The organism is Microbacterium murale (genome assembly GCF_030815955.1).
Classification (GTDB): domain Bacteria; phylum Actinomycetota; class Actinomycetes; order Actinomycetales; family Microbacteriaceae; genus Microbacterium; species Microbacterium murale_A.
This window is the reverse complement of record NZ_JAUSXK010000001.1, coordinates 2,202,733-2,260,403: the sequence shown is the minus strand read 5'-3', so window position 1 is coordinate 2,260,403 and position 57,671 is coordinate 2,202,733. Positions and strand designations below refer to the sequence as shown.

Below are 57,671 nucleotides of genomic sequence, written 5' to 3'. Positions count from 1 at the left end.
TGAGCGGCAGATCGCCATTCAACCCGGGCGTGATCTCGACGACCGTGCTGCCGTCGACGCCGGTTCCTGTCACCTCGGCCGGCGCGTCCGCTGTCACCGGGAACACCGCGATCGGCGTGCGAACCGTGTTCGCCTCGCTCGCCCAGGTGAGCGAGCCGGTCGCCCACTGCTCGACCGGAGCGCTCGCGTTGTCGAAGGTGACGGTGTACGTCGCCGTCTCGCCGGGCGCACCGAAGCTGAGCGTCGACGGTTCGACACTCACGTTCACACCGGGCACGTCGACGCTCGCGGTGAACGTGCCCGCCTCGGTCGACGTCACCGTGCGGGTGATCGTCTGCGCGCTGGCGAGCGTGCCGATCGAGATCGACGCGAGGTTGAGGTCGCTGCCGTCGATCGGCTCGACGCCGCCGAACTCCGCCAACCCCTTGCCCTCGATGAACGCCGCCCAATCCGCGACGCCGTTCAGATACAGCAACCCCGGTTCGAAGAAGCGGGTCGGATCGACCTGCCCCGCACCCTGTGCGAACGGGTCGGTACTCGGTGTTCCATCGGCGTTGACCGTGTCGTAGGCGGTGGTCATCATCGCCGACTTCACCTCGGCCGGAGTCGCGTTCGGACGCTCGCCGAGATACAGCGCGCCCAGACCGGCGATGTGCGGCGACGCCATGGACGTTCCGGACAGGATGCCGAAGGTCGGCGCATCCTTGCTGCCGTTGTTCGTCGCAGCGAGGATCGCCACGCCAGGGGCCGCGACATCCGGCTTCATGACGTCGCTGCCATCAGCGTGCACGGGGCCACGGCTGGAGAACCCGGCGATCTGCGGCACGGGAGTCACCTGGTCCGTCGTGTTCTCGCCGACCAGCGAGATCGGTCGATCGACGCCGCCCTGGACGTATGCGAGAACAGCTTCGCGATGCGCGGCAGCGAGGTGCACCGTCGGGACGACGTGGAAGTCGTTGTCGAGCGAGTCCGCTTCACCGGGGACGTTCACCAGCACCATGCCGATGCCGCCGGCGTCCTTGACGACCTGCGACTTCTCGGCACGCGCGTTGCTGCCGCGATCGCAGACGACGATGTGTCCGGTGACCTTCGCGGGGTCGAGCGTGCCGGGCAGGCACAGTCGAGGATCCACCGCACCCGCGAGCGCTGCATCAGCGGCGTAGATCGACGGGCCGGTCACCGTCTCCCCGAACGGGACCGAGACGGATGCTCCGGCCTGAGCGAAGCTGTCGAAGACGACCGTGCCCTCCCAAGTCGGGATCGTGGATGCCGCGACAGACGTGTACCAGGGCGACGCGTGGTCGGTGGTGACGGGGTCCGGACCGTCGTTGCCGGCGCTGACCGCGACGAACACTCCTGCGGCAGCCGCGTTCAGGAACGCGACGTCGTCCGGCGCGAGCACGGTGGTCGCCGCTCCGCCGCCGATCGAGTAGTTGATCACGTCGACGCCGTCGGCGACGGCCTGATCGATCGCGGAGATGAGGTCGCTGAGCGCGCAGATGTCATCGTCGGTGACCGCCGGGTCCGGACCGACGTAGCAGGCCTTGTACGCCGCGACCTTGGCCGCCGGCGCCACACCCGAGATCGTGCCGAGACCGACACCGCTGACCGCAGCGTCGACCCCGAAGGCCCCGGCCGCCGTGCTGGCGGTGTGCGAGCCGTGGCCGTCGCCGTCGCGCGGTGAGAGGTAGTCGTACTGGAAGTCGAATCCGGCCGCCGTGGCGCCCGTCGAGAAGTACTGTCCGCCGATCAGCTTGGTGGAGTAGTCGTGCTTGTCCCAGTCCTGGCCCTGGACGATGGCGCCGCGGTACTGACCGCCGTCCGACTTGTCGAAGTACACGTACGAGCCATCGCTGTATGCCTCGGCGCCGCTCTGCTTCTGCTTCTTGAGCTTGCTGCCCGCGAATGACGGATGCTCCGGCGCGATCCCGGTGTCGATCACACCGACCACGACGCCCTCGCCGGCGTGCTCGACGCCGCCGGTCTCCTCCCAGACTCCGCCCGCGCCTGCGGCGTCATCGCCGAGGCCGAGGAAGTCGGTGGAGGTCTGCGCATCAGGATGCCGGACCTCGTCCGGGAACACCCCGAGCACGTCCTTCGAAGCGCGCAGCGCATCGACCTGCTCTCCGGTGAGGTCGGCGCTGAAGCCGTTGACCGTCACCTGATACGTGGCATCGGGTGTGATCCCTCCCGCCTGTGCGAGCTTGCGCTGCTCGTTCGCGAGATGTGCGATGTACTTCTGCGAGTCGGATGAATGGGCGTCGAGCTGGTCACCGGGGGCCGGCTTGGTGCCGCGCAGACCCTTCGTGTCTCCTTCGTAGGTGGCGAGCGGATCTGCCTTCATCATGACGATGTAGTGCCCTGGCGTGCCGTCGACGGGGACGGGATGTGTCACCCCCTCGACGCTGGCGAAACTGGCGGTTGCCGAGGATCCGATGACGACTGCGGCCACTGTGACGGCCATCGCCATTCGGAAGGGTGATCGACCCATGTGTTCTCTCCGATGGTCTGCGAACTGCGGCTGCAATGCCGCACAATCGATCACCGTAACGCGCCGGCGAGGACCGCACCAGACGTCGAAATGGCGAAAGATCTGCGACGAATGCAGACCTTTGGAATGCGAGATCGAGACGTTTGGTCGACGCTCACGCGCGCTCAGGCGTGTGCAGCCGCCCGAGATATCGGTCCGTGCGAGGGGGAGCTCCGCGGGCATCCATGATCGAGACGACCACAGTGGTCGCGGCGGCCAGAGGAATCGTCCAGGCCGCCGGCTGTGCGAGGAATGGTGCCGCCGCCCCCACGCCGTCGATCGCAGCGTGGACGAGCAACGACAACGCGCACGCCACTCCGCCGGTGATCATCCCGGCCACCGCCCCTCGAGCGGTCAGACCCCGCCACCACACCCCGAGCAGCACGACGGGTGAGAGTATCGACGCCGCGAACACGAACACCATTCCGACGCTCGACCCGAGTCCGGCCGGTGCCGTGAGCAGCGCCACCACGAGCGGCACCGCAGTGCACAGCACCGCGGAAACGCGGAACGAGCGCACCGACCCCGAGAAGACATCCTGACTGACCACGCCTGCCAACGACACGACGAGCCCGGCCGAGGTCGCAAGAAAAGCGGCGAACGCGCCGGCGACGATCAGCGCGGTCAGCAGTTCGCCGAACAGCCCGGGGAACAGCCGAGAGGGAAGCACGAGCGCGACGGTGTCGGCGACCTCGGGTACGGCGAGATCCGGTGCGACGATGCGCGCCACCAGTCCCATCCCGCTCGAGACGGCGTAGAACGCACTCACCATCACGATCACCAGCACCGTGGTGTTGCGCGCCGACACCCCTGTCGGACTCGTGTAGAACCGCACCAGTACGTGCGGCAGACCCATCGTCCCGAGAAGCAGCGCCATCATGAGCGACGCCGTCTCGTAGGCACCGAATCCCGCCGGCCCAGCGGAGGGAGGGAAGACCGCAGCCGGATCGATGTCGTGCGGTCCGCCGGTCAGCGCGAACGCGATGCAGATCAACGGCACCAGTAGTGCGAACAGCTTGAGCCAGTACTGGAACGCCTGCACGTACGTGATGGCGCGCATACCGCCGGCGGCGACGGATGCTGCCACCAGCACCGCGATCGCCGCCTCACCGATCCATTGCGGAAGCCCCGCGACGACCGTGAGTGTGAGACCGGCGCCATGCAGCTGAGGCACGATGTACAGCCATCCGATCACGAGCACCGCGAGGCTCGTCACCCGCCGCGCCCGCACCGACTCGAGTCTCGCTTCGATGAAATCGGGGATCGTGTACGCCCCGCTTCGCCGCAGGGGAGCCGCGACGAACACGAGCACCAGCAGGTAACCGGCCGCGTAGCCGATCGGAAACCAGAAGCCCCGTGCACCTTCGAGCAGCACCAGGCCGGAGAGGCCGAGGAACGTGCCGGCCGAGAGGTACTCGCCGCTGATCGCCGACGCGTTCCAGACCGGACGCACCGTGCGCGACGCGACGAAGAAGTCGCTCGTGGTGCGTGAGATCCGCAGCCCGTACACGCCGATGAGCAGCGTGGCGGTCACGACGAAGCCGATGCCGACGAGGTCGAGCACGACGTTCATTCGCGATCCCTGAGCATGCGGTACGCGCGTTCATTGCGCCCGGCTCCTCGCAGATACAGCAGCGCGAAGACGACGATGATCGGATAGAACGCGAAGGCGTGCAGGATCCATGACAGCGGCAGCCCGATGATCACCACCTGATCGATCTCGGGGATCAGCGCGATCACCAGGGTCAGTACCGCTGCGATGACCACGAACCCGGCCACGGTGCCCAATGCGAGCCGCAACTGGCTTCGTCGCAGTGCGCGCGCGTAGACGGCATCCGCATCGGCGACGGGCGAACCGGGCAATGCGATGCCGCGCGTTGCCGCGCCCTTCGGCGGGGACAGCCGAGTGCTCGGCGGCAGATCGGCAGTCACCCGCACTCGGCGCGGTGGATGCTGCTCGCTCATCGCGCATTCCCACGTCGCACGAGCGCCTCGCGGACCGCCGGCAGCAGCCTCCGGCTCACCGGCAGCTCCACGGCGCCGACGGAGACCGACGGCTCGCTGCCGGAGAGCCGAGCCTCGTCGATCGATGCCACAGCCGCGAGATACGAGCGGTGCACCCGGACGAATCCGGCATCGGCCCAGCGCTGCTCGAGTTCGGAGATCGGAATGCGCACCAGATGACCCACGTCGTCGTTCGTGTGCAGTCGGGAGTAGTCGCCTTGCGCGTGCACCCATCTCACGTCGCCGCGCTGCACGAACCGCACGCTGGAGCCGACCGTGACGCTCAGCACCTCGTCAGCCGACGCCGATCCCTGCCCGTCGAGCTCGACGACCCGGTCGACGGCACGGCGCAGCCGATCGGTGCGCACAGGCTTGAGCAGGTAGTCGACGGCGCGCAGGTCGAACGCATCGACCGCACGCTGGTCATCGGCAGTGACGAACACCACAGCCGGCGGCTCTGCGAGAGCGACCATCGATCGTGCGAGCTCGACACCGTTGAGGCCGGGCATGTGGATGTCGAGGAAGGCGATCGAGACGGCACGTTCCGAGAGCATCCGCAATGCCTCTGCGCCCGAGCCGGCCACGAGGATCTCGCCGATGCGCGCATCACGCCGCAGCAGGTGTGCGAGCTCGTCGCGGGCCGGCTGCTCGTCATCTGCGATGAGGACGTCGATCATCGCACTCCTCCTGTCCGACACGCCCGCACGCACGCACGCACGCCCTTCGCCTCAATCGCGTTCGGGATCATGCAGCGGCTGCGACTTGGGGATCCGCATCCGCACCAGCGTACCGGCGCCGCTGTTCGTCTCGACGGCCAGCCCTCCTTCGCTGCCGTACATCTGCCGCAGCCGGGTGTCGACGTTGCGCAGGCCGACGTGCGCGCCGTCATCGTTCGATGTCAGCAGTGTGCGCAGCGACTCCGGATCCATGCCGACGCCGTCGTCCTCCACCGTGATCTCGGTGTGGGTGCCGTCATCCCGTGCTTCGATCCGAATCGTGCCGCCTCCCTCTCCCGGCTCGAGCCCGTGCCGCACGCCGTTCTCGACGAGCGGCTGGACCGACAGGAACGGAATCACGGTCGCGAGCGTCTCCGGCGCGATGCGCAGTGTCACTTCGAGACGATCGCCGAATCGAGCGCGCTCCAGTGTCAGGTACGAGTGGATGCTCTGCAGTTCCTCCGCGAGCGTGGTGAATTCCCCCTGCCTGCGGAAGGAGTACCGGGTGAAGTCCGCGAACTCGAGCACGAGGTCACGCGCGCGCTCCGGATCGGCGTGGATGAAGGATGCGATCGCCGTGAGCGCGTTGTAGATGAAATGCGGCGAGATCTGTGCGCGCAGCGAACGCAGCTCGGCTTCCGCGAGCGCTGTGCGAGAAGCATCCAGTTCGCCCAGCTCGACCTGCGCCGCGCACCAGTCGGCGACCTCGCCGGCGGCCCGCACGAGGGCGGCACGCACAGGGGCGGCGAACGCCACCACGACACCGGCCACCTGACCGTCGATCACGATCGGCGCGCCGACGGCCTCGAGCTCCTCCCCTTCCGGATGCGGGAACACCTGCCTGCGTCCTGACTCGCGCACCCGCTCGGCGATACGCGTCGCCGAGGCCTCCAGTGCGTCGTCGGCCCCGTCTATCGCCACCGCGCCGTCGGCACCCACGATCGCCACGGCGGTGCCGCCGAGCAGCGCGCGGAAGTGCCGTGCCGCACGGACGACATCCGGCGAGCTCAGACCGGCACGCAGGTGGCGGGCCGCCAGGCTCGCCTGGTGCATCGCGCCGTACGACGCCTGCTCCGCCGCGCTGCCGAGATCGGCGTTGCCGCGCGCCAGGCGCCGCGCGAGCAGGAGCAGCACCGTGAGCACGATCCCGCCGACCACGCCGAGTGCGGCGGCGAGCACCACGGATCCGGTCATGGCATCAGCCTAAGACGGCGCACGAGCAGGTCACCGGCGGAGAGCATGACGAACGCGCTCAGCAGCAGCGGGCACCGGGGTTGCGGTCCTGCTCGTCCATCCGATCGCGCCAGAACTCGCGCTCCGTCATGGGCTTCTCATCGGTGTGCTGGCGGCGCTGATGCGCGAGATAGGTCTCATAGGCACTGTCGCCCATCAGGTTCCTCATGTACCAGCGGATGCCGCGACCGGCGCGCGCGAGGAACGCTCCGAGCGTCCGCAGCGGCCCGGTCACGGCATCCATCTGTTGTGTCATGACATCGGCTCTCAGCGGTGCGCCCGCGTGCGAAGCTCTTCGTTCACGATCGGCTCCCACTTCTTCTCGAGCTCTCGTTCGTCGGCCGTCGGCAGGAACCCGGCCGGGGCATAGCGCCGAGACACCACCGCAGCATCCTCGGTGTTCTCACCACCACCGTTGATCACGGCCTTGACGGCCACGATGACGGCCATGACCATCACGACGATCGCAAGGACGACGAAGACGATCGACAGCGTGCCCTGCACGGCCGTGTTGCGGATGACCGCCTCGACCGTCGCCGCGTCGCCGAGGCTCGTGTCGCCGGATTCCTGTGCCGCCCGGTACTTGAAGTGATTCGCCCAATAGCCGATCTGCGGCACCGGGGAGAAGATCTTGTACATCGAGGCGCTGATCGTGATCACTGCCGTGAACGCCAGAGGCAGGGCCACGATCCACAGCCATTTCACGTAGCTCTTGCCCTTCTTTGCGACGATCGCCAGCACCACGGCGAGCGCGATCGCGGCCAGCAGCTGGTTGGCGATGCCGAACAGCGGGAAGAACGTGTTGATGCCGCCGAGCGGATCGGTCACGCCGAGGATGAGGATGTATCCCCAACCGGCGACCATGATGGCCGTCGTGATCCACACACCCGGGCGCCAGGAGACGTCGCGGAACCTGGGAACCCAGGCACCGATCGTGTCCTGCAGCATGAAGCGGGCCACGCGGGTGCCGGCATCGACCGCGGTGAGGATGAACAGCGCCTCGAACATGATCGCGAAGTGGTACCAGAACGCCATGAGGGCCTGGCCACCGAGTGCCTGCTGCATGATGTGCGCGAGACCCAGCGCGAGCGTCGGGGCGCCACCGGTGCGCGAGACGATCGATTCCTCACCGACATCCGCGGCGGTCTGAGTGAGCATCTCCGGAGTGAGATTGACGCCGGTCAAGCCCAGCGAGTTCACGAAGGCGACAGCGCCCTCGACCGAGCCGCCGGTGAGCGCGGCCGGAGAGTTCATGGCGAAGTAGATGCCCTGATCGATCGAGATCGCGGCGACCAGCGCCATGATCGCGACGAACGACTCCATGAGCATTCCGCCGTAGCCGATGAAGCGGGTCTGCCGCTCCTTCTCGATGAGCTTGGGCGTCGTGCCCGATGCGATCAGCGCATGGAACCCGGACAGCGCTCCGCATGCGATCGTCACGAACAGGAACGGGAACAGCGCTCCGGAGAACACCGGACCGAGGCCGTTCTCGCCGAACACCGTGAGAGCCGGGACCGTGATCTCTGGACGCACCAGCACGATGGCGCCGGCGAGCATGACGATCACGCCGATCTTCATGAAGGTCGACAGGTAGTCGCGCGGAGCGAGCAGCAGCCAGACCGGAAGGATCGCGGCGATGAAGCCGTAGATGATGATGCCCCACGCGATCGTCGTCGTGTCGAGGTGGAACAGAGCCTGACCCCACCCGGTGCCGGAGACCCAGCCGCCACCGATGATGGCTGCCATCAGCAGCACGAAGCCGATGATCGAGACCTCGGTGACCTTGCCCGGACGAAGGAAGCGGAGATAGACGCCCATGAACAGGGCGATCGGGATCGTCATCCCGACCGAGAACACGCCCCAGGGGCTCTCGCCGAGGGCGTTCACCACGACGAGCGCGAGGATCGCGACGATGATGAGCATGATGAGCAGGGCGGCGATGATCGCGGCCGTTCCACCGATCTTGCCGAGCTCCTGACGCGCCATCTGGCCGATCGTGCGACCACCGCGGCGCATCGAGAAGAAGAGGACGAGATAGTCCTGCACTGCACCGGCGAGCACGACGCCGACGATGATCCAGATCGTGCCGGGCAGGTATCCCATCTGGGCTGCCAACACCGGGCCGACCAGGGGTCCTGCACCGGCGATCGCGGCGAAGTGGTGACCGTAGAGCACGCGGCGGTCGGTGGGAACGTAGTCCTTGCCGTCCTGCTTGACCTCGGCCGGCGTCGCACGCTTGTCGTTCGGACGCGTGAGGTGGCGTTCGATGACCTTGGAATAGAACCGATAGCCGATCAGGTAGGTGCAGACCGCTGCGAACACGAACCAGATCGCGTTGACGGTCTCGCCCCTGACGATGGCGAGCATGGTCCAGGCGACACCGCCGAGCAGGGCGATGGCCGCCCACAGGACGATCTTCGGCCAGGACCAGCGGCCGGCCTCGGCGTGCTGCTCATCCGTGAGAGCCACGGGCGGGAGGTCTGGATCCTGGACGAGCTCCGGCTCATCGGAGGCGAGGGCGCTGCCTGCGGTGTTCGCAGGGCGGCGCGACGAAGGTGATGACATGGCTGCTCCTTGTGTGCGCGTCATTGCGTTTTCTCACGCTAGAGGCGCAGCATCCGCCGTTCGGATCGTTCTGCGCACCGATGCGACGAACGGCGGGGACCAGGCGACGAGCGGCATGTCTCGCGAATACGGGGACGGCCGGTGCCGCCCCTGCGCAAGTAGGCTGAGGACGTGGCGCGAACCCCTCTCCTGTCGACCAGAGTCCTGCTGGTATGCGCAGCCATCGGCGTCGCGACCGGCATCGTCGGCGGGATCGCAGGAGTGCTGACGCCGTTCGTGCTGTTCACCGCTCCGTACGCATACGGTCTGCTGCTGGGCGCCCATGTCCTGCCGGGCATCATCGCCCAGGAGGTGCTGCGCATGCCGCTCGTCGCGCTGATCACCCACGTGATCGCCGCGCTGGTGTCCAGTGCCTTCAACCCGGCATGGGCGCTCCGCTTCATCGGGACTGCGCTGCTGTTCGGCGCGATCCAAGAAGGCGTGGCGGCCCTCACCCGCTACCGGGCCTGGGGAGCATGGCGGTTCTTCATCTCGGCGACGGCGATCGGCGTGCTCGTCGCAGTCGTGGTGTTCTTCGTCGCGCATCTGGGATCTCTGCCGCCGTGGGCGCAGATCGCCTACCTCGCCCTGTCGCTGCTCGGACCGATCGCCTGGACCGCGCTCGGGCTCGCGGTCGGCGCGGCTCTGGGGCGAGCGGGCGTCGCGCGTCGCTGATTCGGGCGCGTCGAGCACCATGCGTCAATGGCAATTCAGGTAAGGCTCAGCTAAGTTAGAACGGTACGATCCGCCGACCCGGGGTTCCGCCGTGCGCTCATCCGCGCCCCTTCTCCGCGTGCGTGAGCTCACCCTCACCCACGCCGATGCTGCGCGCCCGTCGCCCAGCGACGTGACCTTCGACATCGCACAGGGCGAGGTCGTTCTGCTGCTCGGACCTTCGGGTTCAGGCAAGTCGACCCTCACGCTCGCGCTGAACGGACTGATCCCGCATGCGCTGCCGGCAGCCATGACCGGCACGGTCGAAGCCGGCGGCATCGACACCGCACACGCCGACACCGCCATGCTCAGTACGCACGTCGCAATGGTGTTCCAGGACCCCGACGCACAGATCGTCACAGGCACTGTGTACGACGAGGTGGCCTTCGGCCCCGAGAACCTGCTGCTCCCAGTGGATGAGGTGCGCACGCGCACGGAGGACGCACTGCGTCGTGTCAGCCTCTGGGAGCGGCGCGATGAGAACCCCGACCGTCTCTCCGGCGGCGGACGCCAACGTCTCGCGATCGCCTGCGCCCTCGCGATGGGCTCGCCGCTCATGGTTCTGGACGAGCCCACTGCCAACCTCGACCCGCAGGGCATCGACGACGTCTATGCCGCACTCGCCGATGTCGTCGCCACGGGTGACCGTGCGATCCTGCTCGTCGAGCACAACCTCGACGCCGCCATGACCTTCGTCACGCGCACGATCGTGCTCGATCAGGCCGGCACTGTCGCGTTCGACGGTCCGGTCGATGAGATCCTTCGCGGGCACACGGAAGAACTCGTCTCGATGGGCGTCTGGCTCCCCGCCGCGACACTGGCGGCGCGAATGCTGCGGGAGCGCGGCATCCTCTCGAAAGGCGTGCCGCTTCCGCTGACTCCCGAAGAACTGGCGGCGGTGCTTCCGGCCGGCGGCGCACACCTGCAGGGAGAAATCACACCTGCAGGGGGAAACGCCGAGGAATCGCCAGCCATCCGTGCATCGGCCATGCATCCGTACGAACCGGCGGCCGACGCGCACCCCCTCATCCGTGCCCGCGGGCTGACCGTCACGCGCGGTCGGCGAGAGATCCTGCACCGCGTCGACCTCGACATCGAAGCCGGCAGCCTGACGGCCATCGTCGGCGCGAACGGTGCGGGAAAGACCACGCTCATCCAGGCGATCGCCGGTGTCGTTCCCCCGCCGAAACGACAGGTCGACGTCGACGGGCTGGATCCGGCCACGGCGTCACCACGCGATCTTTCCGCCCGCATCGGCTTCGTGTTCCAGAATCCTGAACACCAGTTCATCGCACCGACGGTCTTCGATGAGTTGGCCCACGGGCTGCGTCTGCGCCGCGTGGGCGATGCCGAGATCCGCGAGCGCGTGCAGGCGATGCTCGCCCGGTTCGGGCTGGAGCACAAGTCGGAGGTGCATCCTTTCCTCCTGTCGGGCGGCGAGAAGCGACGACTCTCGGTCGGCACGGCGCTCATCACAGGTCCGCGCGTGCTCGCCCTCGACGAGCCGACGTTCGGGCAGGATCGCGCCCGTGCCGCCGAACTCCTCGATCTGCTCGAGGCGCTGCGCGACGACGGCACGACCATCGTCATCGTCACGCATGATCTGCAGCTGGTCGCCGAGCACGCGACGCACACCGTGGTGCTCGCAGACGGACGAGTGCACGCGACGGGACGCACCGAAACACTGTTCCGCGACGAACGCGCCTTCACCACCGCAGGGCTGCGGCTGCCTGCGCTGCAGCGAGTCCTCGCCTCCCGCACAGGGGCGGTGCCGTCGTGAGCACGACCGTCCTCGATCCCTACGCGGCGATGGCCGGCTCCTCGCGCCGCGAGTTCCTGTACGCGTTGAACCCGCTGGCCAAGGTCGCAGCTGTCGCTCCCGCCATGATCATGCTGGTCTTCGTGCGCGATCTCGCCACGCCGTCCGCCTTCCTCGTGCTCGGGTATGCGCTGATCCTGATCGGCGCGCGGCTGACATGGCGACTCCTGCTCCTTCTGCTCGTCGTGTTGCCGCTCGCGATGATCGTCATCGGGCTCGGCTTCTCACTGTGGGTGGATGCCGCGCTCGTCGATGACACCGCACCCCTCCTGCAGGTCGGCGGCTGGACGCTGTTCCGCGGTGCACTCGAGATCGGTTTCGCCACCGCGCTGCGGCTGGGCGCGATCACGGCCCTCGCCCTGGTAGGCGGCCTCACGACGAGCGGCCCTGACCTGGTGCGGGCCAGCATCCAGCAATTGCGCGTGCCGTACCGAGTCGGCTACACCGCGCTGGCCGCATTCCGATTCGTGCCGCGGTTCGGCTACGAGCTCAGCGTGATCCGCGCCGCGCATCGCGTGCGAGGGCATCACGGCGGTCGCGGTCCGTTCGCACGGATCGCGCGAGGCTGGGGCTACATCGTGCCGTTGCTGGCGGGCGCGATCCGGCATGCCGAGCGCGTCGCCCTGGCGATGGATGCCCGTGCCTTCGGCGCGCATCCGACTCGCACCGAGCGTCACCTCGTGCCCTTCCGCACGCGCGACATCGTGTTCGTCGTTCTGCTGATCGCAGCATCCGCCGCGATCTTCATCGTCCTCTTCCCCTGGCAACCCGCCTGAAAGGCGTCCCATGGCATTCAGCAAGTTGGTCAAGCCCGAAACCACCGATCTTCTGCACCTCGAGGTGTTGCGCTCAGAACGACGCGCACCGCACTGGATGCGCATCACACTCGGCGGCGGTGAGATCTCGAAGTTCCGGCCGATGGGCTACGACCAATGGTTCCGGCTGTTCATCCCCGTCGGCGGCGAGGCCGGCCTGGAACGGGTGCCGGCGAAGGCGCACAAGATGTTCGGGTATCTGAAGTTCCTGCGCATCCCCGACGGCGAGCGCCCCGTGATGCGCAACTACTCGGTGCGCGCGTACCGTGCGGCGACCGCGGATCAGGGCGCGGAGATCGACGTGGACTTCGTGCTGCACGGCTCTGCCGCCGATGGCACAGCAGGACCGGCATCCCGCTGGGCGGAGACCTGTCAGCCGGGCGAGCACGTGCTGATCATCGACGAGGGACTCACATTCAACCCGGAGCGCGGCACGGATCGCGTCGTGCTCGTGGGGGACGAGACGGCGCTTCCGGCGATCGCATCGATCTGCGCTTCGCTTCCCCCCGCCGCGACGGGGGTGGCGATCATCGAAGTGCCCACCGCGGAGGATGAACTGGAATTCGAGCACCCCTCCGGCGTTTCGATCGAATGGATCGTCCGTCCGCACTCGACGGTGCCCGGCATCCTCGCTCTCGCCTCGCTGCACGACTCCGTGCTGCCCGATGAGCCGTTCCACGCCTATGCGGCCGGCGAGCAGGCACTCGCATCCGGCGTGCGCAAGCAGTTGGTCGGCGAGCGCGGTGTCGACAAGAACCATGTCAGCTTCTGCGGCTACTGGAAGATCGGGGCCTCATCACCCGCATCAAAGGCCGCCCGCGAAGCCGCCGCGGAGCCGGCGTCATGAACGCGGCAGACGCCGTTCGACGACGCAGGAGCATCTCGACGTCGCTGCTGCTGACCTGCGCCGCGCTCGGTGTCGCCGGCGGCCTGCTGCTCGCACCGGCCAACTGGTTGTCGACCGTACTGCTGGGACTCGGGTCGCCCATCCTCTCCGTCGCGATCACCGGGCTGTGGGTGCTTCCATCGGTCATCGCCCTCCGCCTGCTGCGCACTCCGCTCGTCGGCATCCTCGTAGGGGTCATCGCGGGCCTCGTGATCGTGCCGTTCTCGGGGTACGGCTTCACGAGCGTCGTCACCAACGCGTCATGGGCGCTCTTCGCGGAGCTGCCGTTCCTCCTCGTGCTCTGGCGCTTCTGGAAGACCTGGATGCACTACGCCGGCGCCGCAGTGCTCGGCGTGGTGTACCCGCTGTTCTCCTGGACGTTCTTCAACATGGGAACGCAGCCGCTGTGGGCACAGGTCCTCTTCTTCGCCGCGACGCTGGCGAGCTGCATCGGCGCGACCGCACTCGGCATCCTCATCGCCGACAGGCTGCGCAGGGCCGGCGTCGGCGGGCGGTACCGCTCGCGCTGATCAGGCAGCACGCGCCCGGGAGGCGACCAGCTCCCTCGGCGCGCCACTGGTGTGGCCGAGACCCCAGTACTCCCATCCCGCATCCCGCCATGTCTCCACCGGCAGGCAGTTGCGCCCGTCGACGACCAGACGTCGCTCGACGAGTGCACCGAGCCGAGTCGGGTCGGCATTCCTGAACTCATCCCACTCGGTCAGAACGAGAACGATGTCGGCGCTGCGGACCGCAGACTCAAGGTCGTCCGCGTAGCTCAGCGTCGGGTAGAGCCGACCCGCGGTCGGACCAGCGGCCGGATCGAACACCGTCACCATCGCCCCGCGCAGATGCAGCGCCGCCGCGACGTTCAGCGCCGGGGAGTCGCGTACGTCATCCGTGTCGGGCTTGAACGCCGCGCCGAGCACCGCCACCCTGGCATTGAGCACTGAACCGCCCAATGCACGCAGTGTGAGGTCGATGACGCGTTGCCGTTGATCCATGTTGATCTCGTCCACCTGCTGCATCAGCTTGACCGCCGAGTAGGCGCCGAGCTCACCGGCGCGGTGCATCAGCGCCCTGATGTCCTTCGGGAGGCAGCCGCCACCGAAACCGAGACCGGCGTTGAGGAAACGGCGCCCGATCCGCGGGTCGTAGCCGATCGCATCAGCGAGCACGGCGACGTCGGCATCCGCCTTCTCGCAGAGCCCGGCGATCGCGTTGATGAACGAGATCTTCGTCGCCAGGAACGCGTTGGCGCTCACCTTGACCAGCTCGGCTGTCGGCAGATCGCAGGAGATCAACGGAACTCCGGATGCCAGAGCCGCATCGTAGACGCGACGCAGCCTTTCCTCTGCCCACGGCGACGCACCGCCGATGACGACGCGGTCCGGATGCAGAGTGTCCTCGACCGCCATGCCCTCGCGGAGGAACTCCGGGTTCCACACGAGCTCGGCGTGCACTGCTGCCGGTGCGGCCTCCGAGACGATCTCCCTCAGTCGCGCGGCCGTGCCGACGGGCACAGTCGACTTGCCGACGATCAGGCCGTCATGACCGAGGCTCGCCGCCACAGCACGCGTCGCCGTATCGACGAAGCGGAGGTCGGCGGCGTGACTGGACGGGTGCTGCGGCGTGCCGACGCAGATGAAATGCACATCGGATGCCTGGACCGCGGCCTTCAGATCCGTCGTGAACGACAGCTTTCCCGTCGCCACATGCCGGGAGATCAGAGAGGGGAGCCCCGGTTCGAAGAAGGGCACCTCGCCCCGTTCGAGAGCGGCGATCTTCGAGGGGTCCATGTCCACGCCGATCACATCGAATCCGAGCTCTGCCATGGCCGCGGCGTGGGTCGCACCCAGGTACCCCGTTCCGATCACGCTGATGCGGAGCGGCGCTGCGTCTTCCTCGGCCGGCGGCGGTGCGATGTGGATGTGGTGCGCGTTCTTGGTCTTCATGATGGTGCTCCCTTCGTCTCAAGCGGTTGTCGTACGGATTCGGGGTCGAGATTGTTCAATACGGGATGATCTGGAAACGTGAGACGGGATCGGCGAGACCCTCCTGGAACGCGGCCAACGAGTCGGCACGAGAGTTGATGCGCCAGTCGTTCGTGACGCGCTCCCCGCCGCTGATCGTGGTCACCGCCAGGTTGAACCAGGCGAAGCCGATCAGGTCATCGTTCTTCGGCTGTGCGAAGGCATCGAACATGGACGCCACCCACTGCGGCTTGTTTCCGCCGACCTCAGTCGCACCGGCCTCCGCGATGATGAGGGGTTTGTCGGTGATCGCCCGAAGCTGTTCGAGGATCGCATCGAACGTGTAGTCGAAGGTGAAGTTGTTCTCCTCCTTGAACGGGGAGCGCAGATACCCGGAGACGCCGACCAGGTCCACATACTCATCTCCCGGGTACAGCGACTGCAGATAGGAGATGTCCTGATGCCGCGATGGCAGGTTGTTGACGATGTTCGGGGCCCAGGTCCAGATCACAAGGTCCCCGGCACCCTCCGCCTCGAAGATGTCGTGGACGTGCTGCCACATGGTGACGAAATCACCGGGTCCGTTGCCGTTGAGAGAGGTGCCGTCGGTGCGCTGTTCCGACCATGGATACCAGGTGCCGTTCATCTCGTGGTCGAGTCGTATCGCGAGCGGAAGCCCCGTCGCCACGATGTCACGCGCGTACTGACGGATGTACTCGTCGAAGTCTCCCTCGATGATCCGCGGGAGCGCGTACTCCGGGAGCTCCGATTGATCGTTCGGTGCGTCGATTGGCCGCGACTCCCAAGTGAGCATCGGCACGAGTCCTCGCTCCCAGGCCGATGTGACGACGTCTCCCCGGAAGGTCTGATCCCAGCCACCGAAGTATCCGACGAGCGACTGCCTACTGCCCGCTTGCAGCGCAGCCTCGTCAAAGGTGGCGAAATTGAACGGCGCCTGAGCGGTGTACATGCCGAAGTAGCGCTGCTCAGGGGAGAGAATGCTGGCGATATCAGGGGCGGTGACCGGTTCCGGCGGCGGCACGGTGGTCACGGGCGGCGGTGCGGGCGCAGGCGGACGAGGCTGCGCCTCGCTGTCCGCGTCGCGATAGACGATGATCGTCTCCGACTCAGGAGCCACCGGCTCCTCCGGGACGACGGTGGGCGTCGGAGTTGGCATGGGAACAGGGGTCGGCGTGGGTGTGGGCGACGGGGTCGCCCGGTTCGCCGCCTCGAGTTGAGATTCTGCGGCGTCCAGCTTCTCCTGGAGGCTCGCGTTCTCGTCTTGACTCGCCGCAAGCTGCGCGTCGAGCCCTGGTGGTGGGGTCGCACCGCCCGGGCTCGCCCAGACGAACGCACTGACGATGAGGAGCGCGATCACGAGGAAAGCGCCGCCGATGATGCCGCGCCGACCTGCTGCGGGGGTGGCTGCCCACCAGTTCTGACTACGCGGTGCCGAGGACAATGAACATCGCCTCCATTCCGAAGATCGTGAAGCCCAGAACGTATGGCCAGGCTGCTTTGGGGTTCAGCCGGCGGCGCTCGACGGCCGGGGCTGCTGCGCGTGCGGTGGCACGACGCAGAGGAGCGGGGGCGACCTGATCGACCAGCACTGCTGCGGGAGCACCCGATTGATCAGGACTCGCGCGCCGAGGTCCGGGAGGCGCGTCCGGGGCAGAGAGATCGCTGAGCTCCTGGAACATCCGCTCGCTCTCCAGATCGGTGTCCTTCTGCGGATCGGCTTCGTCCTGCCCTCCTACATAAGCGCCCGCTCTGGTCCCCCAGCCGGCGACGTGCCCCATCCGGAAGAATCCGATGAGTCGAACCGGCATGAGGAAGAATGTCGAGGCGAGGATGAAGACCGGCAGACGCAGGAAGTCGCCAGGACGCTCAGCGAGATGCCGCAGCTGCCGGATCGCCATGCTGAGCACCGATGAGACCACGATGAGTCCGACCACCCAGATCAATCCTGAGCCGACCCCGAATTCGGCCAGAATCGCCTCGTAGAAGTTATGACCCTGTCCGACCGCGACGCGGTAGATCCATCCCGCCATGACCCCGGCGAGCAGGAACGGCAGCACGATGTCCATCAGCATGAACACGGCGAGCATGGGAGCGTGCGCCAGCATCCACGGAAGCATCCGCAGGGTGTTGTACTGACTTCCCCGCGCCCACCGCAGTTGCTGTTTGAAGAGCTTCTTCATCTCGGTCGGAGCATCCGTGTAGACCAGGCTGGTGTGCTGGTAGACGGTGCGGTACCCCTCCTTGAGAGTGAGGTTCGTGAGCGTCCGATCGTCCGAGACCTCCAGGAAGACACCCATGAACCTCTCCGTCATGAAGCGATCCATGACGCGAACGAGGATCTCCCGGCGGAAGGCGATGGTCCGACCCGGAAGGCACCCGACCTGTCCGAGCACGCTCTGCGCCGGCATCGAGTACAGGGATCGGGTGTTCTCGAGCCAGTCCGCCCAACGCGTCATCCAGCGGCGCTCCGGCTCGAGGATGCGCTGACGCGTCGTGACGCCGCCCACTCTTTCGTCGCCGAAGGGCTTGACGAGTTCTTCCAGTGCGCCTGGCGTCCAGACGGTGTCGGAGTCGACGAGCACCGAGATCTCGTAACTCGACATCTCCACTCCGACCTTCACGGCGTTTCGTTTGCCGGCGATGGTCGTATGCACCCAGCGCACCTTGGGAGCGAACTCCGTGCAGACCTCTTCGAGGCCGAGGTTGCGCGCCCCGTTGATGACGACGATGATCTCGTCCGGTCCCTGATCGACGATCCTGCCGAGGACGTCCCGGAACAAGTCGAGCGGTTCGTCCACGACGGGGATGATCACGCTGGTGCCGACTTCATGCGGCGCGGTGAAAGGGCGATAGCGCTGGCTGATGAGCAGCTTTGTCAGCCAGAGACCCCAGATCAATGCGGAGTAGACGACGAAGAGATACAGCTCGGGATACCCGCCGAGCATGTTCCTCAGTTGCAGCAGAAAGATGAACAATTGCACTCCCTCAACAGACAGACGGTTGGTGGATCCCGCGTCGCTGAGGGTGCTTTCGATTGTCCGAGTCTGGGAGTGAGCACAAAGCTGTCGCAAGGCCTTCTCGACAGGTTTCACATGACCGTAATATGGGGACTTTGTCCCCCAGACGGAGGACAAACAGTTGCAAAATCCCCGATGAGGTTCGCTTTCTATCGCACGTGCACACCGGGAACGAAAGAAGGAAAGTGCTGGTCCTGAACCTTCAGAACCAGCACTTTCCTTCTTTCATCCGCGAGCCGCGGGAAGGCGACTCAGCGCTTGCCGACGATCTGACGGCCGACGAGGTCGCGCATGATCTCGTTCGTGCCGCCGTAGATGCGGTGCACGCGGGCGTCGGTGAAGGCGCGGGCGATCGGGTACTCCATGATGTAGCCGTAACCGCCGTGCAGCTGCACGCCGATGTCGAGCAGCTCCCACTCGCGCTCGGTCGCCCAGAACTTGACCTTCGCAGCGTCCTCGGCAGTGAGCTTCCTGTCCTTGTACGCCCGCAGCGCCTGGTCGATGTACGCCCACATCACCTCGGTCGTGGTGACCATGTCGGCGAGGCGGAACCGCGTGTTCTGGAAGTCGGCGATCCGCTCGCCGAAGGCCTCGCGGTCCTTCGTGTAGGCGATCGTCCATTCGGTGGCGGCCTGCGCAGCGGCAGCGGCGGCGACACCGATCGAGAGGCGCTCGAGCGGCAGGTTCATCATCAGCTGGATGAAGCCCTGGCCCTCCTTGCCGCTGATCAGGTTCTCATCGGGGACGAACACGTCGGTGAAGCTGAGTTCGGCGGTGTCCCACCCGTGGAAGCCCATTTTGCTGAGCTTCTTGCCCTGGTCGAAGCCGTCCATCCCCTTCTCGAGGATGAGCAGGCTGAACGCGTCGGGGCGGTTCCCCTCCCCGGTCTTCACGAAGGTGACGACGATGTCGGCCGTCGTTCCGGAGGAGATGAACGTCTTCGCGCCGTTGACGACGTAGCCGCCGTCGACCTTCTTGGCGTTGGTCTTGATGCCGCGGAGGTCGGAGCCCGCGCCGGGGTCGGTCATCGCGAGCGCGCCGAGCACTTCACCCGTGGCCATGCGGGGAAGCCACTTCTCCTTCTGCTCCTGCGTACCCATGTGCACGAGGTAGGGAACGGCGAGGTCGTCCTGGATGCCGAACGCACCGGCCAGAGAGCCCGCTCCGGATGCGATGACCTCTTCCATCACGATCGTGCGGAAACGGTAATCCTGCAGCATGCCCGCGCCACCGAACTCCTCCGGCACGGAGAGTCCGATGATGCCGGCCTCGCCTGCGGCGAGCATGGTCTCGCGGTCGATCTCGCCCGCGGCATCCCACTTCTCGATGCTCTCGTTGCTGACGTGGCGCTTGACGAAGTCCTTCACCAGGTCGCGGAATGCCTCGTGGTCTTCTTCGTAGATGTCGCGTTCCATGCCGTCCTCCCGAACGTGTCAGTGCGTCGTTGCTCCCGCGATTCTATGGCGCGGAGCGGATGCTACGACTGCGCGTTGTGAGAATGCATCCCACCACGCGTGGGACTGCGTACCGCGTTTGTGGGATGCCACAGAACGGGGTGGATGCGTGGTCAGTGCGCGTAGTCGGGTGCGGCCGGCAGCCCGAAGAACTCCTCGAGCGTGTGATAGCCGCCCTCATGGTAGGCGGCGGCGAGCTGCGGGCCCACATAGCGCAGGTGCCACGGCTCCGGCATGTACCCGGTCCTGTCGCTCGCGCCATTCTCGTAGCGGACGACGAATCCGTACTCCCACGCATGCTCCTGCACCCAGGCCGCCTGCGCTGTGGCGCCGAAAGCGTCGATGTCACCACAGGATTCGTCGCACGCGACGACATCCACGGCCAATCCGGTCTGGTGCTCACTGAATCCCGCACGCGCCGAGCCCTGATCCGCGCCCTGAACGCCCTCAGCGGCGACGAAGCCGGAGTATGTGGAGATCTGCAGGTCGTAGGAGCGATAGCCGTTGTTGATCCCGATCGATCCGGCACCGGAGACATCGGCCGCTCGGGCGAGCGCGCTCAACCCGTTCCGCGCATCGGTTCGCAGGCGATCGGATGACGTCGTCGACACGAGATCGACCGTATCGAGGCCCGACGGCTCGAAATCCAGAGGCGCCAGCGGTCGGGTCTTGTTCACGACCAACCACGTTCGGGCTGGATCGCTCAGCGTGATGCACGGAGCGTTCCCGGCCACGACGGCGTCGCGGAAGGCAACGCCTCCGCCGAACGCAACGATCGTCGCCTCATCGTCGCCTGCCGCGAGCGCATCGGTGACGACCGGATCTGCACACGGATCGGCCGCGACGACACCGCCGACCTCGACGCCGGGAAGTTGCATCGCCACGACCGGAACCGGAGGAAGCGCGGTGTCCGCTTCTGCCGGCCGGTCGGCGATCGCCCACAATGCGCCGATGGCCGTCACCGCAAGGCCGACAGGCAGCGCGATGGTCAGCACCCGCGACGGGCGCGACGCGTGCCGGGGGTGGTGGGCGCCGCTCATGACTCCATTCTGCCTCGAACCGCGGGCCGACGATTTCGTTACTGGAGTTCCCGGGCGCTCCGGTCTTCTTCGCCGCCGATGACGGCCTCTTCCGCGTCGGTGATTCGACTCGGAACCTTGACATCACCGTCCTGGGCGCGGTGTTGTATCGAGGGGTCGTCGGTGCGCCGGATTCGTCAGTCTGCGGACGCGAGCTCCAGCACGCCGTCGACGCGGCGCGGAACATCCACCCGACCGTCGCGCAATTCCGCCGGCAGCACCTCGACCGGCGCATCCTGCCATGCCAGCGGACGGAGGAAACGGCGGATCGCCGTCACACCCACCGAGGTGTGCTGAGTGTTGGTCGCCGGCCATGGGCCGCCATGGTTCATCGACCATGAGACCCGGACGCCGGTCGGATAGCCGTTGTAGACGATACGGCCGACCAGGTCCTCGACCGCTTCGGTGAACGCACCCCGCAGCTCGGTCTCCTCCGGCTCGCTGTGGATCGTCGCGGTCAGCGAGTGCGGCACCGCCTGCAGAGCCTGACGCACCTCGTCGCGCTCCGCGTAGCGCACCAGCAGGACAAGGGGTCCGAACGCTTCCTCCGTCGCCTCGGCCGTGACGTCGGCGGCGTCGATCTCGAGCACGGCCGGTGTGAGCGAGAAGCCCTCTTCACCGGCGGCAGGCGCGACGAGACTGCGCGCTCCTCCCTGCGCGATGAGCCGCGTACGGATCTCGTCGAATGCGCCGTGGATGCGCGAGTTCAGCAGTGTCTGCGCTGCGGCCGCCTCTGCCCTGGCGACGATGTCGGCGACCAGCCGATCCCCCTGCTCTCCGGTGGGCACGAAGGCGATGCCCGGCTTGGTGCACAGCTGCCCGGCGGATCCGGTCACCGACACGAACAGGCCTTCGCCGATCGCGTCGGTGCGTGCGGATACAGCGCCGGGGGTCACGATGAGAGGGTTCACGCTCGACAGCTCGCCGTAGAACGGGATCGGCGTCTCACGCTCATCGATGATGCTCTGAAGGATCTTCCCGGTGGAGAGCGAACCCGTGAAGCCGACGGCCGTGATGCGCGGGTCGGCGACGAGTGCGGCGCCTGCCTGCTGGCCGTAGACGATCCCGAACAGCCCGTCCGGCGCACCGAAAGCTGCGGCCGCGCGGGTGAGCGATTCGTGGGAGCGCTGCGACGTGAGCAAGTGCGAGCTGTGAGCCTTCACGACCACCGGGTTCCCGGCCGCGACGGCGGATGCCGTGTCACCTCCGACGACCGAGAACGCGAACGGGAAGTTGCTCGCGCCGAAGACGGCGACCGGCCCGATCGGCACCAGCATCCGTCGCACGTCCGGTCCGGCGCCGAGGGGTGTCTCCCCGGCATGGTCGATGATCGCCTCGAGATAGCCGCCGTCGTCGACGGCCTCGGCGAACAGGCGGAACTGGAACGCGCTGCGACTGAGTTCACCGTTCAGTCGTGCAGCCGCAAGCCCGGTTTCGCTCAGCGCGGCATCCACGAGCGTCTCGCGATCCTCTTCCAGGCCGTCGGCGAGCGCTCGCAGCAGCCCGGCTCGCCACGCACGCGATTGCCGCCGCAGGAAGCCGAAGGCGTCCGCGGCACGAGCAGTGATCTCGGCGACCTCGACCGCACTCGTCGCAGTGAGTTCGGTGGCGCTCGTTGTCGCGGTACGCGGGTCGGTGGTGTTCAGAGTTGTCATGCGCGGTCTCCTCCGATGAGTCCTCGAGCGGCCAGGTTCTTGATGAGTGCGCCGATGCCGAACTCCCATGGTGTCAGTTCCTCGCTGTGCTGGACCCTGTTGACGAGGGAACCCAGCGCAGGCGACGAGATCCGCACGACATCGCCGACGTGATGCGTGAAGCCGTGCCCTGCCTCGTCTCGGTCTTCGGTCGGAGCGAACATCGTGCCCAGGTACAGCACGAAGCCGTCGGGGTAAGCGTGATGCGCACCGCTCGCCTGACGTGCGAGGTCGGCGGGGTCACGACTGATCTGCTCCATGTGCGAGCTGGCCTGCATGCGAAAGCCATCGGCCCCTTCGACGGCGAGCGTCACCGTCTCGGTGCGGATGTCATCGAGGGTGAACCCGTCGTCGAAGAGCCGGATGAACGGACCGACGGCAGCCGAGGCATTGTTGTCCTTCGCGCGGCCGAGCAGCAGCGCCGAGCGGCCCTCGATGTCACGCAGGTTCACATCGTTGCCGAGCGTCGCACCGATGATGTCGCCGGCGGAGGTCACCACGAGCACGATCTCGGGCTCAGGATTGTTCCACTTCGATTCCTTGAGGACACCGACGTCGACTCCCCCGCCGACGGTGGCGAGCACTGGTGCCTTGGTGAAGATCTCGGCATCGGGGCCGATGCCGACTTCGAGGTACTGGCTCCACAGCCCCTCCTCGATGAGCACCTCCTTGAGCCTGGTCGCCTCGGCGGACCCAGGAACGAGATCGCGAACGTCGCCACCCAGCGCATCGAGGATCGTGGCTCGGATGCCGTCGGCGGACTCGGCCTCTCCGCGCGCGCGCTCCTCGATGATGCGCTCCAGCATCGAGACCGGGAAGGTGACGCCGGAGGCCTTGACCACCTGCAGGTCGATCGGCGAGAGCAGCCAGGGCTGCCCGGCGTCGCGGGCGTCGGGAGCGGTGTTCGCCCAGACATCCGCCAGCGGGGCGATCACCGAGCCCGTAGCGTCGCGGATCGCCGATGCGGGCCGGGAGGTCTCGGTGAGGTCGCGCATCGTCGGGAATGTCGCGGACACGTCGTACAGCACGCCATCGCGCAGCACCGCGACGGCTGGTCCCTCGGGCAGCTGCACGCGGCCGATCAGCAGAGCGCCGACGGCGTCATCGGGAAGGATGCCGCTGGCATCTCCGGTCCAGTTCTCGGTCATGTCTCTCCTTGGTGGGTGAAGGTCAGCGTCCCTGGAAGAGGCCGGGGCGCTTCTGCGCGAAGGCGGCCCGACCTTCGGCGGCATCGGCGGTGGCGAACGTGATGCCCTGCATCTCACGCTCATAGGCGATCGCCTGGTCCTGGGGCAGGTTCCATGCGGCGCGCAGATTCGCCTTCGCCGTCTCTGCGGCGATCGGTGGCCGCGAGGCGATGGTCGCGGCGAGCTCCTGCGCGCGGGCGAGCAGCCCATCGGCGGGGACGACCTCGCTGACGAGCCCCCATGCGAGCGCACGCTGCGCATCTATCGCGTCGCCGCTCATCAGCATGAGCGCCGCGTTGCTCGCGCCGATGGAGTTCGCCAGCAGCACCGACATGCCTCCGCCGCCGATCCAGCCGAGCTTGATCTCGGGTGCCGCGAAACTCGCGCTGTCTGCAGCGAGACGGATGTCGCAGGTGAGCGACGCTTCCAACCCGCCGCCGAAGGCGTAACCGTTGACCGCGGCGATCACCGGCTTGCGCAGCTCGCGCAGCGCATCGCAGTAATCACGACGATTGCGGAACTCCCACGGCGTCGCGTACTGGTCGAGGGTGGAGATGTCACTGCCTGCGCTGAACGCACGACCGGTGCCGGTGTAGACGACGGCGCGGATCTCGGCATCGTCGTTGAGCGCGCGGACGATACGCACCAGTGCATCGCTCATCGACTGCGTGACGGCGTTGAGCTTCTCCGGGCGGTTCAATCGCACGGTCGCCACATGCCCTTCCGTCTCGACGGCGATCTGCGCTGTGTCGGATGTGACGGTCATGCGTTCTCCTCGATCTCGGTTGCGGCCGCGATCACGGCGGCGAAACGCTCCTCGATGTCATCGAGCACACCCTCGGGGGAGCGCGAGCCGTCGACGGCGGATCGAACGAGCGCCGAAGCCTCGGCCTGGAAGGGGATGTATCCGGGTACGCGTGGACGCACCCAGGACGACTCGATGGTCGACAGCGTCGCAGAATAGAAGCCGTGGGCTGCAGCATCCACTCCGGGGTCCGTCCACGCGGCGCGCGCACTCGGCTGACCGGAATGGGTCGGGATGAATCCGCGCTGCGCCTCCTCGGAGAGGAGCATTCGCAGGTGGGCGAGCAGCGCCGCCGACGGCTCGGAACGGCGTGTCACCGCGATGCCGGTGCCGCCGATCGTCGATCCGCTGCGCCCGTCGTGCGCGGGCGCGGGGCCGAACGCGAGCACGGGAGAGCTGTAGTTGACGTAGCCGTACACGAGGGGGATGCAGCCGATGTCGCCGCGATCGCGCATCCGGTCGAGTAACCCGATCGGATTTAACGCTGCCGTGCCTTTCGGCGCGCGTGATGAGAGCCGCGTGAGCAGGTCGAGCGCCCGTCGCGCGATCCCCCGGTCGAACAGGTCGTGTCCGGCACCGGGCGAGTCGCCCAGCGAGACCGCGATCGAGCACAGCGAGACGAACGCGTGGGGGCCGGCGAGACTCGTCGCGACCAGACCCCGGTCTGCGAGAGCCAGGGCCTCATCCCACGTCGACGGCGCATCGAGCACGAGGTCCCGCCGCCGTGCCGACACCTGCGTCGCCGCATCCAGCGGCAGCGCCCACAGACGATCCGCCATGCGATACGACGTGATGCTCGGTCCGACCGCCGCGCTCTCCCACTCGCGCAGTTGGTCGGCGTCGAACAGCTCGTCGATGGGCCGGATGCTGTCGTGCTGACGCGCATCGCCGAGATGAGGATGGTCCATCACGAGCAGGTCATAGCGGCGAGCGAGGTCGTCGATCGGTGCGGATTCGAATCCCTCCAGCGGCTGCACCTCCCAGCGCAGGCTGTCCCCCGAGCCGAGGTCACCGGCAGCGGCCTCCAGTGCGGCCCGACCGCGGGGATGATCCCACGTCAATCCGACGTATTCCGTCACGCCGTCACCGGGGCGCCGCCCTGGACGATGACGCCGGCGTCCAGCAGCGCGCGAACGCGCTCCGCTTCGACGCCGAGCTCCGCGAGGATCTCGCTGGTGTGCTCGCCGACCGTCGGTGCGCCCCGATCGATCCGCGCCGGAGTCTTGGCGAACTTGTACGGGAACCCCGGAGTCTTGATGCGCCCTTCAGTGGGGTGGTCGTACTCGACGAATGTGCCGTTGTGGATGATCTGCGGATCGTTCACGAGGTCAGCGTAGCCGTAGACGGGTCCGACCCACATGCCCGCGGGCAGCAGTGTGTCCAGCCAGTGCTGCGTCGACTTCTCCCGCAGATGGCGCCCCACCGTGGCGTAAAGCTCGTCGCGGTGCGTCCAGCCGTGCACTTCGGGATCCATCCCCGCGAAACTCGGCTCGTCGAGCACTTCCCCGAGCTTCTCGAGGTCAGCGAAGCCGAGCGCGAGATAGCCGTCCGCCGTCGCGAAGATGCCGTACGGGGCACGGATGTAGACGTGCGCGTTCGGTTCCTTCCCGCGCTGCTGCTGAACCCCGCCGACCGTGTAGACGCTCAGCTCCTGCATCTGAAGCGTGGTGAGCGCATCGAGCATGTTGACCGTCACGAGCTGTCCTTCGCCGGTGCGCTCTCGATGAAGGAGCGCGGCGAGCACTCCTTCGAAGGCGGTCGACGCGGTCACAGCGTCCGCGAGGTACTGGCCTGCGGGCGTTGGCGGCTCGCCCTCACGCCCGGCGGAGAGCATCGCTCCGCTCATCGCCTGCAGCAGGAGGTCCTGGCCCGGCCGATCGCGGTACGGGCCGTCTTCGCCGTACCCGGACATCGACACGTAGACCAGCGACGGATTGATCGCCGACAGCGTCTCGTAGTCGAGGCCGAGGCGTGCCGCGACGCCCGGACGGTAGTTCTGCAGGAACACATCGGCGCCGACGATGAGTTCGCGCACGACCTCTCGTCCACCGTCTGTCTTCAGATCGACCGCGAGAGAGCGCTTGTTGCGATTCAGGGAGAGGAACGAGACGTTGATCTCATTGCCCTTGGCACCTCCGGCTGCGGCGAACCGCTGCCATTCGCCGGCGGTCGGCTCGACCTTGATGACGTCGGCGCCGAGGTCGCCGAGTCGCTGGGCCGCGAACGGGCCGGCCATCGCGATCGAGCAGTCGATGACGCGGTAGCCGTCGAGGATGCCGCGGGAGGACGGGTCAGTCATGGTTTCTCGGTTTCAGATCGGTGAGGTTCGGTTCGGGATGCGTCAGACGGCAGTGTCGGCGCCGCCGGCTGCCGACGAGCGCAGCAGGGCGTCGATGAGCTCGACGGAGCGGGCGGCCACCGTGACGTCCGAGTTGTTCTCGCGGCTGGCGCCGGTGATCAGCTCGATGAAGCGGGCCGGCGGCACGAGGCATTCGTAGTCTCCCTCGCCGGGTGCGATGGCGCGTTCTTCTCGGCGGCCGTCGTAACGACTGAGGCTCACCCGTTCCCGCTCCACGTCGATCATCAGCACGCCTTCCGTGCCGAACAGCCGGATGTCGACCTGGTACTTGTCGCCGTCCGCGAGCGTCGCCGCACCAGAGAGCGAGCCGACAGCACCGTTGTCGAAACGTATAACACCGGCGTCGAACAGGTCGACGGGAGCGCCGGCGTTGATGACTCGTCCGGCGACAGACGCAGCGCGCAGACCGGTCAGCCAGAACAGCAAGGCGGAGGAATGCGTGAGCTGTCCGTGCGCGTAGCCTCCGCCGTGCTCCGGGCTCGACCAGGTGCTCGGGTCCGGCGCGGTGTCGGAGTTCCAGCGCTCCAGCATGTGCGTCGGGTCGGTGCCGAACAGCCCCCTGGTGGGCGAGGCCATGTGACACAGGGCGTACTGGATCTCGCCGATGTCGCCGGCCTCCAGCATCCGCTTCGCCGCCACGGTGAACGGTTTGTAGTTCCACCCGTAGGGGACGAGGAAGACCGTGTCCGCCTGCTCTGCGCGAGCGGCGAGGTCCCAAGCCTGGTCGGCGTGCAGCGTCATCGGCTTCTCGCACAGCACGTGCAACCCGCGCTCGAGCGCCTGCGCGGCGAGCGGGTGGTGCAGATCGTGCGGGGTGGAGATCACCACCGCGTCGATGTCGGCGTCCAGCAGCGCGGTCGCGTCCTCCGTGGCGAACGTGAATCCGAACTTCTCACGCACCGCATCCAGCCCCGGACCTCTGCCGCAGACGCCGACGAGGTCTACGTCGTCCCGCGCGGCGAACAAGGGGAAGTGGTTGCTGGTGGCCCACCACCCGGCGCCGATCGCGCCGAGGCGCACTGGCCGATCCGTGATCGCGGTCGTCATGCGGCTCTCCTCCAGGTACGGACGCCATCGCGCTCCCCCTCGATCACGCGCGCCTGGTCGACCAAGCGTTCCAGGTTCCCGGTCATCGGGAAGATGAGGTACTCGACGGCGGCATCCGGCCATGGTCCGAGGCTGGGTGCCGCTCGTCGGATGAGTTCGAGCGAGGCGAGCTCCTCCCCCGAGGCGAGCACCTCTTCGATCACACGGTCGACGAGCTCTGTGTAGGCGAGCGACTCATCCAGGAAGGCCTCCACTCCGTCCCCGTCGTACACCGGGTAGTGCGCGGTCAGCAGCAGATCGGCCTCGAGCGCGTGCAGGCGACGGATGCTGTCGACATACGCGACCGTGTCCCGATAGGTGGGCGGGAACGCCGCCCGGCCGTCTGCGGTCGGCACCGTCTCGCCGAGTACTGCGTCGGAGATGAGCGCCGTGCGGTTCGTGGCGTCCCAGAGGGCGAGATGACCCGGCGAGTGCCCCGGCACGGCGAGCACCTCGATCGTGCGGTCGCCGAGATCGAAGACCTCTCCGCCGTCCAGCGCACGGCCCACCGCGACCAGACCGGTCGAACGACGCACCTCCGCGGTCGTCTCCGGCGGATCGTCGAAGCGATCGCGGGCTGCGAACTCTCCGTACCGCCCTGAGATGAGGAGCTCGACGTCCTCCGTCATCGGCACGTCGGCGCGGCCTGCGAGGAACTCGGCGTTCGACGCGACCGCCCGCAGCGCGGCGTTGCCCCCGGTGTGATCGAAGTCGCAGTGCGAACTGATCACCCATCGCAGTTCAGCCGGATCGAAGCCGATCTCGTCGAAGTACGGCAGCAGAGTGCCGGGCACGGAGTCGGCGACACCGGTGTCGAAGAGCAGAGCGCCTTCGGGGCCGGTGAGCAGGTACATCGCGATGAAGCGCTCGCCGAGGGGCGCGACGATGCGGTGCACGCCTGGTCGGATCTGCATCACTCTTCCCAGGTGCCGTCGTCGATCATCCGCAGTCCCGCCCGCGGCGAGCGCACGTGCGGGCCCGCCGGCTCCAACCAATCGCCCGAGCGACGCGCTTCCTCGATCGCCGGCTCGTCGATCTCGATGCCCACTCCTGGGCGATCGCCGAGCACGACACCGCCATCACAGAACTCCTGATCCAGTCGCAGACCGAGCGGGGATCCGAGATCCTGGATCTCCGCCGAGAGGTGGTTGGGCACTGCGGCTGCAGCGGCCGTGACGGAGTGATTCGCTGTGAGCCCGACCGGACTGACCGGAAGGTCGCGGCTGTGCGCCGTGATCGCGACGCGCAGAAAATGCGTGATCCCCCATACGGCACCGGCCTGGACGATGTCAGCGCCGCCGGCATCCAGCAGGGGACGGTACTGCTCGAGCCCAGTGAGGTTCTCACCGGTGGCGACGGAGGCCTTGATCGCGGCGCTCAGGCGAGCATGACCCGCCGCGTCCCATCGCCGCAACGGCTCCTCGACCCAGGTGAGGGTGACTTGCTCCTCCAGGGCCGTGATGTACCGCACCGCTTGTTTGAGGTTCCACGACTCGTTCGCGTCGAGCATGAGCGCAGGGTCGGCGTCATTGCGCGCGAGCAGCCCTCTGACGATCTCGAACCTGCGCAGATCCGCCTGCAGATTGCGTCCGCCCTTGAGTTTGGCCGAGCGGAAGCCGCGATCGGCGAACCTCTCGTAGATCTCAGCGAGCTGCTCGTCAGTCAACGCGGCATCCAGCGCCGACGCGTATCCGGGCACGAAGCGATCGCCCGCACCGAGCAGACGCCACAGCGGCTCACCGGCGATCTTCGCCTTCAGGTCCCACAGCGCGGTGTCGAACGTGCCAATGCCGCCGAAGGTGGCACCGGCGTGGGAAGACTTGAAGACGCGTGCCAGCATCCGGTCGTACAACGTCGACACCGCCCTGGGGTCCTGCCCTTCGAGCGCAGAGAAGAGCCGGTCGAGGTCGGCATGCGATCCCATCCCGATGCCCTCGATACCTTCGTCGGTCTCGAGGATCACCAGGGGGACGTCGGTGACTCCGGACGCGATGAACCCGTTGACGTCGCCGACCGGGCGTCCCCAGTCATGGACGGTGCGCAGTGTGCGGTAGCCGGTGATCTTCATGTCGCCCTTGAGTGTGAGAGATCGAGGTCTGAGTTTCGCGTCGAATCGAAGCGTAGAAACACCATACATCATATGTCTGCCGTTTCGTGAGTGTCCGCACTCGCCTTCCTGCGCGGGTCAATAGAGTGTCAGGCATGACACAGCCCGCAGAGCACGCCGGCGGTCGCGCCCGCACGCCGATCGACCGCATCGGCGCGACGGTGCTGAACGAGCTCGTCCAATCGATCGTGACCGGCGAGTTCGGCCCCGGCGATCTACTGCCCCCGGAGAGCGTCATCAGCGTGCAGTTCGGCGTGAGCCGCACCGTGATCCGCGAGACGATGAAGCGCCTGCAGGAGAAGGGCATGATCACGGTGGCGCAGGGCCGCGGAACGCACGTGAACCCCTCCACGAGCTGGAACGTGCTCGACCCCTCAGTACTGTCGGCGATGATCAGCAACGACTCCACACTCGGAGTGCTCGACGACCTGAGCGTCGTGCGCAGCGCCTTGGAAGCAGCGATGGCCGCCGCCGCAGCGCGGACAGTCGACGACGATGCGCGTGCTCGACTGCGCGAGGACCTCGACGCGATGGCGGAATGCGTCGACGACTCCGCAGCCTTCCGGGAGGCCGACCTCCAGTTCCATCGCTCCGTGATGGCGCTCTCGGACAACGCGCTCGCCGAGAACATCGCCCGCGTGCTGATCAAGCACGCCGTGGGCAGCGATCGCTTCACCGGCGTCGACCCCGCCCATGCGTTCGAGCTCACGCTCGCCGAGCACGAGAAGATACTCGCCGCCATCTCCTCTGGCGACGCGGAGGCCGCACGGATTGCCATGAGCGAGCACATCCTCGGCTCATGGACCCGGCGACGCCTGCCGTCGAAGAAGCGCTCCTGACCCGAGCCGGGCCGCACCGACCCGGCTCGCGCCACCCATCTACAGAACATCAGTCATGTGATGTTTGTTGCTCGTTTTCGTAAGACGTAGTATGTTTCGTCGCAAGGCCTCTGCACCCACGGGCCACAGCAGCACATCCCCATCAACGTTGAGAGGTATCGCAATGAAGCGAAGGATCGCCATCACAGCCGTCGTCGGCATCACCGCACTCGCACTCACCGGTTGCGGCGGAGCATCGCCGTCCGGGTCGAGCGGAGGCTCCGGTTCAAGCGACAAGCTCGTCATCTGGAACTGGGGCGACGCGGACGACGCGGCGGCCGCGTACACCGAAGAGGTCACCGCCGCCTTCAACGAGGTCCACCCTGACGTCGAGGTCGAGATCGTCAACCAGCCGTTCGATCAGTACTACACGCTGCTCGGCAGCGCGGTCGAGGCCGGCACCGGGCCGGACATCGCTCTCTTCAACGGCGGCACACAGCTGAAGAGCCGCGCGGATTCGCTCGTGCCCGTCACCGAGGAGCTCGCCGATCTCGAAGACACCCTCGCGGGGTGGCCGGCGTTCCAGGCCGGTGGCGAGACGTACTCCGCACCGACGTTCCTCCAAGGCTTCCCCATCTACTTCAACAAGGCGCTCTTCGAGCAGGCGGGCCTCGACGCCGACAATCCGCCGAAGACGTGGGATGAGCTGAGCGCGGCCTGCACCGCGATCGTCGACAAGACGGATGCCTCGTGCTTCGCACTCGGAAACAAGGAGGGTCTCGGCATCGAGTTCTTCCTCTCCGGCTTCGGATCAGGCATCTTCACCCCCGACGAGTACGACGCCTGGATCGATGGCGATCGGGACTGGACGAGCGAGCACGCCAAGCAGGCCCTGCAGCTGTGGGCCGACAGCTCCGCTGACGGCTGGTACAACGAAGGCGCGAACTCGACCGCGATGTTCAACGACTCGTTCGACCTGTTCTCCGCCGGAAGCTCCGCCATGGTCATCGGCCTGATGAGCGGAACGGCGCATTGGAAGCAGTTCGACGAGTTCCTCGGCGACGATCTCGGGTTCATGATGCCCGTCACCATCAACGACGGCACCACCCTCGCGCTTCCGGCAGAGGGCGGCATCGGCTACGCCGTGCTCAACGAGGACAAGAAGGACCTCGGCGTGGACTGGATCAAGGCGACCGTCGACCACGACGCCCTCGCCAACTACTCGCTCGCCGGCGGTCAGATCACCTCGGACACCACGATCGAGCTGGACACCGACATCGAATCGGCCAACGACATCGTCTCCGAGCTTCCCGGAAGCAAGCCCCTGCTGCACACGGCCCTCACCGCCGAAGAGCTCGACCTGCTGCACCGCCTCGGCCAGCAGCTGCTCGGCGGCGAGGTCACCGTCGACGACGCGGCCGCTCAGCTCGCCGCCTCGGAGGGCTGATCTTGTCGATCGACACCACCTCGACCCGGAGTCTTGTCCTGAAGGACAGGGCTCCGGGCCGCGCCCGCATCTCCACACGCGTACCCCGGCGCAAGAAGCCGTGGACGTTCGAACGGTGTGCGCCGTATCTGATGGTGCTGCCGGTCCTGCTGATCCTCGCCGTCTTCCGTATCTACCCCCTGGTGCTCGGTATCAACTTCTCGTTCACCGGTGACAAGGAGCTCAACGGCCAGTTCGTCGGCCTGGAGAACTACGTCACTCTGCTCGGCGACGCAAGGTTCCAGGCGTCTGCGCGGAACGTGCTCGTCGTGTTGCTCTTCGTGCCGATCCAGGTGTTCGTCGCCGGCATCCTCGCGACCTTCGTCTTCCTGAAGATCCCAGGGCACCGTTTCTACCGCAGCGTGTACTTCCTGCCTGTCGTGCTCTCCCCGATCATCATCGGTGCGATCTTCAACATCATCCTCGCCGCCAACGGCCCGCTGAACAGCGCTCTCGGTGCGATCAACATCCCCGGGGTCGACTGGCTCGGCCTGCCGTCCACCGCTCTTCCGACCGTGCTGGTCGTGCACATCTGGGCGACGTTCGGAATGGCGTTCACGATCTTCCTCGCCGGTTTCGCAACGCTGGACGCCGAACTCCTCGACGCGGCGAAGATCGACGGCGCCAACATGCGCCAGCAGATCGTGCACGTCATCATCCCCGGGCTCAGCCAGACGATCCAGTTCGTGTTCGTCACGACCACGATCGGCATGCTGACCGGCCTGTTCGCGCTGCTCTACACGATGACCGCGGGCGGGCCGGGTGCGGCGTCGTACCTGCCGGAGTTCCTCATCTGGAAGCTGAACGGAGAAGCGCGACCGGCACTCGCATCCGCGGCATCCGTCTTCCTGCTGCTGATCGTGCTCGTGATCGGCCTGATCCAGATCCGCGTGCTCCGCCGCGCCACGAAGGAGGCCTGATGCGCAAGCAACGCGCCGCCCGTTGGGCTCTCGCGGTCCCGATGATGCTGCTGGCGATCGCGACCATCTACCCGATGCTGTACGCGCTCAACATCTCCATGAAGACGCGCAAGGACTACGTGCTCGACCGTCTCGGCCTCGCGCAGACGTTCAATGTGCAGAACTTCATCGACGCGTGGACAGACGCGGACATGGGCCGTTATTTCGTTAACACCATCATCGCGACCGTGTTCTCGGTCACCCTGATCCTCATCCTCTCCTCGATGTGCGGTTATGCGCTCAGCCACCTCACGTTCCGCGGCAGCAAGCTGGCGTTCCTCATCATCCTGGCGATGATGATGATCCCGTTCCAGGTGATCATGGTGCCGACGATCAAGGTGCTCAGCGACATGGGGCTGATCAACACCTTCCCCGGGCTCATTGCCGCGTACGTCGCACAGTTCCTCCCGTTCACGGTGTACTTCATGACCTCGTACTACTCCGGCATTCCGAAGGAGCTCACCGAGGCCGCTCGCGTCGACGGAAGCGGCCTGTTCGGCACGTGGTGGCGCATCATGGTTCCGGTGGGCAAGCCCGCACTGATCTCGATGGGCATCCTGAATGCGCTGTTCGTATGGAACGACATCCTCATCGCCCTGTTGATCATGCAGTCGCCGTCGAACCGCACCGTCATGGTGGGTGTCAGCGCGCTGCGTGGGCAGTACCCGGACAACGTGCCGACCTATATCGCCGGCGTGCTGCTGGCCGTCGCGCCGATCATCATCGTCTACCTGATCTTCCAGCGGCAGATCTCCGCAGGCGTGACTGCGGGCGCCACGAAGGGCTGACCCGCATGAGCACCGACCGCATCGAGGTGTACGCAGCGCCGGACGGCTCCCCGTACGCCGACGGCTCGCACGGCTATCCCGCGAACGATCTGGAGCATGCGCTTCGGCTGGTGCGCGCACGGCGCGAACCAGGGCAGCGGGCGGTGATCTGGATGGCCGGCGGTGAATACGCGCATTCGACCCCCGTCGTGTTCACAGGTGCGGACTCGTTCACCTCGGTCGTGGCGGCTGATGCCGACAATCCTCCGGTTCTGCGGGGGTCCGTACGGGTGACCGGATGGCGGCAGGTCACGGTGAATGGCGTCGCCGCGTGGGCAGCCCCCGTCCCCGCGGGTGGGGCTCGCCGACTCTACGTAGACGGAGCGGCCGCGCCTCGGCCACGGTATCCGCGTGAAGGATTCCTGCGCGTCGAAGACCAGGAGGGTCTGGACCCCGCCGGCAGCTTCATCGGCACGCTCTTCGACGGCGCCGCCTCGTTCCGCTACGCCGACGGCGACATTCCGGACCTGTCACAGGAGTCGGCGGTCGAGGTCGTCGTTCCGCACTACTGGGTGCAGGAGCGGATGCCGATCACCGCGATCGACCGTGAGAAGCGAACGATCACCAGCAGCCTGCGCAGCATCTTCGCACTGCGCGACGACGCCGCAGCACTGTTCGCCCGCTACTATCTCGACAACGTCGCGGAGAGCTTCGGCGAGGCGACCGGCGAGTGGTATCTCGACGCGACGGGAGAGATCGCCGGCGTCACCGAACCGCATGTGCTGTATCTGCCGGAGGCGGGCATCGACATCGCCGATCTCGACATCCGGATGCCGATCGCCGAGGCCTTCGTCGTGCTCGACGGAACGGTCGAGGCGCCGGTCAGGGAGGTGCGCTTCGAAGGCGTTCACTTCACCGAGACCGACTTCGCCTCCGTGCCGGCCGCCGTACCGCCTTTCGGCGTTCGGGAGGACCCGCAGCTCCCCGCTGACGGCCGCTTCGCTGCAGACGTGCAGGCCGCGAGTACCGTGCCTGCGGCGCTGCAGTTCCGGTATGCGCGGTCATGTGCCGTGATCGGTGGGGCGATCGAGCGCGTGGGAGGATACGGCGTGAGCATGGCCGCAGGGTCCCGCGGGAACCTCATCAGTGGCGTGCACTTCGCAGATCTCGGCGCCGGGGCCGTGCGAGCCGGCGGGGGCATCGACGCACTGGGCGCGGAGTACAACCAGGCGAACGAGGTCTCCGACTGCCTCATCGAACGCGGTGGCCAGGTCTACCCGAACGCGGTGGCCGTGCTGTTCCAGCACGGCTCGCACAACGTGATCGCCCACAACGAGATCCGTGCCTTCCGCTACACCGGCATCTCCGTCGGATGGATGTGGGACTACCTGCACAGCCCCTCAGCGGGCAATCGCATCGAGGGCAACCACATCCACGACCTCGGCAATGGGCTGCTCAACGACATGGGCGGGATCTACCTGCTCGGCATCTCCCCAGGCACGGTCGTACGACGCAACCGCATCCACGATGTGGAGTGCGCGAACTACGGCGGCTGGGGCATCTATCTCGATGAGGGATCGTCGCACGTCGTGATCGAGCAGAACGTCGTCTACGACGTGTCGAGCCAGGCCTACCACCAGCACTACGGCCGCGAGGCCATCATCCGTGACAACGTGTGGGCCTTCGGTCGCAATGGCCAGATCTCGATCACGCGCCCGGAGAAGCACATCTCCTTCACCTTCCATCGCAACATCGTGGTCGGCGACGGGATGCCGGCGTTCATCGGCTATCCGGACCATCGCGACATCCGCAACTTCGGGATCGACAGCGACCTGAACCTGTTCTGGGACGCCGAGCCGATTCCTGGCGCCGCCCGCGCCGCGAACGCCTCGCGCGAGACGCAGCCCGACGGCAGCGTCGGGTTCGAGATCGTCGAGGCGCTCGACGAGCAGTGGGCTCGTCTCGGTCGAGACCTGCACTCCGTCACGGCAGACCCGCTCTTCGTCGACGTCGCCGGACGGGATTTCCGCGTGCGCGACGGCTCGCCGACCGAGCGGCTCGGGATCCGCGTGCCGGATGTGACGGATGCCGGACCACGCGCAATGGAGCGACGACGGCATCCGCTCGCCGAGCCGACGCGCCGCGACCCGTTCCTGCCCACCCAGGGTTAGAACGCTTCTTCGAATCAGGCTTGACTTAACATCGCGTATTTGTTCGAATGAACATATGCGATGGCAGGGACAGACGATCGACGACGCGGATGACGCGGCGTTGCCCGGCATGGAGAATCGCACGGGAATCGTCCGCTCCATCACGACACCCGAGTTCGCGGGGATGACGTTTCATGAGGTGCTGGCACGATCCGCGTTGAACCACGTACCCGCCGGATCGCGGATGCCGTTCAGCTGGACGATCAACCCGTACCGCGGATGCAGCCATGCGTGCGTGTATTGCGTGTCTCCCGACACGTTGGTGCTGTGCGCGGACGGACGGCAGAGGCGGATCGATGACCTCCAGGTCGGCGACGAGATCATCGGCACCGAGCGTCGAGGTAGCTATCGCCGATATGTCCGCACCGAGATTCTTGCAAAGTGGGGTACGCAAAAGGCGGCCTACCGAGTGACGCTCGCAGACGGGACCGAGATCATTGCGAGCGGCGATCACCGATTTCTCACCGATCGTGGATGGAAGCACGTCGCGGATGCTGAACGCGGTCAGCGTCCGCACCTGACAGTGAACAACCGCCTCATGGGATTCGGAATCGGTGCTGTGGGCGAAGCCGCCGTCGATCTGACGAGCGACGCCTACCGTCGTGGATATCTTGCCGGAATGATCCGCGGAGACGGAATGATCTTCCACGGTGTGTACCCGAGCGCGAAACGGGTCCGGCAGATTCACATGTTCCGTCTCGCCCTAAAAGACGCAGAAGGACTGTCTCGCGCGCAATTGTTGCTCGAGCTCGAAGGCATCACCACTCGTCTTCGCCCGTTCACGGCAGCAACTGAGACGCGAGCAACGATGACGGCGATACACACGGCAAGTCGTTCTCAGGTGGAACGGATCGAAGAGATCATCACCGTCCCCGCCAGTCCAGATCGAGCGTGGCGAACGGGGTTTCTTGCGGGCATCTTCGATGCCGAGGGCAGCTCTTCACGAGGGGTGCTTCGTATTTCCAATAAGAATCCGGAGATCCTTCACCTCATCACTTCGTCAATGACCGCGCTTGGCGTTCCACACGTGAGCGAACCGCCTCGCCCCAACGGCGTCCGAGCTGTTCGGGTCGCCGGCGGGCTCCCTCAGCGTCAGAGGTTCTTCGACCTCACACAGCCTGCCATCGCAAGGAAGCTGAGCATCGAGGGGAGCGCGGTGAAATCGGTCTCCGATCTTCGCGTCGTCGCAGTAGAGCCACTCGGCCACACGAGAGATCTTGTCGATATCACAACGGGAACAGGCGATTTCATCGCGAACGGGGTGATAAGTCACAACTGCTTCGCACGCGGAACGCACGAGTATCTCGACCTCGACGGCGGCGGCGACTTCGACTCGCAGATCGTCGTGAAGACGAATGTGGCCGAGGTGCTCGCGAAAGAGCTGCGCAAGGGCAGCTGGCAGCAAGAGAGCGTCGCGCTGGGCACGAACACCGATCCATACCAGCGCGCCGAGGGGCGGTACAAGCTGATGCCCGGCATCATCCGCACCCTCGCCGAATCCGGCACACCGTTCTCGATCCTCACCAAGGGAACGCTGATCCGTCGCGACATCCCGCTGCTGGTGGATGCTGCGACGCACGTGCCGATCGATATCCAGATGTCGATCGCGATGTACGACGACGCGCTGCAGCACTCGATCGAGCCGGGCACGCCGAGCACCCAGGCGCGTCTGGACACCGTCCGCACGCTGACGGATGCCGGGTTCCGTGTCGGGGTCTTCCTGATGCCGGTCCTTCCGCACCTCACCGATTCGGTCGCGGCAATCGATCTTGCACTGCAGCGCATCGAAGAGGCCGGCGCGGACCACGTCATCTACGGTGCCCTGCACCTGCGTGCCGGCGTGAAGCCCTGGTTCATGCAGTGGCTGCAGCGTGAGCATCCCGAACTCATGTCGTCGTACCGAGGCCTCTACCCCGGCGCCGCTTCCGAGGCGCCGAAGCCATACCGGCAGTGGCTCGCGAAGCGGGTACGTCCGCTTATCCGCGCGCACGGGCTCGAAGCCCGTCACTCTGACGACGCCTACCCGAGCCGACGACTCACCCGTCCGACCGCCGTGCGCACGACCGTCGCTGCTCCGCCTGCTCCCACCCTGTTCTGACAGCCGTCCCGGTCACGGTCAGAGTCGACCGCCCCGACGCGTAGGCTCGGTGACTATGGCTATCGGCGCGATGATCCACACGTTCACGGTGCAGTTGGCCGACATGGATCGCGGCGTCTACGACGACCTCACGCTCCGTGTCGCGCGGCATCCGTCCGAGACCGACGCGTACATGGTCACCCGCACACTCGCCTACTGCCTCGAGTACGCCGAGGGCATCACGTTCGGCGCCGGCATCTCGTCGACGGAAGAGCCTGCGGTGCTCGTGCGCGATCTGACCGGCAAGATCACCGTGTGGATCGAGGTCGGCGCCCCTGACTCCGACCGTCTGCACTACGGCAGCAAGCTCGCCGACCGGATCGCCGTCTACACGCACCGCGACCCGGCCAAAGTCATCGCGCCGTGGGCAGGCAAGCGCATTCACAACGCCGAGGCCATCCGGGTGTTCAGCTTCGGCCCGGGTTTCGTCGATGCCGCAGCCGCTGTGCTCGAACGACGCAACACCATGACACTGACCGTGACGGAGCAGCAGCTGTACCTCGATCTGAACGGCACCGCTCTCAGCTCCGCCGTGCACGAGCACGGGATCGTCTGAGCAGTCGTACCGCGTCGGCGTCGACCGGACCTCAGCTCGCCGATGGCGGGCGCTGCATCTGCGGGAACTCGTCGAATGTCGTGAACCGTGACGTTGCTCCGCCGAACCGGCCCGGCATCCAGTCGAAGATGTGGACGCTCGCCCCCGTTCCGCCAATCTTCGCTGTGGTGCGCGCGCCGGCGTCGCGCAGCGCTGCCTTCAACGCGACTCCGTCGCGGTCGGCTTCATACTCGGTCCACCTGACGACATCGACGGCAAGGCCGAACTCGTCGGTGGGCGTGACTTCGACACCCGCGCACGCGGCGAGTTCATCTCGGCTCAGCCAGAGCTGCGGCGCCGACCGCGAGGTCTTCTGATTGACCGCGATCCAGTCGACCGGCGGCAGCAGCGTCGGATAGTACCCGGGCGTCCACACCGCATACGATCGCAGCAGCTTCGTCGTCTCGTCGTACGCCCAGCGAGGTGACGCGCAGGCCGCGCCGGCGCCGCGGAAGGTGTAGCTGCCGATGTCGTCATACTGCAGCATCGGACCGTACCGCCGCTCGAGCTCGAGCTGCCTTGCACGCAGATAGAGCGGATGCCAGGGCGAGTCGGCACCAGGATCCCATCTCTCGAGGGACGCACTGCCGTCGCTGGATGTCACGACTTTCAGCGGTACCGGAGACAGCCCCCGCGGGTCGGCAGCAAGACACTCGGCCAGTGCGACACCGAAGAAGTGCACGAGGTCGTCCTGCTTCGACCCTGCGAGCAGCAACGTGTTCGCGGTCGGCGCTGCCACCAGAAGATCGCCGTCGACCTCGGACTCGAACTGCCGCAGCACGTCGGGGACGGCGAGGAACCCTGCAGCCCGCGGTGCGCTGATCCGAAGTCCAGCGAAGTGCTTCGCCGGCTCTGTGACGATGGGCGACTCCGCCATGTTGGCGAGCGCGCGCGAGTACGTCTCCTGGAAGGTCAGCCCATCGACCGTGTCACCGTCCGCGAACGCGTTCCGCCGGATCTTCTGTCCACCTCCGGTCAACCAGGCCGTCATCAGTGGCGCCGGATCCGGGACCACACCGTCGCGCGCTGCGTACTCGCTGTACGCGCCGGTGGCGCCGACGGTCAGCCCGAGTTCCTCAGATCTCCACCCGACCGGTTCACTGGAGAAGACGACATCAGAGCCCTGTTTGTCTGCCACGCGGCGAGATTACCACTGCGTCGACGTCGTCCGGATGGACCCCGATGCGGTTCGCAACTCCTCAGAACCCACGCAGAAGGGCCCCGGAATTCGATTCCGGGGCCCTGGGCCTCAAGGTTCTGAGGAGTTGTGAACGCGGTTACGCGGTGATCTCGGCGTTGCTGGGCATGCGCCCGGTGATCTCCTCGATGATGTCGTCACCGATCCGGGCGGACTCGAACGGCGCATCGATCTCGGCGCGACCCAGCAGCTCGGTCATGCGACGCTGACGCTGACGCGTGATGAGCGTGACGACGCGCCCCGCACGGCCTGCACGGCCGGTGCGACCAGAGCGGTGCATGTAGGTCTTGTACTCGTCCGGCGCGTCGGCCTGGATCACCAGGTCGATGTCATCGACGTGGATGCCGCGAGCGGCGACGTCGGTGGCGACCAGAACCGACACGCGACCCGAGGTCATGCGCTCGAGGTTGCGGGTGCGCTTGGCCTGATTGAGGTCACCGTGCAGCGCAGCCGCCGGGATCCCGGCGTCGTCGAACTGCTCAGCCAGCGTCTCCGCATACGCACGTGTGCGGGCAAAGACAAGAGTCTTGCCTGCGCGGTCGACCATCGAAGTGAGGATGTCGGCCTTGTCGCGGTGCTCGATCACGAGCACGCGGTGGTCGATCGTGCCGGAGTCCTGGTCTTCGCCGGAGACTTCGTAGACGGCGGGATCGACGAGGAACTCGTCGACGAGCGCAGCGACCTCGCGGTCGAGCGTCGCCGAGAACAGCAGCTTCTGGCTGCCTTCCTGCGTGTGACGGAGGATGCGCTGCACGGGCTCGACGAATCCGAGCTCGCACATGTGATCGGCCTCATCGAGCACCGCGATGCGGCAGTCCGAGAGGTCGAGCTTGCGCTGCTTTATCAGGTCCTCGATACGGCCCGGGGTGCCGATCACGATGTCGACGCCCTTCATCAGCGCGCCGACCTGGCGCCCCTGCGGTACGCCGCCGTAGATCTGCGTGGTGAAGAGGCCGACGCTGCGGGCGATCGGCTGGATGGTGCGGTCGATCTGCAGCGCGAGCTCACGCGTCGGTGCAAGGATGATCGCACGAGGCTTGCGACCGAACTCGCGACGCTTGCCTGCCTGCGACTTCAGCACGCGCTCGACGAGCGGTGCGCCGAAGGCGATGGTCTTGCCGGAGCCGGTGCGACCACGTCCGAGCACGTCGCGGCCTTCGAGGATCGACGGGATCGTCGCGGCCTGGATGGCGAACGGTGAAGTCGCACCGAGGTCCTTCAGCACCTCGACGATGTTCGAGCCGATGCCGAGGTCGGCGAATGTGACGCCCTCGACCTCTGGGGCCGCGATCGTCTTCGCCTCGAGGCGCTCGTGCACGACGTCTTCGGTCTTCTCGAACTTCGCTGTTGTCGACGTCTTGTTCCAGTCGTCGCGGCTGCCGCGCGGCTCGCTGCGACGGTCGTCACGACGGGGGCCGCGGTCATCACGACGGGGCCCGCGGTCATCACGACGCACGTCGTCGCGACGAGGGCGGTCGCCCTGGTGGCGAGAACCGGCGGCGGAGCCGGTTGCAGCGTCACGGCCGGGGCGTTCGTTGTTGACCCGAGGACGATCCTCGTAGCGTGGGCGGCCATCCTGCGATGCGCGGTCATCGCGACGCGGACGATCGTCGTTGGAGCGGGGACGGTCGCTACGGTCACTGTTGAAGCGCGGGCGGTCGCTCCCACGATCGTTGTTGTACCGGGGGCGCTCAGTACCGCGATCACTGTCGAACCGCGGGCGATCACCCTGATAACGCGAACCAGTCGACGCGCCGGCATCACGACGCGGACGCTCATCCTGACGAGCACGGTCATCGCGACGCGGACGCTCGTCGTTGTAGCGCGGACGCTCGGCGCCACGGTCGCTGTCGTACCGAGGACGGTCATTGCCACGATCGTTCGGACGCTCATTGTTGTAGCGCGGACGATCGCTGGTGTAGCGCGGACGCTCACTACCGCGATCACTGTTGAACCGCGGGCGATCACCCTGATAACGCGAACCAGTCGACGCGCCGGCATCACGACGCGGACGCTCATCCTGACGAGCACGGTCATCGCGACGCGGACGCTCGTCGTTGTAGCGCGGACGCTCGGCGCCACGGTCGCTGTCGTACCGAGGACGCTCAGCGCCGCGGTCGCTGTTGAAGCGGGGACGGTCGTCGTTGAAGCGACGTCCGTCGGTGCGCGGACGCTCGCTCTGGTGGTGCGGTGTCTCGCGGCGACCGGACTCCGCGCGGCCGCGGATGCCACGGGCCTCGTCGCGTCCGGCGCGCTCCTGGTCGCTCCAGCGACGCTTCGGTGCTCCGGTCTCGGCCTCGGCCGGGCGGTGGCCGCGGTGGTTTGCGCTGCGGCTGCCGGGCCTTTGCGCAGCCGACGAAGGGCGCTGCGCGCCGGCATCCGAACGTCCGCCTTCTGGGCGACCGGCGTGACGGTCGTGGAACGAGGTCTTGTTCGCGCCGTAGCGCGGCTCGAAGTTGGGCCTGCCGCCCTGGGGCTTCTTGTTCTTGGGCATGGGTGTGTCCTTCTGGGTTCTGTGCACGTAACAGCGCCGCGCTGTACGCGCGGGGAAACCCGGACATCCGTCGGCCGGGGGCCATTCATGTGATGGTTCATGCGCGTTGATCAACGCTCACCATCGGCCCCTGGGCTCACAATTTCAACAGAATACGTCCGCGCCATGCGCGGCTGCCCGAAGCCGACCGTTCAAGTTTAGCCGAAGCGTCTGGGAAATCCCCCCGTACGATGACAGCGTGACCTCGCAATCCCCCACCGGCATCCAGATCCATCTCCAGCGCGGCGCCAACACGGCGCAGATCGCCCAGGTCGGCGCGTCGCTCCGCGGACTCTCCGTCGGAGGGGTCGATCTGATCTCCAGGTATCCCGAGAACATCCCGACACCATCGTGCTCCGGGGTGGTGCTCGCGCCTTGGCCGAATCGGGTACGTGACGGCCGCTGGAACGACGACGGCACCACTCAGCAGCTCTCGATCAGCGAGCCCAAGCTGCACAACGCCAGCCATGGGTTGTTGCGCTTCACCGCCTACGAGGTCGAGCAGACGGATGCTGAGGCCACTCTCCGCGCGACGATCCATCCGCAGACCGGCTTCCCCTATGAGATCCACACGATGGTCACGTACGCGCTGACGGACGCCGGCATCCAGGTCACGCACACGCTGACGAACCGGTCGAATGCCGCGGCCCCCGCCGCGCTCGGAACCCACCCGTTCGTCACGATAGGTGATGTCGATGCGCACGACCTGGTGCTGACGGTGCCCGCCCGGACGCAGTTCGACACGGACGACCGAATGCTGCCCACCGGCACCTCCCCCGCGCCGAGTGCGCTGCGGGAAGGTGTGCGCCTCGGCGACATCACGCTCGACACCGGCTTCACAGACCTCGACCGTGATGCGGACGGGCACGTGCGCCACGCTCTCACTGCCCCGGACGGCCGACGCGTGACGCTGTGGCAGGGCGAAGGCTTCGACTTCGTGCAGGTGTACACCACCGTGAACTACCCCGGCCATGCGCTCGCGGTGGCCATCGAACCGATGACGGCTCCGGCCGACGCGTTGAACAGCGGTCTCGGCATCCGTCGCCTCGCCCCAGGCGAGACATGGAGTCTCACCTGGGGCATCGAGCTCAGCTGATCCGCTACGACACGTGCAGTTGTCCGAGCTCCTGGGTGCAGCGCGTGAGAGCGACATAGAGCCCGTTCCAGCCGCGAGGCTCTGCGGCGATGCCCTGGGCGTCGACGAGCAGCGTGGCATCCCACTCCAGGCCCTTGGCATCTGTCGCGGAGAGCACCGTCTCACCGGGCAGGGCCGCCCGTAGCGCAGGAAGGCGGTCATGAGGCGCGATGACGCCGACCGTTCCGCCTGTCCAACGCGCTGACAGCTCGTCGACAAGGCGCGCCGCCTCAGCGGCGAGATCGCTGTCATCGACATCTCGATCCCACGGCTCGATGCCCGACGCCCTGACGGCCCGGGGCGGCTCGTTCTCACTCCCGGCGTTGCGGAGCACCGGAGCTGTGAGCGCCATCACTTCCAGAGGAGTGCGATAACAGATCGTGAGTCGGGCTTCGGTCCACCTCGCGCCGAACGCCGCGTCGACCGCCTGTCCCCAGGTCGTGTGCCGATGCGGCGCCTCCGCCTGGTCGATGTCCCCGACAGCGGTGATCGACCGCGAAGGACAGCGGCGCATCACCATCTGCCACTGCATCTCCGACAGCTCCTGCGCTTCATCGATGACGACGTGGCCGTACACCCAGTCCCGCTGCCCGGCAGCACGATCGGCCAGGAACTCGCCCTGTTCCCCGCCTGATCGCGGGTCGCCCAGGAGATCTGCCAGGGCATCGATGAGAGGGATCTCACTGCTCGACCATCCGGCGGGCTCGCGGAGGATAGCGGCGCGCTCGGCGTCGGTGAGTTCGGGCACCCACCGGCGCAGCAACGCGTCGTCGGCGAGCAGCCGACGAAGTTCTGCCGTCGGATCCAACGCCGGCCACCACTCCTCCAGCAGGTCGGCCAGTCCACGGTCGGCGGCGATCCGATCGCGCAGTCGCTCGATGTCCTCCTCCGAGAGCACACCGTCGACCTCTGCACCGGTCGCGCCGGTCGTCGCGGCGCGGTCATCCGAGCGCTCCAGCCCCGCGTCGACACCGGCGAGGATGTCTTCCAGCCCGTCCTCCATCTGCGCGAGCATCTCTTCACCGCGTACGACGACGGCATCGGTGAGCAGATCATGCACCTGCTCGAAGAAGACGGCGCGCGCTGCATGGTATGAGCGCCCGGACGTCGCGGAGGCGAGTGCGTTCGAGATCCTCCGCTCATCGAGCGCGTACCTTTCGCCCTCCCACATCAGCTCGAGCCCAGTCGGAAGCGGGACCGACGACTCCGCATACTGAGAAAGCCCCCGCTGCCAGAATGCACGGCCCTTCATCTCGGCCACCTCACGTGGCTCGTCGCGCTCGACGGTGATCCCGGGCACCAGAGTGTCGCAGGTCGCCGACACGATGGCGGTCTCCCCGAGGGCGGGCAGCACTTGCGCGATGTAGTCCAGAAAGCGCATCGATGGGCCGAGGACCAGCACGCCCTGGGCAGCGAGCTGGGAATGCGTGAAGAGGAGATACGCCACTCGATGGAGCGCGACCACCGTCTTGCCGGTGCCCGGTCCGCCCTGCACGACGAGCGGCCCGTGCGCGTCGGCGCGGATCACGTCATCCTGTTCACGCTGCAGCGTCGCCGCCGCCGTGCTCATTCGTCCGGTTCGGCGTTCGCCGAGTGCGGCGAGCAGTGCGCCCTCACCGACGAGATCGCTCGCCGTCGAGCCGTCGAGCGGCTCGTCGTCCACACTCAGCACGGTGCGATCGCTGGTGCGTATGTGCCGACGCCGAGCCTGGCCCTGGGGATCGACCGCTGTCGCGGTGTAGAAGGCACGTGCGGCCGGTGCACGCCAGTCGATCACCAGAGGATCGTCCTCCTCGGGATCGGCACCAGGAATGCCGACCCGCCCCAGATGCCGCACTGTCTTGTCGAGCGCGTCGAGACGGCCGAAGATCAGGCCCTGTTCTGCGTGCCTCAACTCCGACCGACGTTGCGCCATCATGCGCATCCGCGCGTGATGCACGGCATCCGACGCGGGGATCGCGAGTTCGGCATCGAGTTGGTCGAGCAGGTCATCACGGCGAGTGAAGGCCTGATCGAGGGTGGATTGTTCCTGTGATACTGCTGTCTCGTTCGCGATCTCGTCCTGGTCGGGCAGGGTGGTGACGTCGTTCAGGGACACTGACACTCTCTCCGTGCGCTGGGTCTGAGGTCAGCGCACTGGGCGCTCAACGCTGCCCGGCCGAGGATTATTCCGCCGCAGACGGACCATGCTGTTCGCGCAGCTCACGGCGCGTGAGAGCGTGGGCGGCGCCGTTCGGCGACTCGGGGTCGAGGTCGCCGACGGGCTCATCAGCCTCGCCGTCGCCGCCCTTGCGAGCACGACGCCGTTCTTTCGCTCCTTCGACGAGGTTGTACAGAGTCGGGAGCACGATCAGCGTCAGCACCGTCGACGAGACCAGCCCTCCGATCACGACGATCGCCAGTGGCTGCGAGATGAACCCACCGTGCCCCGTGATGCCCAGCGCCATCGGCGTCAGCGCGAAGATCGTCGCGAGCGCCGTCATGAGGATCGGGCGCAGACGCTTCTCACCACCGGCCATGACCGCATCGCGCGTCGACAGACCCTTCTCCCGGTACTGGTTCACCAGGTCGACGAGCACGATCGCATTCGTCACCACGATGCCGATCAGCATCAGCACACCGATGAGCGACGCGACGCCGAGCGGCACCCCTGTGATGATCTGCAGCAGGATCGCACCGGTCGCCGCGAACGGCACCGACACCAGCAGCAGCAGCGGCTGACGCAGCGACTTGAAGGTCGCGACCATCACGACGTAGACGATCAGGATCGCCGCGAGCATCGCGAGCCCGAGCTGTCCGAACGAATCCGCCTGCTGCGAGGCGACACCGCCGACCTCGGCGCTGGCGCCATCAGGCAGGTCGACCTCATTGAGAGCCGCAGTGACCGATGCTGTCGCGACCGCGAGGTTGTCGGACGCCGGGGGCACCGTGATCGTCGAAGTGCGGCGGCCCTGCTCGGTGGTGATCGAGGTCGGACCCTCCCGCTGCTCGACGAGAGCGATGTCCTGCAGCGTGATGATGCCACGCGGGCTCGGGATCACCAGCGAACGCAGCTCGTCGATCGTCGCCGGCGGGTCGGTGGCGGCGATGTACACGGTGAGGGCCGTGTCATCCAGCTCGACGGAGCCGGCCTGCTGCGGGCGCATCGTGCTCGAGACGATCGAGCCGACCGCGACCTCGGAGAGCCCGTTGTCGGCCGCCGCCTGACGATCGACGACCACGGCGATGTACGGCAGCGACGCGGCCAGGTTGTCCGTGATCGCCCCGATGCCGTCGCGTCCTTCGAGCTCTGACTTCACAGCCTCGGTCGCGTCGGCCAGTGCGTCGGAGCTCGGCGCCGTGACGTTCACCTCGATGTCGCTCGAGCCGAGGCCCGCCGATGCGTTGACGCTGATGTCGCCGACGTCCTCCAGAGAGTCGACAGCATCCAGCACGTCGGCGCGAAGCTGCTCCTGGTCGACATCCGCGGAGGTCATGATCGAATAGGTCACGCCGGCGCCGCCGGAGAACGCGTCCATGAGCGATGACCCGCTCGACCCGATGGAGACCTGCACGTTCTCGATCCCGTCGACCCCCTCGAGCGCGTCCTCCACGACGGATGCCGCAGCATCCTTCGTCTCGAGACTCGCGGTCGGACCGAGGTCCTGCGTGACGGTCATGGTGTTCTGCCCGGAGTCGCTGAGGAAGTTGATCTTCATCAACGGCGCAGCGGCAAGCGTGCCGCCCAGCACGACCACCGCGAGGATCACCGTGATCGCCGAGTGTTTCAGCGTCCACCCGAGGATGGGACGGTACATCTTCTGCAATGGAGTCGGCGGCGCATCCTGATGTTCCGGGTCGATGACGTTGCCGTCCTCGTCGCGCAGTTCCTTTCCTGGGCGGAGGAACCAGTACGCCAGCACCGGAACGATCGTCAGCGCGACGAGCAGCGACGCGACCATCGCGATCGTCACCGTCATCGCGAACGGCCGGAACAGCTCGCCGACCATGTCTCCGACGAAGACGATGGGCAGGAATACCGCGACGGTCGTGATGGTGGACGCCGTGATGGCGGCCGCGACCTCGCGCACGGCGAGACGGATCGCATCGCCCTTGTCCGCATCGCCCACGTAGTGCCGCTTGATGTTCTCGATCACGACGATCGAGTCGTCGACGACGCGTCCGATCGCGATCGTGAGCGCGCCGAGCGTGAGGATGTTCAGCGAGTAGCCGAATGCCTGCAATCCGATGAACGTGATCAGGACGCTGGTCGGGATCGAGATCGCGGTGACCAGCGTCGAGCGGATCGACAGCAGGAAGACGAGGATGACGATCACGGCGAACACGAGTCCGAGCAGCCCCTCGGTGGCGAGGGTCTCGATCGACTGCACGATGAAGGGGGCCTGGTCGAAGACGACCGTGAACTCCGCGTCAGGGAAGGCCTTCTTCAGCTCGTCGAGCTCGGCAAGCACACCGTTGGACACCTCGACCGTGTTCGCCGAGGGGAGCTTCGTGATCGAGATCGAGAGCGCGTCCTCGCCGTTCACACGGGAGATCGAAGAGACGGGGTCCGACTCCAGAGCGACGGTGGCGACATCGGCGATCGTCGCCGTCGTGCCCACCAGAGGGAGGGCCGCGATGTCATCGACCGACGTGATCTTCGCGCCGGTCTGCACGGTCAGCGTCTGACCGTCCTGGGTGATATCGCCGCCGGGGAAGAGCGTGCCGTTCTGCTGCAGTGCGTCACTGATCGCCTGGCTGCTCACACCGGCCACGGCGAGTCTCGCGTTGTCGGGGGTGATCGTGATGCGCTGCCCGATGCCGCCGACGATCTGTGCCGCGTTGACGCCCTCGACGTCTTCCAGGTCGGGGATCGCGACGTTCTCGAGATCGGCCTGCGCGGTCTCGGCATCCTCGAATCCGGTGACCGCGACCTGGATCACCGGGAAGTCGTCGATCGACACCGACAGCACCTGCGGTTCGACGTCTTCCGGCAGCTGCGAGGAGATGCGGTTGATGGCCTGCTGCATCTTCTGCTCAGCGGTGGCGAGGTTCTCGCCGTACGTGAAGGTCGCCTGGATGATCGAGGAGTTCGTCGAGCTCGTCGCGGTCGTGGCCTCGAGCCCTGGAACGCCCTGGATCGCCGTCTCGATCGGGGTGGAGACGTCGTTCTCCACAACCTCGGGCGATGCACCGGGGTATGAGGTCATGACGATGAGCGACGGCAGCTCGAGCGAGGGGATGAGCTCCTGCTTGAGATTGGTCAGCGCCAGCCCGCCGAACACGGCGGCTACGATCGTGATGAGAGCGATCAGTGCGCGGTTGCGCAGACTGAGAATGGCGAGTTTCGACACGGGATTCTCTCGGTTGTCTTTAGGCGGTGGACGCGGGCGAAGGGGATGCGGCGGCTTCAGCGGTTCCGAGAATGCCCGCCAGCGCGGTCTCGATGAGGTGCTGATCGAGCGGTCGTTCGTGGATCTGTGCGTGCCAGAGTACGCCGTCGATGAAAACGGCCGCTGCCCTGGCGGGGTCGGAGCCGTGAACGGGAGCGAGGATTCCGACGAGCTCGTCCGTCCAGCGGCGGGCAAGCTCGCGCAGCCTCGGATCATGCACCGCCGCGGTGACGACGGCGCGATCGGCCTGGACGGCCGTGGCGTCAGCGAGTGCTGTGTGGATCAGTTCGGCCAGCAGAGCTGGCGTCGCGCCACGTTCACTGATGACCTCACGGATCGCCGCCATCCGCTCCGCGACATCAGCGGCGAGCAACTGCAGCGCGGCGTCGCGAAGGTCGTCGAGAGTTGCGAAGTACTGGGTCGTCGCGCCGAGCGGAACATCAGCGCGCGCGGCGACCATGCGATGCGTGATCGCGTCGACACCGACCTCGGTGATGAGCTCGGCCGCAGCCGTGACGATCGCCAGACGACGCGTCCCCGGGTCGCGCCTGCGGCGGACTGCTTCAGCCACGGATCTCCCCTCTGGACGGGCGTACATGTACTTTTGTACATTCTCGCATTTGTGAGGATGCTGAGCGCCGTCGTTCCCGCTCAGGGCGGGGGTGGACCGGGCCGTCGTCAGAACGCAGCGCCGATGGCGAGCCCGGCGAGTGCCGCGATGACGGATGCCGCGAAAGTACCGAGCAGATGCAGGACGGATGCCGGTCGCTCGCCGTCCTTCCAGAGGGCGATGGTGTCGAGCATCGCGGTGCTGAACGTCGTGTATCCGCCGAGAAGACCGGCGCCGATGATGATCACGGCATCCGGCAGCGCCGCAGTGACGAGACCGAGCACGAAGGATCCCGTGACGTTCACGATCACGATCCCCCAGGGGAATCGGCGTCCGGCGAATCGGCTGACGCCGACGTCCGCTGCGTAGCGCAGGGCAGCTCCGAGACCGCCGGCCACGGATGCGAGCAGGAAGATCAGCGGAGTCATAGTGCCTCCCTCCGCCTGCCAACGCGCATCCCGAGGACGGCGGCCGCGACGCCGAGCACAAGGGTGAGGGCCGCATACGACGCCGCGAGCAACGGCGTCTCCGCCCAGAGCTGCAACGTTCCGACGGCGAACGCACTGTAAGTGGTGAAGCCGCCGAGGACGCCGGTGCCGAGGAAGACGCGCATGTCAGAACTGCCGGGCAGACGCGCGGCGAGGACGCCGATCAGCAGCGCGCCGACGAGGTTCGCGGCGAGGGTCGCGGTGGGGAAGCCCCCGGCATCCGGGATCGAGAGCGCGACCGCAAGCCGCAGCGCAGTGCCGACCGTCCCGCCGAGCGCGACGAGCAGCAGTCGGCGGGGAGTCACGCGGCCACTCTAGCCCTGTCATCGCCAGGCTGCCGACGACGTGAATGTCAAGGCCGTATCGACGCGTCGACGGGCGGCGTTGACTGGGCCCCATGAACCCGCTGTGGAAGATCGCCCCCACCGCCTCACCCGGGTCGCCGTTCGAACCCGGCGCACGGCATGACGTGATCATCGTCGGCGCGGGACTCACCGGCCTGTCGACCGCCGTGATGCTCGCCCGCGAGGGACTCGATGTCGCAGTGATCGATGCCGGAGGGGTCGGCGAACTCACCACCGGCGCGAACACGGGCAAGGTCACGCTGCTTCAGGGCCAGACCCTCGCGAAGATCCGGCGGAGCCATCCGATCTCGCTCGTGCGGGCGTACGTCGATGCCAACCGCGCGGGCATGCAATGGCTGACTGCTTTCGCCGACGGCGCCGGCGTCGCATACACCCGGCGCACCGATCACACGTATGCGCAGAGTCCGGGTGGTCTCGATGCGGTGAGGGCCCAGCACTTCGCGGCGCGCGAGGCAGGATTGGCTACCCGGTTGCTGGCACCGGCCGATCTGCCCGCGACACCGTTCCCGATCGTCGGCGCCGTCGCGCTGGAAGATCAGGTGACGATCGACCCGATGCTCGTGACGCAGGCCCTGGCCCGAGAACTGCTGGCCGCGGGCGGAACGCTGCACACCGGCATCCGCGCCACGGGTGCCAACGGTCGCACCGATTCTCGCGTGGAGACTGCCGCCGGGCCGCTGTTCGCCCGCCACATCGTCCTGGCGACGGGGACTCCGATCATCGACAGGGGCCTCTACTTCGCGAAGACCCGCGGCCTCAGGTCGTACTGCGTCGCCTTGCGCGTCCCCGGGGACGCACTCGACGGGACCTTCATCTCCGTCGACGACCCGAACCGGTCGATCCGGCCCGTCTCGCCTGCCGATGGGCCTGGCGAGACGGCACAGCTCGTCGTCGGCGGAAACGGGCATCCGGTCGGACGATCGGACGGCGAGACAGCGGCGATCGAGGATCTCGTGGCGTGGACCAGGCAGCATTTCCCTGGTGCCGAGGAGACCCACCGGTGGTCGGCTCAGGACTATGAGTCGCACAACCTCATCCCGTTCGTCGGCGCGATGCCGAGGGGGCTCGGGCGCATCCGGTTCGCGACCGGTTATGCCAAATGGGGGCTGTCCAACGCTCCGGCCGCGGCGCTGCGACTCACCGCGGAGATCGTCGGCACCGACCGGCACGACCGCCCGCGTTGGATGACGTCGATCGGCACGCGGCTGACAGTGCCTGCCGACATCGTCCGTGGGGCGGCCGAGAGCGGAAGGGTCGCAGCCGCGGCCGCATCAGGGTGGTCGCGTGCCGAGACGCGTGCAGTGCCGGTTCCTCGACCGGCGGAGGGCACCGGGGTCGTGGCCAACCGCGCAGGCCACCCGGTCGCCGTCTCGACTGTGGGCGGGGTCACTCGCGCCGTCTCCGCGGTATGCACGCATCTGGGAGGAGTGCTCGACTGGAACGACGCCGAGTGCACGTGGGACTGTCCGCTGCACGCCTCGCGCTTCGCGCCGGACGGCACGCGCATCGAAGGTCCGGCGCTTCGCGACCTGCCGGGCCTGCCGCGCTCGAGCGGGAGGTGACGTTCAGCCCTTCGGGACCGCGCCGTCCCAGCCCACCTGCGGCGTCTCGCAGTCCTCGCGATAGACGTACTGCGACGGGAGCTTGCGCTGACTGCTCGACCAGTCGATGGCCGGGCGCCGCTGATCGGGCGGCAGGTACCCCAGCCGGTACACGGCCATCAGCTCCAGATCATCCGGAACGCGCAGAAGCCGGACGATCTCATCCCACCGACCGGGCACCTCCATCGGGAACGAGATGAACTGGATGCCCATGCCGAGCTCCACCGTGGTGAGCCAGATGTTCTCCATCGCCGCACCCATGCTGAACACCGAGTAGAACGACGACAGCTGTCCGGGGCGGTACTCGCTGCGGTCGAGCATCACGCCGAGCAGCAACGGGGAGCCGGCGACGAGCTTGCGGTTCTCCCCGCCCAGCGTCTTCGGCACGCCGAAGGCGTTCATGAGCGTCTGCCCTCGCTTCGTGAAGACCTGACCGGTGAAGGGTCGCAGCGGCGCCGGGAGCTTGTCGAACAGCATCCCGCTGCGCTTCTGCTCCATCTCGGCCTGGCTGAAGCGGAAGTACGGCTTGTACCGCTCGAAGAACGTGCCGTTGGACATCGCCTCGGTCATGCTCTCCCCCGAGATGCGCGCGATCTCATCGATCGTCTCGCGACGCTCGACCACGACGAATCGCCAGGGCTGGCTGTTCAACTGCGACGGGGCGCGGCCAGCGGCCTCCAGCAGGATCCGCTGATGCTCCTTCGAGACGGGATCAGGCAGGAAGGGCCCGTTCGTGGTCTTGCGGCGGCGGATGGCGTCGAGCAGTTCCATGCGATCACTTCCGGTCGGCGGGTCGGGACGAGCGCACGATGCTCGCGGCGATGAAAGGGGCCGCGGCGAGCGCGACGAGCGGATGCCGGCGACCGTGCGTCGGAACGTATGCGATCGCGGCGAGCGGCACGACGGCCGGAGACAGCGCGAGCGCAGCCCTTCGACTCGAGTGGCGCGGTCTGCCCCAGCACGAAGCGCTGAGTGCCGTGGCTACGGCCGTGCACGTCGTGATGTACAGCGCATGATGCAGCCACCGGAACCTGCGCGTGTCGACGAGTCTCGCTGCGACGGCCAGGCCCAGTGCGCAGTTCACTGCGTAAGCGACAGCCGCTGCCAGAAACAGCGGCGCCGCGTTCGCGGTGGTTCGGCGGCCGGCCATGCATAGACCTTATGCCCGGCATCCGTTCGGGAGGGGATCACACGAACGGGAGGAGAGAACACTCCGGGATCCTCCTCCCGTTCGTGTGATCTCCTCCCGTTCGGGTGTCCTACAGGTTCGCCTCCGCATAGATGCGGAGCGCGTCGCGCACGAACTCGGCGCCGCGCGTACCGCCGTCGCTCGTGGCGTAATTGGCGCCGAATCGCGGGTCGGCGACGTACATCTCACCGAGTCCGATCACGTAGCCCCTGACGTCACCACCTGGCACGGAGGCAGGAGTCCCAGGGACCCCGGTCAGCCAATCCACATGGCGCTTCGCGACAGCCTGCGCCTCATCGGACCCCGGCTCGACGCCGCTCTCCGCTGCGGCGATCCAATCGCGCCCGAGATCGGACACGAGCTGCTGCCATTCCGCACGCTCTGCCTCCGTCAGCCCTCGCCACCAGCTGTCGCTGTCGGCGTAGGCCTTCTTTCCCCACCGGTCCTCGACCTCCTCCTTGTACTGGGTGTGGTCGAAACCGTCGAACATGTTCTCTGCCATGAGGGTTCCTCCTCCTTTCAATGCGTTGATGGTGTTCTCGACCGACGCGATCTGCCGCGCCAGCCGGCTCTGCTCCTCGCGCAGGTACACGAGGTGCGATTCGAGGGCGGATGCCTCGGCTTCGGCGCCCTTGTCGGCAGAGGCCTCGAGAGCCTCTGCGATCTGGGGCAGGCCGAGTCCGAGCTCGCGCAGCAGCAGGATCCTCTGCAGCCGCACGAGCGCCGCCTGGTCGTAGTGCCGATAGCCGTTGTGCGCGATGCGCGACGGCGTCAGCAGATCGATGTCGTCATAGTGACGCAACGTTCTGCTCGTGGTGCCGGCGTGGCGTGCGATCTCCTGGATCGACCAGTCCTGCGCGTCCACGGCATCCTCCTTTCGTGTCGATACGACCACGATAAAAGTTGACGCTGCGTCAATGTCAACCTCGGTCGCCGGAAACCCGCTAAAGTCATCCCGTATATCAAAACGACCGGTGGGGGACCCTTGAGCACTGACATCACGACATCCGACACGCCCGGGGTTGCCCGGCGCACCGTTCTGAAGGCCTCCGCATGGTCGGTGCCGGTCATCGCCGCCGCCGTCGCGACGCCGCTGGCTGCAGCGAGCACGGCCGTCGATCTCCAGCTGAGAGGCCTCAGCGGAGACAGCGTCGGGGCGCTCAGCCCCGACGGACTGCGTGGGTACTCGATACCGATCGTTGCGGGGATGTACGCCCGAGCGCTCGGCACGACGACACCGGTGGCGGCGGGATCGACGCTCACCGTCTCGTACGACAACCGGTTGATGGATGGCCCGTCCGTCACGATCGACTCGACGCCCGGGATCGCGCAGGCGCCGATCGTGAACGGCAACACGACCACGGTGATCTTCACGCTGCCGGCACCGATCCCCGCTGCCGAGCCCGGCGCCCAGGTGATGCTCGGCTTCGACTTCTCGGACCGGGCGTGGTTTGAGGACATCGAACCGTTCAGCATCATGCTGCTCCCCCCGACCGGCAGCGACGCGGACACCTCGAACAACGGCTGGACATCGGAGGCAGAGTACTTCGACACCACCGACGCGGCACTCTCGGCAACGTGGCGACCGGCCACGATCGTCAACGGGAACGGCGACGCCGTCGCGTGCACCGTGCTCGAGACCGTGACGATCACGGCCAACGCGCCGGGCGACATCCCCAGCGGCGGCCAGGTGACCTTCGGAGGCCCGCAGGCGAGCAACGAGTTCACTCCGCCTTACACCTACGTCGCCCCGTTCACCGGCGTGACCGTGACCTCCGCGCAGCTCGACGGCGTCGACGTGAGCTCGCTCATCGGCACACCAGAGGTGAGCGAGCGCCCGAGCATCACAGTGAACACCGCTATCCCGGCCGGCCAGTCGCTCGTCCTGTCGCTTGCCGTCGACGTGATCAGCAGCGCGCCGGGATGGGTCTGGCAGAGCGGCTATGTGCAGTTCTTCGGTGGAAACGACCGCGACCAGCTCAACAACAACGTTCAGGCGCCGCCCGCCTGAACGCCCCACGCCGAACGGCGCCTCACCTACCGGTGGGGCGCCGTTCGGCGTTTCACACAGCGCAAAGCGCCGGATCCGACCGACGGATCACGCGCTCCACGCGACTCGAAGCGACCAGCACTTGACACACTCGCGATATATCGTGTTATTCTGACTACACGCGATATATCGCGACTAATCAACCTCAGGAGACAACATGACCGAGAAGTGGCTCATCGCCCCCGGCGAGGAACGCGTCATCGACATCGCTCAGGCGACCCGACTCAAGGTCGGACTCGTCGGCGGACAGGTGGACGTCATCGCCCACGACGAACCCGGCATCCGCATCGAGGTGCACGGTGTCACCATCAAAGATCTCCGGATCGAATCCGACGGCAACGAGATCGAGATCGACCACCCGCAGCTGGGATGGGACAACTTCCTCGAGGTGTTCCGCAACTTCGGCTCCGGTGGCCCGCGCGCGGAGGTCAGCGTCGCCGTCCCCCGCAGCATCGCACTCAACCTCGGCGTCGTCAGCGCCGGCGCGCTCATCTCGGGTCTCACCAACGATGCCCGGCTGAACACCGTCTCCGGCGACATCATCGTCGACACTCACACGGGCGATCTGACCGTGAACTCGGTGTCCGGCGACGTGCAGGTGCGCGGCCTCACCGGCTCCGCCAACGCGAACAGCGTCTCCGGCGACGTGGCGATCACCGGCTCGGTGCGCAGGGCGACTGTCGACACCGTCTCCGGCGCGATCCTGGTGGATGCCGCCGGCGCTGTGAACACCATCAACCTCAACACCGTCGCCGGCAACAGCACGATCCGCCTCGAGGAGACGCTGCCCGCCAACTACGTGGCGCGCTCCATGAGCGGTCGGATGCTGATCGATGGCATCGATCGAGGAAACACCGGCCCCACCAACTACACGGGCTCGACCGGCGAACTCGCAGGATCGTTCGTCGACGTGCGCACCAATTCCGTATCGGGAGACATCACCGTGCTGCGTCAGCCCGTCATCACTGTGGCAGATGACGAGGAGTGGGACTCATGACCCCCGCTGTCTTCTCGCACGGCGATCTGCGCTTGTACCTGCTCTCGCTGCTGGCCGAGGCCCCTCAGCACGGCTACGGCATCATCCAGGCACTCACCGACCGCACCGGCGGCACGTACACGCCGAGCGCCGGCACGATCTACCCACGGCTCGCGAAGCTCGAAGAAGAGGGCTTGGTCTCCAAGACGGTAGACGGACGCACCACGATCTATGCGATCACGGATGCCGGACGCGCCGAGTTGGCCGGGCGCGAGGGCGACCTCGCCGGCATCGAGTCCGGTCTTGCCGACTCGGTGCGCCTGATCGCGAACGAAGTGCGCCAGAGCGTCCAGGACGCCATGAAGAGCCTTCGCGCCGATCTCGCCGCAGCAGCCAACGACGAGCGGACGTCCGCCAAGGGCCGCACTCGCTCGACGGCATCACCGATGCCGGACGAGCGGGTGACCAGCCGTGAAGAGCTGCATCGCGCAGACGCCTCGATCAATGCGTTCCGCGCGCGCGTGCGCACCGATCTTCGCACGCATGTCGCCCGAGGGGGCACGTTGCAAGGATCCGTGGTCACCGACCTGGAAGCCTCACTGGATGCCGCGGCTCGCGCCATCACGCGTGCTCTGACCCCGCCCAGCCCCTGATCATCCGCCGAGACCCCGTCGTATTGTCGAGACCCCGTCGTATTCACGTCAATACGACGGGGTCTCGGTGAGAAGACGGGGTCTCGGTACGAAGACGGGGGGTCTCGGCGAAGGAAACGAGGCTACTCGGTCCAGATCTCGGGCTGATCGTCCGGGACTGACTCCTCGAGCGGAACGACGAGAACCGAACGGTGCTGCCGGTGGGCGAGGCGAGCGGCGACAGACCCGGTGAAGAACTCGCGGATCGACTCGCCGAGTCCACGCTTGCGCGTGCCGACGACGATGAGCTGCGCGTCGATCTTGTTCGCGAGCTGCTTGATCGCGAGCGCAGGGTCACCGACGAGCTGGCGCGCGGTCCAGGTGAGGCCTTTGCCGTCGAGTTCAGCGGCTGCGGCGGCCTGGACCTCTTCGAATTCCGCGACACCG

General features: G+C 66.9%; 48 protein-coding genes (2 of these 48 only partly in view). 17 read left to right on the top strand and 31 right to left on the bottom strand.

Annotated elements, in window-relative coordinates; all coding sequences use genetic code 11:
- The 7 genes from QFZ46_RS11055 to QFZ46_RS11025 form a co-directional block, all read right to left on the bottom strand.
- On the bottom strand, positions 1-2,491 hold the 5' portion of the coding sequence (locus QFZ46_RS11055; RefSeq protein ID WP_307361323.1) for a S8 family serine peptidase. It extends 545 nt beyond the left edge of the window; only the first 2,491 of its 3,036 coding nucleotides appear in the window; its start codon is at positions 2,489-2,491; its stop codon lies beyond the left edge, outside the window.
- 154 nt (positions 2,492-2,645) lie between these two features.
- Entirely contained in the window at positions 2,646-4,103 is a 1,458-nt protein-coding gene (locus QFZ46_RS11050; protein WP_307361321.1) for a sodium/solute symporter, read from the bottom strand.
- Entirely contained in the window at positions 4,100-4,495 is a 396-nt protein-coding gene (locus QFZ46_RS11045) for a heavy metal transporter (protein ID WP_307361318.1), read from the bottom strand. The genes QFZ46_RS11050 and QFZ46_RS11045 overlap by 4 nt, the downstream gene beginning before the upstream one ends.
- Positions 4,492-5,211 carry a LytR/AlgR family response regulator transcription factor gene (locus tag QFZ46_RS11040; protein WP_307361316.1) on the bottom strand — a complete coding sequence of 240 codons (720 nt, stop codon included), beginning with the start codon at positions 5,209-5,211 and terminating at the stop codon, positions 4,492-4,494. The genes QFZ46_RS11045 and QFZ46_RS11040 overlap by 4 nt, the downstream gene beginning before the upstream one ends.
- A 51-nt stretch (positions 5,212-5,262) precedes the next feature.
- Positions 5,263-6,444: a sensor histidine kinase gene (locus QFZ46_RS11035; protein ID WP_307361315.1), complete on the bottom strand. Its 1,182-nt coding sequence runs from the start codon at positions 6,442-6,444 to the stop codon at positions 5,263-5,265.
- A gap of 58 nt (positions 6,445-6,502) precedes the next feature.
- Complete coding sequence (locus QFZ46_RS11030) at positions 6,503-6,739, bottom strand: YbdD/YjiX family protein (RefSeq protein ID WP_307361314.1); 237 nt, start codon at positions 6,737-6,739, stop codon at positions 6,503-6,505.
- 11 nt (positions 6,740-6,750) lie between these two features.
- Positions 6,751-9,048 carry a carbon starvation CstA family protein gene (locus QFZ46_RS11025; RefSeq protein WP_307361312.1) on the bottom strand — a complete coding sequence of 766 codons (2,298 nt, stop codon included), beginning with the start codon at positions 9,046-9,048 and terminating at the stop codon, positions 6,751-6,753.
- A 171-nt stretch (positions 9,049-9,219) separates the two neighbouring features.
- Here QFZ46_RS11025 and QFZ46_RS11020 point away from each other — a divergent pair, with 171 nt between their 5' ends.
- The 5 genes from QFZ46_RS11020 (at position 9,220) to QFZ46_RS11000 (ending at position 13,851) form a co-directional block, all read left to right on the top strand.
- Entirely contained in the window at positions 9,220-9,762 is a 543-nt protein-coding gene (locus QFZ46_RS11020) for an ECF transporter S component (RefSeq protein WP_307361309.1), read from the top strand.
- A gap of 91 nt (positions 9,763-9,853) precedes the next feature.
- Positions 9,854-11,581, top strand: coding sequence for an ABC transporter ATP-binding protein (locus QFZ46_RS11015; RefSeq protein ID WP_307361307.1), 1,728 nt, complete (start codon positions 9,854-9,856; stop codon positions 11,579-11,581).
- 29 nt (positions 11,582-11,610) lie between these two features.
- Positions 11,611-12,396, top strand: coding sequence for an energy-coupling factor transporter transmembrane component T family protein (locus QFZ46_RS11010; protein ID WP_373457674.1), 786 nt, complete (start codon positions 11,611-11,613; stop codon positions 12,394-12,396).
- A gap of 10 nt (positions 12,397-12,406) precedes the next feature.
- Positions 12,407-13,282: a siderophore-interacting protein gene (locus QFZ46_RS11005; protein WP_307361303.1), complete on the top strand. Its 876-nt coding sequence runs from the start codon at positions 12,407-12,409 to the stop codon at positions 13,280-13,282.
- Complete coding sequence (locus QFZ46_RS11000; RefSeq protein WP_307361300.1) at positions 13,279-13,851, top strand: ECF transporter S component; 573 nt, start codon at positions 13,279-13,281, stop codon at positions 13,849-13,851. Before QFZ46_RS11005 ends, QFZ46_RS11000 begins: the two co-directional genes overlap by 4 nt.
- Here QFZ46_RS11000 and QFZ46_RS10995 read toward each other — a convergent pair whose 3' ends face one another.
- The 13 genes from QFZ46_RS10995 to QFZ46_RS10935 form a co-directional block, all read right to left on the bottom strand.
- Complete coding sequence (locus QFZ46_RS10995) at positions 13,852-15,276, bottom strand: UDP-glucose dehydrogenase family protein (RefSeq protein WP_307361299.1); 1,425 nt, start codon at positions 15,274-15,276, stop codon at positions 13,852-13,854.
- Between the two features lie 55 nt (positions 15,277-15,331).
- Positions 15,332-16,756, bottom strand: a complete 1,425-nt coding sequence (locus QFZ46_RS10990; protein ID WP_307361297.1) for a glycoside hydrolase family 26 protein — start codon at positions 16,754-16,756, stop codon at positions 15,332-15,334.
- Positions 16,737-18,290, bottom strand: a complete 1,554-nt coding sequence (locus tag QFZ46_RS10985) for a glycosyltransferase family 2 protein (RefSeq protein ID WP_307361296.1) — start codon at positions 18,288-18,290, stop codon at positions 16,737-16,739. The genes QFZ46_RS10990 and QFZ46_RS10985 overlap by 20 nt, the downstream gene beginning before the upstream one ends.
- Before the next feature lie 293 nt (positions 18,291-18,583).
- Positions 18,584-19,747, bottom strand: a complete 1,164-nt coding sequence (locus QFZ46_RS10980; protein ID WP_307361294.1) for an acyl-CoA dehydrogenase family protein — start codon at positions 19,745-19,747, stop codon at positions 18,584-18,586.
- A 152-nt stretch (positions 19,748-19,899) separates the two neighbouring features.
- On the bottom strand, positions 19,900-20,826 hold the full coding sequence (locus QFZ46_RS10975) for a M15 family metallopeptidase (protein ID WP_307361292.1): 927 nt from the start codon (positions 20,824-20,826) through the stop codon (positions 19,900-19,902).
- Between the two features lie 176 nt (positions 20,827-21,002).
- Complete coding sequence (locus QFZ46_RS10970; protein WP_307361291.1) at positions 21,003-22,520, bottom strand: aldehyde dehydrogenase (NADP(+)); 1,518 nt, start codon at positions 22,518-22,520, stop codon at positions 21,003-21,005.
- A complete protein-coding gene (locus QFZ46_RS10965; protein WP_307361289.1) occupies positions 22,517-23,707 on the bottom strand; it encodes a fumarylacetoacetate hydrolase family protein in 1,191 nt (396 codons plus the stop codon). Before QFZ46_RS10965 ends, QFZ46_RS10970 begins: the two co-directional genes overlap by 4 nt.
- A gap of 22 nt (positions 23,708-23,729) precedes the next feature.
- A complete protein-coding gene (locus QFZ46_RS10960; RefSeq protein WP_307361288.1) occupies positions 23,730-24,512 on the bottom strand; it encodes an enoyl-CoA hydratase/isomerase family protein in 783 nt (260 codons plus the stop codon).
- A complete protein-coding gene (locus QFZ46_RS10955) occupies positions 24,509-25,630 on the bottom strand; it encodes a hypothetical protein (protein WP_307361286.1) in 1,122 nt (373 codons plus the stop codon). Before QFZ46_RS10955 ends, QFZ46_RS10960 begins: the two co-directional genes overlap by 4 nt.
- Positions 25,627-26,850 carry a CaiB/BaiF CoA transferase family protein gene (locus QFZ46_RS10950; RefSeq protein WP_307361284.1) on the bottom strand — a complete coding sequence of 408 codons (1,224 nt, stop codon included), beginning with the start codon at positions 26,848-26,850 and terminating at the stop codon, positions 25,627-25,629. Before QFZ46_RS10950 ends, QFZ46_RS10955 begins: the two co-directional genes overlap by 4 nt.
- A gap of 42 nt (positions 26,851-26,892) precedes the next feature.
- A complete protein-coding gene (locus QFZ46_RS10945) occupies positions 26,893-27,957 on the bottom strand; it encodes a Gfo/Idh/MocA family protein (protein WP_307361282.1) in 1,065 nt (354 codons plus the stop codon).
- A complete protein-coding gene (locus tag QFZ46_RS10940) occupies positions 27,954-28,910 on the bottom strand; it encodes an MBL fold metallo-hydrolase (RefSeq protein ID WP_307361281.1) in 957 nt (318 codons plus the stop codon). Before QFZ46_RS10940 ends, QFZ46_RS10945 begins: the two co-directional genes overlap by 4 nt.
- A complete protein-coding gene (locus QFZ46_RS10935) occupies positions 28,910-30,064 on the bottom strand; it encodes a mandelate racemase/muconate lactonizing enzyme family protein (protein WP_307361279.1) in 1,155 nt (384 codons plus the stop codon). Before QFZ46_RS10935 ends, QFZ46_RS10940 begins: the two co-directional genes overlap by 1 nt.
- Before the next feature lie 134 nt (positions 30,065-30,198).
- Between QFZ46_RS10935 and QFZ46_RS10930 the strand changes: the two genes are divergently transcribed.
- From QFZ46_RS10930 to QFZ46_RS10900, 7 genes are all read left to right on the top strand, one after another.
- Positions 30,199-30,942, top strand: a complete 744-nt coding sequence (locus tag QFZ46_RS10930) for a FadR/GntR family transcriptional regulator (protein WP_307361278.1) — start codon at positions 30,199-30,201, stop codon at positions 30,940-30,942.
- 163 nt (positions 30,943-31,105) lie between these two features.
- Positions 31,106-32,368: an ABC transporter substrate-binding protein gene (locus tag QFZ46_RS10925; RefSeq protein WP_307361276.1), complete on the top strand. Its 1,263-nt coding sequence runs from the start codon at positions 31,106-31,108 to the stop codon at positions 32,366-32,368.
- Positions 32,369-32,370: 2 nt separating this feature from the next.
- Entirely contained in the window at positions 32,371-33,327 is a 957-nt protein-coding gene (locus QFZ46_RS10920) for a carbohydrate ABC transporter permease (RefSeq protein ID WP_307361274.1), read from the top strand.
- Positions 33,327-34,154, top strand: a complete 828-nt coding sequence (locus QFZ46_RS10915) for a carbohydrate ABC transporter permease (protein WP_307361273.1) — start codon at positions 33,327-33,329, stop codon at positions 34,152-34,154. The genes QFZ46_RS10920 and QFZ46_RS10915 overlap by 1 nt, the downstream gene beginning before the upstream one ends.
- Positions 34,155-34,159: 5 nt before the next feature.
- Complete coding sequence (locus QFZ46_RS10910) at positions 34,160-36,304, top strand: right-handed parallel beta-helix repeat-containing protein (protein WP_307361272.1); 2,145 nt, start codon at positions 34,160-34,162, stop codon at positions 36,302-36,304.
- Between the two features lie 55 nt (positions 36,305-36,359).
- Positions 36,360-38,441, top strand: a complete 2,082-nt coding sequence (locus tag QFZ46_RS10905) for an intein-containing Rv2578c family radical SAM protein (RefSeq protein WP_307361271.1) — start codon at positions 36,360-36,362, stop codon at positions 38,439-38,441.
- 55 nt (positions 38,442-38,496) lie between these two features.
- Positions 38,497-39,036 (top strand): YaeQ family protein, encoded by a 540-nt coding sequence (locus tag QFZ46_RS10900; RefSeq protein WP_307361270.1) that lies wholly within the window; start codon positions 38,497-38,499, stop codon positions 39,034-39,036.
- A 31-nt stretch (positions 39,037-39,067) separates the two neighbouring features.
- Here the strand turns inward: QFZ46_RS10900 and QFZ46_RS10895 are convergent, their stop codons facing one another.
- Together QFZ46_RS10895 and QFZ46_RS10890 are read right to left on the bottom strand one after the other, a co-directional pair.
- Positions 39,068-40,213, bottom strand: a complete 1,146-nt coding sequence (locus QFZ46_RS10895; protein WP_307361268.1) for a hypothetical protein — start codon at positions 40,211-40,213, stop codon at positions 39,068-39,070.
- 139 nt (positions 40,214-40,352) lie between these two features.
- The gene (locus tag QFZ46_RS10890; RefSeq protein ID WP_307361266.1) at positions 40,353-42,767 is read right to left on the bottom strand and encodes a DEAD/DEAH box helicase; all 2,415 of its coding nucleotides are present in this window, start codon (positions 42,765-42,767) and stop codon (positions 40,353-40,355) included.
- Positions 42,768-43,005: 238 nt separating this feature from the next.
- Here QFZ46_RS10890 and QFZ46_RS10885 point away from each other — a divergent pair, with 238 nt between their 5' ends.
- Positions 43,006-43,902 carry an aldose 1-epimerase family protein gene (locus QFZ46_RS10885; RefSeq protein ID WP_307361264.1) on the top strand — a complete coding sequence of 299 codons (897 nt, stop codon included), beginning with the start codon at positions 43,006-43,008 and terminating at the stop codon, positions 43,900-43,902.
- A gap of 4 nt (positions 43,903-43,906) precedes the next feature.
- Here the strand turns inward: QFZ46_RS10885 and QFZ46_RS10880 are convergent, their stop codons facing one another.
- From QFZ46_RS10880 to QFZ46_RS10860, 5 genes are all read right to left on the bottom strand, one after another.
- The gene (locus QFZ46_RS10880) at positions 43,907-46,039 is read right to left on the bottom strand and encodes a HelD family protein (RefSeq protein ID WP_307361263.1); all 2,133 of its coding nucleotides are present in this window, start codon (positions 46,037-46,039) and stop codon (positions 43,907-43,909) included.
- Between the two features lie 67 nt (positions 46,040-46,106).
- Positions 46,107-49,274 (bottom strand): efflux RND transporter permease subunit, encoded by a 3,168-nt coding sequence (locus QFZ46_RS10875; RefSeq protein WP_307361262.1) that lies wholly within the window; start codon positions 49,272-49,274, stop codon positions 46,107-46,109.
- Positions 49,275-49,293: 19 nt separating this feature from the next.
- Entirely contained in the window at positions 49,294-49,884 is a 591-nt protein-coding gene (locus QFZ46_RS10870) for a TetR/AcrR family transcriptional regulator (protein ID WP_307361261.1), read from the bottom strand.
- 107 nt (positions 49,885-49,991) lie between these two features.
- The gene (locus QFZ46_RS10865; RefSeq protein WP_307361259.1) at positions 49,992-50,351 is read right to left on the bottom strand and encodes a fluoride efflux transporter FluC; all 360 of its coding nucleotides are present in this window, start codon (positions 50,349-50,351) and stop codon (positions 49,992-49,994) included.
- Entirely contained in the window at positions 50,348-50,716 is a 369-nt protein-coding gene (locus QFZ46_RS10860; RefSeq protein ID WP_307361258.1) for a fluoride efflux transporter FluC, read from the bottom strand. The genes QFZ46_RS10865 and QFZ46_RS10860 overlap by 4 nt, the downstream gene beginning before the upstream one ends.
- A gap of 92 nt (positions 50,717-50,808) precedes the next feature.
- On the opposite strand from QFZ46_RS10860, the gene QFZ46_RS10855 reads away from it, so the two are divergent.
- A complete protein-coding gene (locus QFZ46_RS10855; RefSeq protein WP_307361257.1) occupies positions 50,809-52,338 on the top strand; it encodes an FAD-dependent oxidoreductase in 1,530 nt (509 codons plus the stop codon).
- 3 nt (positions 52,339-52,341) lie between these two features.
- Here the strand turns inward: QFZ46_RS10855 and QFZ46_RS10850 are convergent, their stop codons facing one another.
- The 3 genes from QFZ46_RS10850 to QFZ46_RS10840 all read right to left on the bottom strand — a co-directional run bounded on the left by QFZ46_RS10850 (position 52,342) and on the right by QFZ46_RS10840 (position 54,431).
- Complete coding sequence (locus tag QFZ46_RS10850) at positions 52,342-53,148, bottom strand: nitroreductase family protein (protein WP_307361255.1); 807 nt, start codon at positions 53,146-53,148, stop codon at positions 52,342-52,344.
- A gap of 4 nt (positions 53,149-53,152) precedes the next feature.
- A complete protein-coding gene (locus tag QFZ46_RS10845; RefSeq protein WP_307361254.1) occupies positions 53,153-53,527 on the bottom strand; it encodes a hypothetical protein in 375 nt (124 codons plus the stop codon).
- A gap of 109 nt (positions 53,528-53,636) precedes the next feature.
- Positions 53,637-54,431 (bottom strand): MerR family transcriptional regulator, encoded by a 795-nt coding sequence (locus tag QFZ46_RS10840; protein WP_307361251.1) that lies wholly within the window; start codon positions 54,429-54,431, stop codon positions 53,637-53,639.
- A 120-nt stretch (positions 54,432-54,551) separates the two neighbouring features.
- Here QFZ46_RS10840 and QFZ46_RS10835 point away from each other — a divergent pair, with 120 nt between their 5' ends.
- From QFZ46_RS10835 to QFZ46_RS10825, 3 genes are all read left to right on the top strand, one after another.
- Positions 54,552-55,577, top strand: a complete 1,026-nt coding sequence (locus tag QFZ46_RS10835) for a hypothetical protein (protein ID WP_307361250.1) — start codon at positions 54,552-54,554, stop codon at positions 55,575-55,577.
- Positions 55,578-55,773: 196 nt separating this feature from the next.
- Positions 55,774-56,613, top strand: a complete 840-nt coding sequence (locus QFZ46_RS10830) for a DUF4097 family beta strand repeat-containing protein (protein WP_307361247.1) — start codon at positions 55,774-55,776, stop codon at positions 56,611-56,613.
- Positions 56,610-57,245 (top strand): PadR family transcriptional regulator, encoded by a 636-nt coding sequence (locus tag QFZ46_RS10825; protein WP_307361245.1) that lies wholly within the window; start codon positions 56,610-56,612, stop codon positions 57,243-57,245. The genes QFZ46_RS10830 and QFZ46_RS10825 overlap by 4 nt, the downstream gene beginning before the upstream one ends.
- A 122-nt stretch (positions 57,246-57,367) precedes the next feature.
- On the opposite strand, the gene QFZ46_RS10820 is transcribed toward QFZ46_RS10825, so the two are convergent.
- Positions 57,368-57,671, bottom strand: the 3' portion of a protein-coding gene (locus tag QFZ46_RS10820; protein ID WP_307361242.1) for a universal stress protein. Its footprint extends 239 nt past the window's final position; the window shows 304 of its 543 coding nt (coding positions 240-543); its start codon lies beyond the right edge, outside the window — the gene reads right to left on this strand; the stop codon is at positions 57,368-57,370.

Coding starts and splice junctions, on each gene's coding strand:
- QFZ46_RS11050 (WP_307361321.1), bottom strand. CDS start 4,103: ATGAACGTCGTGCTCGACCTCGTCGGCATCGGCTTCGTCGTGACCGCC.
- QFZ46_RS11045 (WP_307361318.1), bottom strand. CDS start 4,495: ATGAGCGAGCAGCATCCACCGCGCCGAGTGCGGGTGACTGCCGATCTG.
- QFZ46_RS11040 (WP_307361316.1), bottom strand. CDS start 5,211: ATGATCGACGTCCTCATCGCAGATGACGAGCAGCCGGCCCGCGACGAG.
- QFZ46_RS11035 (WP_307361315.1), bottom strand. CDS start 6,444: ATGACCGGATCCGTGGTGCTCGCCGCCGCACTCGGCGTGGTCGGCGGG.
- QFZ46_RS11030 (WP_307361314.1), bottom strand. CDS start 6,739: ATGACACAACAGATGGATGCCGTGACCGGGCCGCTGCGGACGCTCGGA.
- QFZ46_RS11025 (WP_307361312.1), bottom strand. CDS start 9,048: ATGTCATCACCTTCGTCGCGCCGCCCTGCGAACACCGCAGGCAGCGCC.
- QFZ46_RS11010 (WP_373457674.1), top strand. CDS start 11,611: ATGGCCGGCTCCTCGCGCCGCGAGTTCCTGTACGCGTTGAACCCGCTG.
- QFZ46_RS11005 (WP_307361303.1), top strand. CDS start 12,407: ATGGCATTCAGCAAGTTGGTCAAGCCCGAAACCACCGATCTTCTGCAC.
- QFZ46_RS11000 (WP_307361300.1), top strand. CDS start 13,279: ATGAACGCGGCAGACGCCGTTCGACGACGCAGGAGCATCTCGACGTCG.
- QFZ46_RS10995 (WP_307361299.1), bottom strand. CDS start 15,276: ATGAAGACCAAGAACGCGCACCACATCCACATCGCACCGCCGCCGGCC.
- QFZ46_RS10980 (WP_307361294.1), bottom strand. CDS start 19,747: ATGGAACGCGACATCTACGAAGAAGACCACGAGGCATTCCGCGACCTG.
- QFZ46_RS10975 (WP_307361292.1), bottom strand. CDS start 20,826: ATGAGCGGCGCCCACCACCCCCGGCACGCGTCGCGCCCGTCGCGGGTG.
- QFZ46_RS10970 (WP_307361291.1), bottom strand. CDS start 22,520: ATGACAACTCTGAACACCACCGACCCGCGTACCGCGACAACGAGCGCC.
- QFZ46_RS10965 (WP_307361289.1), bottom strand. CDS start 23,707: ATGACCGAGAACTGGACCGGAGATGCCAGCGGCATCCTTCCCGATGAC.
- QFZ46_RS10960 (WP_307361288.1), bottom strand. CDS start 24,512: ATGACCGTCACATCCGACACAGCGCAGATCGCCGTCGAGACGGAAGGG.
- QFZ46_RS10950 (WP_307361284.1), bottom strand. CDS start 26,850: ATGACTGACCCGTCCTCCCGCGGCATCCTCGACGGCTACCGCGTCATC.
- QFZ46_RS10945 (WP_307361282.1), bottom strand. CDS start 27,957: ATGACGACCGCGATCACGGATCGGCCAGTGCGCCTCGGCGCGATCGGC.
- QFZ46_RS10940 (WP_307361281.1), bottom strand. CDS start 28,910: ATGCAGATCCGACCAGGCGTGCACCGCATCGTCGCGCCCCTCGGCGAG.
- QFZ46_RS10935 (WP_307361279.1), bottom strand. CDS start 30,064: ATGAAGATCACCGGCTACCGCACACTGCGCACCGTCCATGACTGGGGA.
- QFZ46_RS10930 (WP_307361278.1), top strand. CDS start 30,199: ATGACACAGCCCGCAGAGCACGCCGGCGGTCGCGCCCGCACGCCGATC.
- QFZ46_RS10925 (WP_307361276.1), top strand. CDS start 31,106: ATGAAGCGAAGGATCGCCATCACAGCCGTCGTCGGCATCACCGCACTC.
- QFZ46_RS10915 (WP_307361273.1), top strand. CDS start 33,327: ATGCGCAAGCAACGCGCCGCCCGTTGGGCTCTCGCGGTCCCGATGATG.
- QFZ46_RS10910 (WP_307361272.1), top strand. CDS start 34,160: ATGAGCACCGACCGCATCGAGGTGTACGCAGCGCCGGACGGCTCCCCG.
- QFZ46_RS10905 (WP_307361271.1), top strand. CDS start 36,360: ATGCGATGGCAGGGACAGACGATCGACGACGCGGATGACGCGGCGTTG.
- QFZ46_RS10900 (WP_307361270.1), top strand. CDS start 38,497: ATGGCTATCGGCGCGATGATCCACACGTTCACGGTGCAGTTGGCCGAC.
- QFZ46_RS10890 (WP_307361266.1), bottom strand. CDS start 42,767: ATGCCCAAGAACAAGAAGCCCCAGGGCGGCAGGCCCAACTTCGAGCCG.
- QFZ46_RS10865 (WP_307361259.1), bottom strand. CDS start 50,351: ATGACTCCGCTGATCTTCCTGCTCGCATCCGTGGCCGGCGGTCTCGGA.
- QFZ46_RS10855 (WP_307361257.1), top strand. CDS start 50,809: ATGAACCCGCTGTGGAAGATCGCCCCCACCGCCTCACCCGGGTCGCCG.
- QFZ46_RS10850 (WP_307361255.1), bottom strand. CDS start 53,148: ATGGAACTGCTCGACGCCATCCGCCGCCGCAAGACCACGAACGGGCCC.
- QFZ46_RS10845 (WP_307361254.1), bottom strand. CDS start 53,527: ATGGCCGGCCGCCGAACCACCGCGAACGCGGCGCCGCTGTTTCTGGCA.
- QFZ46_RS10830 (WP_307361247.1), top strand. CDS start 55,774: ATGACCGAGAAGTGGCTCATCGCCCCCGGCGAGGAACGCGTCATCGAC.
- QFZ46_RS10825 (WP_307361245.1), top strand. CDS start 56,610: ATGACCCCCGCTGTCTTCTCGCACGGCGATCTGCGCTTGTACCTGCTC.